Below are 56,198 nucleotides of genomic sequence, written 5' to 3'. Positions count from 1 at the left end.
GGGTGGCCGGGGGTGAGCGTGCCGTCGGGGTTCACCGAGGGCGGGCTTCCGCTGGGGGCCCAGCTGCTCGGTCCGGCGGGCGGGGAGCCGGTGCTGGTGTCGCTGGCCGCGCAGTTGGAGGCGGACCGGCGGTGGTACGAGCGGTGGCCCGGCAGCGCCGGGTGGGCCGGGGACCCGGTCTCAGCGCGGGGCGCCGCTTGAGATCAGCAGCAGGGCCGCGACGGCGGCGAGCGGGATGAGGATCACGAGGGCCAGGCCCTTGGGGTTGCGGCGGGCGTACACCCAGCGGTTGCCGTAGCGCTGGCGCGCGGGGCGCGTGAAGCGGTTCTGGTGGCGCATGGGATCGAGGGTACGGATGGGTGTTCGGGGGTGCGGTGTGGCGTGCGCCGGATGGGTGTGTCCGGTGAGCCTTCGTGCCCCGTCAGGGGCGCGGGGAACTGCGCGACCAGCCACGACGCGCCCGCAGGTGACGTGCTGCACCGGGGTGGTGCGTCGGCTGCAGGCCGACGGTGGCTGATCGCGCAGTTCCCCGCGCCCCTGACGGGGCGCTACGGCGCCAGAATGTCCAGCTCCGCCATCGCGCCGCGTGCAATCTCCCGCGTCAGCCGCTCCGCGGTCTCCGCGTCCCGTTCCCGGACCGCCTCCGCCACCCGGACGTGCAGGGTGACCGCCGCCGGGTCGGGGTCCGTGAACATCACGTGGTGGTGGGTGCGGCCCGTGAGGACCTCGGCCACCACGTCGCCCAGGCGCGCGAACATCTCGTTGCCGGAGGCGCGGAGGATCACGCGGTGGAAGGCGATGTCGTGCACCAGGTAGCCGTCCAGCTGCTGGCCCCGTGAGGTGGCCACCATTCCGAGGGCGTGCCCGGTGAGTTCGGCACACTGCTCCGGCGTGGCGAGGCGGGCCGCGAGGCCCGCGGCCACCGGTTCGACGGCGGAGCGCAGCACGGTGAGGGAGCGGAGCTGGCGGGGGCGGTCGGGACCGGCCAGCCGCCAGCGGATCACCTGGGGGTCGTAGACGTTCCACTCCTCGGTCGGGAGGACGGTCACGCCGACCCGGCGCCGGGAGGCCACCAGGCTCATGGACTCCAGGACGCGTATCACCTCGCGCACCACCGTGCGCGAGACGTCGAAGCGCTGCTCCAGCTCGTCCGTGCGCAGCACCGTGCCCGGCGGGTATGCGCCCGCCGTGATCGCGGGTCCGAGGGAGTCCAGCACGCGTGCGTGCAGCCCCTGGCCTCCCCCGTGGCCTCCCTGTCCCTGCTTGCTCATGGGGTCAGCCTACGGGCCGGGCGCCCACGCGATTAAGTATGACGTTTACGTCACAGTGTCTTGAATACGTCGTACTCATAAGTTTCAGTGTCCTCCATGTCGACGGAGACGGAACCCCGGACGGAACCCCGCGTCATCGTGGTGATGGGCGTGGCAGGAACGGGCAAGACCACGGTCGGGCCCCTGGTGGCGGAGGCGCTCGGCGTCCCCTATGCCGAGGGCGACGACTTCCACCCGGCCGCCAACATCGCCAAGATGTCGGCCGGGACTCCACTGGACGACACCGACCGCGCCCCCTGGCTCGACGCCATCGGCGACTGGGCGCGCGGGCGGGCCGGGCTGGGCGGCGTGGTCAGCTGCTCGGCGCTCAAGCGCAGCTACCGCGACCGGCTGCGGGCCGCGGCCCCGGGGCTCGTCTTCCTCCACCTCACCGGCGACTACGAGCTGATCGCCGCCCGGATGGCCGCCCGCAAGGGCCACTTCATGACCACCCGGCTGCTGGACTCCCAGTTCGCCACCCTCGAACCGCTCGGGGCCGACGAGGCGGGCATCGCCGTTGATGTCACGCCCGAAGCGGCCGTCATTGCCGAGCGGGCGGCCGCCGCACTGCGGCGGCTCTGACCCCCTCACCTCCCCCCAACTCCCCCCAACTTCCCCCCTAGGAAAGCCCCGTGAGCACTCTCAGCGTCGAGATGCTGGCCGCGGACGCACCCGCCCCGATCACTTCGGCGGGTCACGCGCAGCTGGGCATCGCCGTTCTCGTCGGCATCGCCGTCATCGTCCTTCTCATCAGCCGCCTCAAACTGCACGCTTTCCTGTCGCTGACGATCGGATCCCTCGTCCTCGGCGCCGTGGCGGGCGCCCCGCTGGACAAGGCCATCGCGAGCTTCTCGGCCGGGCTCGGCTCCACCGTCGCCGGTGTCGGCGTGCTCATCGCGCTGGGCGCGATACTGGGCCGGCTGCTCGCCGACTCCGGCGGCGCGGACCAGATCGTGGACACCATCCTGGCCCGCGCGAGCCGGAGTTCGATGCCCTGGGCGATCGTGCTGATCGCCGGGATCATCGGCCTGCCGCTGTTCTTCGAGGTCGGGATCGTGCTGCTGATCCCGGTGGTGCTGCTGGTCGCCAAGCGCGGCGGGCACTCCCTGATGCGGATCGGCATCCCCGCGCTGGCGGGCCTCTCCGTGATGCACGGCCTGGTGCCCCCGCACCCCGGCCCGCTGGCCGCCGTCGACGCCATCCACGCCGACCTCGGCGTGACCCTGGCCCTGGGCGCGCTGATCGCCGTGCCGACAGCCGTGATCGCGGGGCCGCTGTTCTCCCGGTACGCGGCCCGCTGGGTCGACATCGCCCCGCCGGAGAAGCTGATCCCGCAGCGCCCGTCGGAGGAGCTGGAGCGGCGCCCGGGCTTCGCCGTCACCGTGGGAACGGTGCTGCTGCCCGTGGTGCTGATGCTGGGCAAGGCCCTGGTGGACGTCGTGGTGGACGACCCCAAGAACCATGTGCAGCGCGTCGCGGACGTGGTCGGCTCCCCGCTGATCGCCCTGCTCGCGGCCGTGCTGGTCGGGATGGTCACGCTGGGCCGCGCCGCCGGCTTCGGGCGCGACCGGATCGCCGGGACCGTGGAGAAGTCCCTCGGTCCCATCGCGGGCATCCTGCTGATCGTCGGTGCGGGAGGCGGCTTCAAGCAGACGCTGATCGACGTCGGTGTCGGGCGGATGATCCTGGACTTCTCCAAGGACTGGTCGGTGTCGGCCCTGTTGCTGGCCTGGCTGATCGCGGTCGGCATCCGGCTGGCGACCGGCTCGGCCACGGTGGCCACCATCTCGGCGGCGGGGCTGGTCGCCCCGCTGGCCGCCGGGATGAGCACGACGCACACGGCCCTGCTGGTACTGGCCGTCGGCGCCGGATCGCTGTTCTTCTCCCACGTCAACGACGCCGGGTTCTGGATGGTGAAGGAATACTTCGGCATGAGCGTGGGGCAGACGCTCAAGACGTGGTCGCTGATGGAGACCGTTATTTCGGTGGTGGGGCTGGGGTTTGTGATGCTGCTGTCGCTGGTGGTGTAGCGCCCCGTCAGGGGCGCGGGGCAGCTACATATGCGGCTCCGCCGCGTGGGCGCGATCGGCCACGACGCGCCCGCGGTCGAGGTCCCCCAGCTACCTCCCCCAGCTACCTCCCCCAGCTACCTCCCCCAGCTACCGCTGGGGGTGCCCCCAGGAGGTGCCCCCAGGAGGTGCCCCCAGGGGGCTTCGCCCCGGACCCCTGGGGTGGTGCGTCGGCTGCGGGCCGGTGGGGGCTGGTCGCGCAGTTCCCCGCGCCCCTTAGGGGCACTACCCCGCGACCTGCGCCAGGTACCCCGTCACATCCCCCAACTCGTCCGTCGCCACCGCGACATACCCGTCCGGCCGGACCAGGAACAACCCCGAGCCGTACGCCGCCTTGGCGTGCCCCTCCGGGTCCAGGAGGTCCGGGGACGGGCCGCCTATGCGGTACGTGCGGGCCCCGGTCACCTCTGTCACCTCGGTCCCCCCGGCACCCGTCAGGTCCAGCAGCGTGAAGTGCGGGCCCCTGAAGGCGTCGAAGAGGCGGAACACCTCGCCGGAGGCGTCCCGGCAGGGGGCGTCCGGGGCGCGGTCGCCGGCGTGGAGGGCGTCCTCCGGGACGGCGTCGCGGTGCTCCCGGGTCAGCCCGCTCTCCCGGTAGTTCAGGTGCAGTTGGTGCGTCTCGGGGCCGCGGCGGCTCAAGCCGTTCGAGCCCGAGGAGCGGTCCTTGATGTGCTGGCGCGTGCTCAGGCCCAGGACGTCCGCCGCCACCCGGCCCCGCTCGTCGTCGTACGTGTCGAGCAGCGCGTCCGGCGCGCCTCCCCGCAGCACGGCGGCCAGCTTCCAGCCCAGGTTGTACGCGTCCTGGACACTGGTGTTGAGGCCCTGGCCGCCCGCGGGGGAGTGGATGTGGGCGGCGTCCCCCGCGAGGAAGACGCGGCCGGTGCGGAAGCGCTCCGCCATGGCGGCCCGCGGCCGGTAGACCGACGACCAGTGCACCTGGGTCACCCGCAGGTCCGCCAGGCCGGTGCGGCGGGCGATGGTGCGGGTCAGGGCCTGCGGTGTGGCGTCGCGCTCCAGGTCGGGCTCAAAGGCCGGGTCCGTGAAGCGGACGATGGTCTGGAACGCCTCCGTGCCCTCCAGACCCCGCAGGGCGAGGAACCCGCCCTCCGCCTTGGGCCACATGTGCCAGTGGTCGCGGTCGAGTTCGCCCTCCAGCTCCAGGTCCGCGACCACCGTGGCGGTTTCGTCTATCCGGTTGCCGTTGAAGGCCGTGCCCAGCAAGCTGCGCACGGTGCTGCGGCCGCCGTCGGTGCCGACGAGGTATGCCGCACGGACCGTCTCCGTCGCGCCGTCGGCGCCGCGCAGCACTGCCGTGACGCCGTCCGCGTCCTGCGCGAATTCCGTCAGCTCCGTACCGAAGTCGACCGTGCCGCCCAGCTCTTCGAGCCGTGCGCACAGCTCCTCCACCGTCCGCCACTGCGGCACCATCAGGATCTCGGGGTACGGAATGGCCGGCGAGGTGTCGGCCCGTTCCACCAGATCCCACGTGCGCACCCGCTCCCGGCCCTCCCAGACCTGCACCGGCGGGCACGGCCCGCCCGCGGCCGCGATGGCCCCGATCACCCCCAGGTCGTCGAACACCTCCTGCGTGCGCGGCTGGATGCCCATCCCGCGCGAGCCCGGGAAGCCGCGCTCGGCGCGCTCCACCAGCCGGTACCGGACGCCGCGCCGTGCCAGGTCGATGGCCAGGACCAGGCCGGTCGGGCCGGCGCCGGCGATCAGTACGTCGACGTTCGTCTCCACCGTGTTCACGGAAGATCCCCCCTTAACGGTGTTAAGTTCACTGCACTACCAGACTGAACTGAACAGCGTTAAGCTGTCAAGGTGGCAACGCGAATCGACCGGGCCCAAGTGGCCGACACCGCCCTCCGGTTGCTGAACGAGGTGGGTCTCGAAGGCCTCACCCTGCGCCGGATCGCCAAGGAGCTCGACGTCCAGGCGCCCGCCCTCTACTGGCACTTCAAGAACAAGCAGGAACTGCTGGACGAAGTGGCGACGGAGATGATGCGCCGCATGGCCGGGCCCCTCCGCTCCGGTGGCGGCGGCACCTGGCAGGAGTGCATGGCCGTCGCCGCCCGCGAGATGCGGCGCTACCTGCTCCGCTACCGCGACGGCGCCAAGGTGTTCGGCGGTACCCGCTTCACCGACGGCACGTACGCCGGTCCGCTGGAGGGTGCCCTGAACACCCTCGTCGGCGCGGGCTTCTCGACGCACACCGCCGCCCGCGCCTGGTTCACGATGCAGACGTACACCATGGGGTACGTGATGGAGGAGCAGTCCGTCCATCCCGTGCCGGGCGGGCCGCGGGACCCGGCCTTCGAGCCCGCGTACCGGGCGGAGCGGCTGGGCGGGGGGTATCCGCTGTCGTTCGAGGCGGGGGAGGAGCTCTTCGGCGACCTCGATGCCGGGTTCGAGGCCGGGTTGACTGCCGTCATAGCGGGGATCGAGGCGACCCTGTTGTAGGGCGGTTCTTCGGCTGCGGGTCCGTCGGGGTTGCTCGCGCAGTTCCCCGCGCCCCTAGCGGGGCACGGATCCCGCCAATGCCCTCCGCAGCACCGGTGTCAGCCGCCTTTCCACCACGCGGTGCATCAGCCACGCCAGGACCAGCATCAGCCCGATCGTCAGCACGAACACCGCCGCCGAGGGCAGGCCGAGCCTGCGGTGCAGTACGCCGATCACCACCCACCCCAGGTGCTCGTGCACCAGGTAGAACGGGTAGGTCAGCGCGCCCGCGAAGGGCAGCCAGCTCCAGTTCGCCCAGGGCACCTTGCCCAGGGCGATCAGGGCCACGGCCGCGTAGCCGAGCGCCAGCACCGCGATGATCACGTAGGCCGAACGGTACGAGAAGTAGTGCGGGTTCGGCGGGTGCCACAGCCCCGCCACCGCGTAGTGCTGCCCGATCAGGAAGCTCATCGCGACGATGCCCCAGGCCAGCGCGTCGTGCCCGAAGCGGTGGACCAGGTAGAGGCCGATGCCGCCGATGAAGTACGCCGAGTACTCCGGCATGAACACCACGCGCAGCACCTCCAGATGGGAGGCCGTGGTGATCACCGTCGCCAGGGTCCACCCGGCGCAGAAGAGCACGACCCGGTGGCGCGTGGCCCCGGGCAGCACGACGCACAGGGCGAAGAGCGCGTAGAAGCGCAGCTCGGCCCAGAGCGTCCAGCACACGCCGAGCACCCGCGTGGCGCCGACCGGCTGTTGCAGCATGGTCAGGTTCACCAGGGTGTCGCTGGGGGAGACCGTCCTGTACGTCACCCACGGCAGCGCGAACGCGAGCGTCACCAGCGCGATGGCCACCCAGTACGCGGGGTACAGCCGGGCGACGCGGGAGGCGAAGAAGGAGCGCAGCGGGCGGCCCCAGCCGCTCATGCAGATGACGAAGCCGCTGATGACGAAGAAGATCTGCACCCCGAGACAGCCGTAGGCGAACGCGCCCGACAGGTGCGGGAATTCGTGGCGCGGTGACCTGCCCCACGCCTGGGCGACCTCGCCGTCCCGGCCGCCGTAGTGGTACAGCGCGACCATGAGCGCGGCGACGAGCCGCAGGCCGTCCAGGGCGCGCAGCCGGCCCGCCGCGCCGCTGCCGTGCTGTGCACCTGCGGCCGGGGCCTCGGTGAGGCGGGGGCCGGGCACGGTGGGGGCTGTCATGAGGAGGGCACCGCCGTCTTCTTGGTCAGCCGCCGCTTCACGGCCCGGGCGCGGCGTGCCATGCGCCGGAGCGTCGGATTGCGCGGCAGGAAGGAGAGCGAGGAGGGGACCGCGCCGGGCAGGCCCAGCGACGTGAGGCGGCGCCGTTTGAAGTAGCGCCGGGTACGGGGGGTCAGGTGTGCCGCGAGGTAGCGTTCGGCGGCGGGGCGCAGGTCGGGGAGGATCTGCGGCTGCATGGAGTAACCGACGGCGGCCAGCAGCCCGTTGAGGTCCACGGCGTCCGGGGCCGCCGCCTCGTCGTCCACGTCCGGCAGCAGTGCGTCGACGATCGTCACCGGCACCCGGTTGCTGTTCTGGTACGGCGTGAGCCGCTCCAGCAGCATCTCGGTGCCCGACCGGGCGACCGGCAGGCCGTAGAAGGCCTGCGCGGTGAACAGCGCCGTCGAGAAGCAGGCGACGACCAGTGCGGGCCGCAGCCGCTGGTACACGGCCTCGGCCAGGACGGGGGTGTCCAGCACGGTCAGGCGCGCGCCGAGCCGGTCCGCCTCCTCCTCCAGCAGCCGCAACCAGCGGGCGGGTGCCGAGGGATGGGGCTTGAAGATCACGGTCCGGTGTCCGCGGCGCACCGCGCCGCGCAGCATCCGCATGTGCAGCCGCTCCTCCTCCTCGGGGGTGAGGATGCCGAGCGCCGACAGGTACTGGCCGAGCAGCAGGGCCGCGCCCTCGGGGGCGTCGTCCGGCAGGCCGGCCGCGTCGGCGAGTTCGGCCAGCACCTTGGCGAAGACCTCGCCGGGGACGGTCTCCGGTTCGACGCCGAACTCCGTGAGCAGCAGCGGCTTCAGCCCGGGCACCAGGTCCAGGTGGAGCAGGCGGCGGATCCGGGTGCCGATGAGCGGGTCGAGTTTGCTGCGCGTGGGTCCGTAGCTCATCAGGCCGTCGGCGTAGACCTCGAGCGGGGCGCCGGGGAACATCTGGGCCACCGCCATGGCCGGGTTGACCTGGAGGGACTCCAGGACGATCGTCACCTCGTCGGTGCCGAGCCCCCACAGCAGCCGCAGGTGGCGCTCCCAGAGGGGGGTGTCGTCGGGGCGCGGCGACCAGCCGGTGGGGTGGAAGGGGCTGATCGTCTCGTTCCAGGACACCACGGCGTCGAAGCGGGTGCGCAGCCGCTCGAAGCCGGGGGTCGTCTCCAGGGAGGGGGTCGTCTCGGGGACGGAGGCGGTGTTGGCGACGATCAGCACGCGGCGGTCGGCCGGGCCGAGGAGGTCCGCGTCGACGGCGGCGGCCAGGGTGGCGGCCCCGTAGAGCGTGGAGGCGAGGAGCAGTTGGGTGCGGGCTGCCATCAGGCGGCCACCTCGGCGGGGGCCGGGCGGCGGCGGAGGCGGCGCAGGCGGGCTGCGCGGTCTTCGTCCATGGAATTCAGGGCGTCCTTGAGGAGATCCTGCGGCATGCGTTTCATGGCTGCTGCACTCATCGAGCGCAGGGCTTTGGCCACGGCCGGTTCGAAGCGTTCGATGCTGCCGAGGTGGTGGGAAATGATGGCGCAATACGTCCGCACGGCCTTGGGCAGGAGTTTTTCCGCGGCGGGATCGCGGGAGGTCTCGTCGATGACCTGGTCGAAAGCGCGAATGAAATCGAGCTGGCGTACGTCGCCAATCTGTGTGAGCGACGAGGCGATTCCGCGCCGGTAGAACACGCCCAGCAGTCCGGCCACCGCGAACGACTGCGACTCGCGGTGCAGCCGCCAGATCCAGGGGCGGTCCTCGGCGGTGCGCAGGCCGTGCTTGAAGTGCAGCAGCCCCGCGTCCAGCAGGCGGCGGTGGTAGATGCCGGCCCAGGCGTAGGCGTAGTCGACGGACGTCGAGCGGTCGGCGGGGAGTATCGCGTCGCGCGGCCGGAGCGCGACATCGCGGCGGCCGATCGGCACCCGGTGCACGGTGCGGACGGGGCCGGTGCACTGGACGTGGTCGGTGCGGACGAAGTCGACGTCCAACGCCTCGACGGCGTCCAGCAGTTGCGGGTAGTAGCCGGGCGCCAGCCAGTCGTCGCCGTCCAGGAAGGTCAGGTACGTGCCGCGGGCGTGGTCCAGGCCCGTGTTGCGGGCGGTGGCGAGGCCGCCGTTCCGCTCGTGGCGCACGAGCACGGCCCCGGGCAGCTCGCGCGCCGCCCGTTCCAGGATGCCCGGCGTCCCGTCGGTCGAACAGTCGTCGACGAGAATGAATTCGAAGTCCTCGCGTGCGTTCGCACGCAGGCTGCGCAGGGCGTCCGGAGCGTATGCCTGCACGTTGAAGAACGGCACGATGACGGAGAGCTTGACCACTCACGGAACGGTAGGCGGCGCTCCGGCATTTACTCTGACCGCGGCCGGAAGCGAAGGTGAACGAAGCGGGTCGGAATGATGAACCGGGCCTGCGCGTCAACCGATTCGCCGATCGTCGTTGTGCTGTTTACCGGTTGTTGTGCCTGCGTTGGGCAGCGAAACGGAATGAATTCCTATCGTCGGCGACGTGCCCACACGTACCGAATCCCCGCCACGGGTCGCCGTGCTCGCGGACTCCGACACGCGATGGAAATGGGGAGCACTCACCGCGCACCGGCTCGTGCCCGGCGCCCGGCCGGACGGGTTCCTGCTGCGGGGGCGCGCGACGCCCACGGTGCGGCAGCTCGCCGAAGTCGGGGCCGACGCCGCCGCGTTGCGCGAGGTCACGGGCACGGAGTTCGTCCGCGCGGCACACCCGGACCGGTACGACGTGATCGTCCTCGCGTGCGTCGGCGGAGCCGTCCAGGCCATGCTGCACGGGCTCGGGCACGCGTGGGACGGCGTCGCGCAGCGGCCCGTCGTGGTCACCGGCTACGTCGGGGTCGTATACGAAAAACTCGCCGACGGGCTGCTGTTGCGGCACGGCGCAGACGTGGTCCTGGCCAACTCCCGGCACGACGCGGAGCGCTTCCGCGCCGTGTACGCCGGAGCGGGCGCCGGCGCGGAGAGCGTCACCGAGTGCGCCCTGCCCTTCCTCGGGGGCGAACCCTACGAGGCCGGGTGCCAAGTCCGCCCGTACACCGTGGTGTTCGCCGCCCAGCCCTCGGTGCCGGAGAGCCGCGCCGACCGGATGTACCTGCTGGAGCGCGCCGCCGGACACGCCCGGCTGCACCCGGACCGCGAGGTCCTCGTCAAACTGCGCAGCAAGCCCGGAGAGCACACCACACACATCGAGGAACACCCCTACCAGAAGTTGGCCGCCCGACTGAAGGGCGGAGCGCCCCCCAACTTCCGCCTCGTGTACGGGCACATGGGCGAGGTCCTGGACCGCGCCGACCTCCTCGTCACCGTCAGCTCCACCGCCGCCCTGGAGTCCCTGCACCGGGCGGTCCCCACCGCCGTCCTCACCGACCTCGGCATCCGCGAACCCCTCGGCAACCACCACTTCCTCGGCTCCGGCTGCCTCGCCTCCTGGGACGAGCTCGACGCCGGCCTGCTGCCCGCACCCGACCCGGAGTGGTCGGCCCGCCAAGGTCTCGGAGGAGGTGCCGTGGACGTCCCCCACGAGCAGGCCTTCGCCACCGCGCGCGAACGGGTCGCCCACCTGTGCGCCCAGCCGCAACTCCCGCCGCTCGCCCCCTACTACACGGCCCGCACCGCCCCCGGCTACCTCCCCGGCATCCTCGCCCGCCACGGCTTCGACCCCGGCGGCCGCCCCCTGCCCGGCCGCGCCGCCCCCGAGCGGCCGGAGAGCGCCCTGCGCCGCGCCACCCGCAACGCCCTGCGCGACGCGGCCCGCGGCGCCTACCGGCACGGGGTGCAGCGCGTGGCCCCCGTCATCCGGCGGCTGGGGGAGCTGTGACACCGACCCCGAACCCCTCCGAGGAGCGCACCATGCCCGCCGTCCTGGCCGTCGTCCCCGCACGCGGCGGTTCCAAGGGGGTGCCCGCCAAGAACCTCGCCCCGGTCGGCGGCGTGCCCCTGGTCGTCCGCGCGGTCCGGGCCTGCCGCGCGGCACGCCTGGTCACCGACGTCGTCGTCTCCACCGACGACCCGGCCATCGCGGCCGCGGCCCGGGAGGCGGGCGCGGAAGTGGTCCGGCGCCCGGACGCGATCGCGGGCGACACCGCCACCAGCGAGGCGGCGGTGCTGCACGCGATGGACGCGTACGAGTCCGCGCACGGCACGGCGGTGGACACCGTCCTGCTGGTGCAGTGCACGAGCCCGTTCCTCACCGGGGAGGACGTCGACGCGGTCGCCGCCGCGGTCGTCGAACAGGGCGCCGACAGCGCGCTCGCCGTGGCCCCGTTCCACGGATTCGTGTGGCGCGCGGCCCCGGAAGGGCCCGCCGTTCCCGTCCAGGGCGGCCCCCGCACCGCCGCCCGGCCCGACGACACGCACGGGGTCAACCACGACAAGTCCCACCGTCCGCGCCGCCAGGACCGCCCCCAGGACTGGCTGGAGACCGGCGCCGCCTACGCCATGCGCGCCGCCGGCTTCCGCACCGCACGGCACCGCTTCTTCGGCCGCACCGAGCTCGTACGCACCGACGCCGCACGGGTGTTGGAGATCGACGAGCCGCACGACCTCGACCGGGCCCGCGCCCTCGCACCCCTGCTCGGCACCGGCAACAGCAGGCCCGCCCTGGACGACGTCGACGCCGTCGTCCTCGACTTCGACGGCACCCAGACCGACGACCGCGTCCTCATCGACGCCGACGGACGCGAACTCGTCGCCGTCCACCGCGGCGACGGGCTCGGCGTCGCCGCCCTGCGCCGCGCCGGGCTGGACCTGCTGATCCTCTCCACCGAGACCAACCCCGTCGTCGCCGCCCGCGGCCGCAAGCTCGGCATCCCCGTCGTGCACGGCAGCGAGCACAAGGACCACGCCCTCAAGCAGTGGTGCGAGGAGCGCGGCATCGCCCCCGACCGGGTGCTCTACGTCGGCAACGACGTCAACGACCTGCCCTGCTTCGGCCTCGTCGGCTGGCCCGTCGCCGTGGCGAACGCCCACGGCTCCGTACGGGCGGCGGCCCGCGCGGTGACCTCCGCACCCGGCGGCAGCGGTGCCGTCCGGGAGATCGCCTCATGGCTCCTAGGGGGCGTCTGGTGAGCCAGCACGGGCCCTGCGGCGTCTGGCACGGCACCTCGCCGCGTTGTCGCATCACCCTCCCCCATAGCCCTGAACGGGCATGGGGGTGCCCCCATCGCCCAGTACGCGGGCGATGCTCCGCCTTGCGATCCACCGCACCAGACGCCGCAGGGCCCGCACTGGCCCACCAGACACCCCCTAGGCCCCGAACTCTGAGCACCCCGACCACAGCCCCTTCCCCTTAAGGAACCGCCTCACCATGAGCCCCGCCAGCACCGCAGCACGGACCCGTCTCCTCGGCCGGAAGCCCGTCGGCCCCGGCCACCCCGTCTACGTCACCGGCGAGATCGGCATCAACCACAACGGCGACCTGGACACGGCGCTCGCCCTCATCGACGCCGCCGCCGACGCCGGCTGCGACGCGGTGAAGTTCCAGAAGCGCACCCCCGAGGTCTGCACCCCGCGCGACCAGTGGGCCCTGGAGCGGGACACGCCGTGGGGCCGGATGACGTACATCGACTACCGCCACCGGGTGGAGTTCGGCGAGGACGAGTACCGCAGGATCGACTCGTACTGCCGCGAGCGCGGCATCGCCTGGTTCGCCTCGCCCTGGGACACCGAGTCCGTCGCCTTCCTGGAGAAGTTCGACCTGCCCGCCCACAAGGTCGCCTCCGCCTCGCTCACCGACGACGAACTCCTGCGCACCCTGCGCGCCACCGGCCGCACCGTGATCCTGTCGACCGGCATGTCCACCCCGAAGCAGATCCGGCACGCCGTCGAGGTCCTCGGCAGCGACAACATCGTGCTCTGCCACGCCACCTCGACCTACCCGGCCAAGGCCGCCGAGCTCAACCTGCGCGTCATCCACACCCTCCAGGCCGAGTACCCCAACGTCCCCATCGGCTACTCCGGTCACGAGACGGGCCTGCAGACCACCCTCGCCGCGGTCGCCCTCGGCGCCGCCTTCGTCGAGCGGCACATCACCCTCGACCGCGCCATGTGGGGCTCCGACCAGGCGGCTTCCGTCGAACCGGGCGGCCTGCAGCGGCTGGTGCGCGACATCCGGGTGGTCGAGGAGTCGCTGGGCGACGGCGTGAAGCGGGTGTACGACAGCGAGCTCGGTCCGATGCGCAAGCTGCGCCGGGTGACGGGCGTCGTCGCCGAGGGCGGCGACCGCGAGCCCGTCGCCGTCTGACGGGCGCGCCACGGTGACCTCTCCCGCGGGGGCCTCTGCCGGCCCCTCCCCGGAGGCGGCGGCCACTCCCGTCCGCCGTCTCCGGGGCCCACGGAGCGAGCAGAGCCCGGCCCGCACGCTGGCCTTCGTCGAGAGCCCGGTCCAGCTGCTCAACGTCCTCGAATGGGCGCACCTCGGCGCGCCCCGCCGCCCGGCGCGGCAGGCCGGGCAGGCCGGGCAGGCCGGGCAGGCCAGGCAGGCCAGTCAAACCACGGACGGCGTGCCCCGCCAGCCCGGGCCCCGCGACGTCGAGACGGAGCCCCCGGACCCCGGCGACCCGGACGAGCCGCGCGACGCGTCCGACCTGCTGGACCTGCTGGTCGTCGTGCTCGCCCCGCACGACCCCATGACCCGCGGCCAGCTGCGCCGCATGGCCGAACTGGCCCGCGACCAGGGGCACCGTGTGCAGTGGACCGAGGCCCGGGGCGGCCCCGCGGCGCCCGTGCAGACCGTCGGCTCGCTCGCCGGACCGCTGCGCCGGGCGCACCGCATCGTCATCGGCGACCCGTTCTCCCGCTATGTGCAGCTGCTGCTGACCATCACCCGGGCCCGGGAGCTGGTGGTGGTGGACGACGGCACGGCCACGATGGAGTTCGTCTCCCAACTCGCCCGCGGGGAAAGGCTGGTGAGATGGCACCGCAGAGGTGAACGCGGGGCGCGTGACCTCGTTTTCGCGCCGGTCTCTGCTTCCGCACGCCGGAGGCTCACCCCGAACGACCGCCGGAGCGTGGAGATCTTCACCTCCATGCCCGTCGAGGCCCCACCCGGCGTGACCGTCACCGCCAACGACTTCGCCTGGACCCGCGCCTCCTTCGGCCCGCCCCGCCTCACCCGCACCACGGACCTCGTGGGCACCAATCTGGTCGAGACCGGCGTGGTGGACCCCGAGCGCTACCTGGCCGCCGTCGCCGCCCTGGCCGAGGCCCACGGCGCCACCCGCTACTTCGCCCACCGCCGCGAGAGCACCGACAAGCTGCGCCGGATAGCCACCGGCCTCGGCCTGGAGGTCGTCCGCCCGGAGCTGCCGCTCGAACTGATCGCCCGCCGCGGCCCCATAGGGCGCACCGTGCTCAGCTTCCCCTCCACCGTGGTGCACACCCTGCCGCTGGCCCTCGCCGGCACAGGCGTCACCGTGGCCGTGTGCGACATCGACCCCGACTGGCTCACCGAGCACGCCTCGCCCCGCGCGGAGGGCTTCCTCTCCGGGGTCACCGGCACGGCCCGCGAGGTACACCGACTGCCGCCGATGCCCGTACCCGCGCGGTGTGTCGCCGAAGGTACGCCGTAAATACGGGTCATACCCCTCGGCAAACCCATCCATGCGGCTGAACTTTTCTTGATCGATGGGTAGTTGCCCCATTCGGGGCTCTAATCTTCCAAGGGTGAATCATCTGATGCCCTGCGAAGCCGACCCCGACACTGCCCAGGGCGACCTGCCCGGCGCGCTGCCCCCGGAGCTGCGCGCCGAACTGATCGCCTTCCGCCGGGACTTGCACATGCACCCCGAACTGGGCAACCGCGAGTTCCGCACCACCGCGGCAGTACGGGAGCGGCTCGAAAAAGCAGGCCTCAGACCACGCACGCTCACCACCGGCACCGGGCTCATCTGTGACATCGGCCGGGACAGCGCCTCGTACGCCGCCTCCGGCCGCCCCGTCCTGGCACTGCGCGCCGACCTCGACGCGCTGCCCATCCCGGACACCAAGACCGTCCCCTACCGCTCGACCGTCCCCGCCATGGCGCACGCCTGCGGCCACGACGTGCACACCACCGTCGTGCTCGGCGCCGGGCTGGTCCTCGCGGGGCTCGCGGAGCAGGGGCTGCTGCCGCACCCGGTCCGGCTGGTCTTCCAGCCGGCCGAGGAGGTGCTGCCGGGCGGCGCGCTGGACGCCATCGAGTCCGGGGCGCTGGACGGGGTGGGCCGGATCCTCGCGGTGCACTGCGACCCCAAGGTCGAAGTGGGCCGGATCGGGCTGCGGATCGGGCCCATCACCTCCGCCTGCGACCGCCTGGAGGTCACCCTCAGCGGCCCCGGCGGCCACACCGCCCGCCCGCACCTCACCACCGACCTGGTGACCGCCGCCGCCCGGGTGGCCACCGACGTGCCGGCCCTGCTCGCCCGCCGTGTCGACACCCGCTCGGGCCTCGCCGTCACCTGGGGCCGCCTGGAGGCGGGCCACGCGTGCAACGTCATCCCGCAGGACGCGCGGCTCTCCGGCACGGTCCGCTGCCTGGACATCCAGGCCTGGCGCGACGCGCCGGACGCGGTGCACGCCGCCGTCGACGAGGTCGCCGGGATGCACCGCGCCAAGTCGGAGATCAGCTACGTCCGCGGGGTGCCCCCCGTCATGAACGATCCGGAGGTCACCGGCCTGCTGCGGCGCGCCATGACGGCGCGCCGCGGCCGCTATGCGGTGGAGGACACCGAGCAGAGCCTGGGCGGCGAGGACTTCTCCTGGTACCTGGAGCACGTCCCCGGTGCGATGGCCCGCCTGGGTGTCCGCCCAGTGGGGGATACGACCCGCCGTGACCTGCATTGCGGTGATTTCGATGTGGACGAGGGCGCGATCGAGGTGGGGGTGGAGCTCTTCACCGCCGCAGCTTTGCTCGATGGCAACCGAATGTGAGCATTCGCGTCGGGAAGTGTTCGCGACGAATCGATAACGGCTTGCCTACACCCCTTTTATCTGCATCTACGCGCGTTACGATTCCCGCGAACCAGCGCCAATGGAGGCGCTTCGTAGTGAAGGGGCCCTCTGTGCGCCGGGTATCCACCATCACTGTCGCGGGCATCAGTACCGCGGCTCTTGCATTCACTCTTTCGGCCTGTGGCTCGTCCTCGACCGAGTCCAGCGGTGGCTCGGGCAAGGGCGTGGGCCTCGCCTTCGACGTCGGCGGCCGTGACGACCACTCCTTCAACGAGTCCGCCGCCCGTGGCGTGGACAAGGCGAAGAAGGACCTCGGCATCGACAACAAGATGATGACCGCCAAGAACGGCGAGACCGAGGCCGACCGCGAGCAGCGGCTGAACTCCCTCGCCGAGGCGGGCTACAACCCGGTCATCGGCGTGGGCTTCAACTACGCGAAGTCGATCGAGAAGGTCGCCAAGGACTACCCCAAGACGACCTTCGGCATCGTCGACTCGGTCGTCCCCGGCAGCAATGTCGACAGCATCACCTTCGGCGAGCACGAGGGCTCCTACCTCGCGGGTGTCGCCGCCGCGCTGAAGTCGAAGAACCACAAGGTCGGCTTCATCGGCGGTGTGAACAACGCGCTGATCCAGAAGTTCCAGGCGGGCTTCGAGCAGGGTGTGAAGGACACGGACTCCAACGTCCAGGTCACCTCGCAGTACCTGTACCCGAACAACGACAAGGGCTTCAACGACCCGGCGGCTGCCAAGGACAAGGCCAAGGGCATGCTCGACTCGGGCATCGACGTGATCTACACCGCGGCCGGCCTCTCCGGCAACGGTTCGATCGAGGCCGTCGCCGGCCAGAAGGGTGCCTGGGCGATCGGCGTCGACTCCGACCAGTACCAGCAGCCGGGCCTGGAGCAGTACAAGAGCTCCATCCTCACCTCCGTGGTGAAGAACGTGGACGTCGCGGTCTACGACCTCGTCAAGAGCGTCAAGGACGGCAAGCCGCTCACCGGTGAGCACAAGTACCTGCTGAAGGACGACGGCGTTTCGCTGGCCACCTCCGGCGGCTTCATCGACGACATCAAGGACAAGATCGAGGCCGCGAAGAAGAAGATCGTGGACGGCCAGATCACGGTCCGCACCTCTCCGTGATCTGAGGACCGGTTTTCACCCGGTCCATGGACACCGCGGGCCCGGCGGGGGAACATTCCCGCCGGGCCCGCGCATACGGGTCAACGCTACGCGCGTAGCGTCCAGTTGGCCCGTATAACGTACGTTCGCCTGTCCTGCCCTCCGCTCCTTTCCCCAGAGGAGAGTGCGCCATCAAAGCGTCCACCGAAGAATCCAGCAGTACCGCCCCCGCAGTGGAACTCGCGGGAATCACCAAGAGGTTCCCCGGCGTCGTGGCCAACCACGACATCCACCTGACCGTCCGCCGCGGCACCGTCCACGCCCTCTGCGGCGAGAACGGCGCCGGCAAGTCCACCCTGATGAAGATCCTCTACGGCATGCAGAAGCCGGACGAGGGCACCATCACGCTCGGCGGCGAACAGGTCACCCTGCACAGCCCGGCCGACGCCATCGCGCGCGGCATCGGCATGGTGCACCAGCACTTCATGCTCGCCGACAACCTCACCGTCCTGGAGAACGTCGTCCTGGGCGCCGAGAAGCTGCACGGCATCGGCGGCAGGGCCCGCGCGAAGATCAAGGAGATCTCCGACGCCTACGGCCTCGGCGTGCGCCCCGACGTCCTCGTCGAGGACCTCGGCGTCGCCGACCGCCAGCGCGTGGAGATCCTCAAGGTCCTCTACCGCGGCGCGCGCACGCTGATCCTCGACGAGCCCACCGCGGTCCTGGTCCCCCAGGAGGTCGACGCGCTCTTCGACAACCTGCGCGAGCTCAAGTCCGAGGGCCTGACGGTCATCTTCATCTCGCACAAGCTGGGCGAGGTGCTCTCCGTCGCCGACGACATCACCGTCATCCGGCGCGGCACCACCGTCGGCACCGCGATCCCCAGCCAGACCACGCCCAAGCAGCTCGCCGAGCTGATGGTCGGCGAGGAACTGCCCTCGCCGGAGACCCGCGAGTCCACGGTCACCGACATCCCGATGCTGGCGGTCGACGGCCTGCACCTGTCGGCCACCGACTCCGACGGCGTCGTGCGCGCGGTGCTCGACGGCATCACCTTCACCATCCACAAGGGCGAGGTCCTCGGCCTCGCGGGCGTCGAGGGGAACGGCCAGGCCGAGCTCGTCGAGGCCATCATGGGCATGCGTTCCCCGGACGTCGGCATCGTGACCCTGGACGGCGAGGACATCACCAAGGCCCCCACGCGCAAGCGCCGCGAGGACGGCATCGGGTACATCCCCGAGGACCGCCACCGGCACGGCCTGCTGCTGGAGGCCCCGCTGTGGGAGAACCGCATCCTCGGCCACGTCACCGAGCGGCCCAACAGCAAGCGCGGCCTGATCGACACCAAGGCGGCGCGCGCCGACACCGAGCGCATCGTGCGCGAGTTCGACGTGCGCACCCCCGGCATCGACGTCACCGCGGCCTCGCTGTCCGGCGGCAACCAGCAGAAGCTGATCGTCGGCCGCGAGATGAGCCACCTGCCCAAGCTCCTCATCGCCGCCCACCCCACCCGGGGCGTGGACGTCGGTGCGCAGGCGCAGATCTGGGACCAGATCCGCGAGGCGCGCCACGAGGGCCTGGCCGTGCTGCTGATCTCCGCGGACCTGGACGAGCTCATCGGGCTCTCCGACACCCTGCGGGTGATGTTCCGCGGCCGCCTGGTCGCCGACGCCGACCCCGCCACGATCACCCCGGAGGAGCTCGGCTCCGCCATGACCGGCGCCGCCAGCGGCCACCTCGAACACCACGAGGAGGGCGAGCAGGGCAAGGCGAGCAAGCCGGGCAAGCAGGGCGAGCAGGGGTCCGGAGGGAAGCCGAAGCCGCCGGAGCGCGGAGCGTCCGCGGAGCCGGAGGCCGACGTCCCGAAGACCGCGGCGGCGGCCCCGAAGCCCCGGAAGGCCGGCGCGTCCCCGCAGGCCAAGAAGCCCGGGAACAGCGGGCCCAGCCGGAACAAGTCCAAGAAGAACAAGAAGAAGCGGAGGCGGTGACGAAGTGAAGAAGATCGACAAGAACAGGCTGATCCTGGGCCTCGCCGCCCCGGTCCTGGCGATCGTGGCCGCCCTGGCCATCACCTCGATCATCATCGGCGTCACCGGCAAGGACCCGTTCCACGCCTACCAAGTGATGATCGACTTCGGCTCGAAGGCCGACAGCCAGGTCTGGATCATCAACAAGGCGACGCCGTACTACCTTTCGGCGCTGGCGGTGGCCGTCGGCTTCCGGATGAACCTCTTCAACATCGGCGTCGACGGCCAGTACCGCATCGCGGCCTTCTTCGCCGCCGTCGTCGGCGGCGCGCTGACGCTGCCGGGCATCATCGAGATCCCGCTGATCATCATCGTGGCGATGGCGGTCGGCGCGCTCTGGGCGGGCATCGCCGGTCTGCTGAAGACCAGCCGCGGCGTCAACGAGGTCATCAGCACGATCATGCTGAACGCCATCGGCGCCTCGGTCATCGGCTACTTCCTGCAGGACGGCCGGCTGGCGAAGAAGGAGGGCAACCTGATCCACACGCCCTACCTGCCGGACTCCGCGCACTTCTTCGAGATCCCGACCCAGACCAAGCCGATCTACGGCTTCGTGGTGATCGCCGCCCTCGCCGGCGTCGCCTACTGGTTCCTCCTCAACCGCACCCGCTTCGGCTTCGACCTGCGCACCGTCGGTCAGTCCGAGAGCGCGGCCCAGGCCAGCGGCGTGAGCGTCAAGCGCATGGTGGTCACCTCCATGCTGATCTCCGGTGCCCTCGCCGGCCTCGTCGGCATGCCGACCCTGCTCGGCGTCTCGTACAACTACGGCACCGACTTCCCCACCGGCATCGGCTTCACCGGTATCGCCATCGCCCTGCTCGGCCGCAACAACCCCGTCGGCATGGCGCTCGCCGCCCTGCTCTGGGGCTTCCTCGAGCGCACCGGCACCCAGCTGGAGTTCGAGGGCTATGCGCAGGAAATCGTCGGCGTGATCCAGGGCGTCATCGTCCTGTGCGTCGTCATCGCATACGAGCTCGTCCGCCGGTACGGACTCAAGGCCCAGCAGCGGAAGGTCGGCGAGGAGCTCGCCGCCCAGGCCCGCAAGAGCGACAAGGCGGAGGTATCCGCGTGAGTACGACCTTCACCGCCGCGCTCGCCAAGGGGCTGCGGGGCAACAACAACGACGGCGGGAAGCGCAAGCTCTCCTACCCCGTCGTCCTGCTGATCGTCGCCGGCGGCCTGGTGCTGCTCTCGGCGCTGCGCGTGATCACCGGCGCCACGGACCTCACCTCCGCGGGCCAGTTCAGCGGCGCGCTCGGCGCGGCCGTGCCGATCGGACTCGCAGGCCTCGGCGGCCTGTGGGCCGAGCGGTCCGGTGTCGTCAACATCGGTCTCGAAGGCATGATGATGCTCGGCACCTTCTGCGCCGGCTGGATGGGCTGGCAGCATGGCCCCTGGGCCGCGGCCCTCGCCGGTGTCGTCGGCGGCGCCCTCGGCGGCCTCGTGCACGCCCTCGCCACCGTCACCTTCGGCGTGGACCACATCATCTCCGGTGTGGCCATGAACATCCTGGCCCTCGGCATCACCCAGTACGCCGCCAAGACGCTCTTCGGCGCGGAGGGCAGCGCGGCGCAGCAGGCCGGCGGCAACGACAAGCAGTCGCCGCCCATGCCGAAGATGGGCGACTTCACCATCCCGGGCCTGTCCGACTGGCTGACCTCGGTCGAGAAGCACCACTGGTTCCTCGTCTCCGACGTCGCGGGCATGCTCGACAGCCTCGTCGACGGGGTGTCCTGGCTGACGATCGTCGCCGCCGCGCTGTTCGTCGGCACGTTCTTCGTGCTGTGGCGCACGGGCTTCGGCCTGCGGCTGCGGTCCTGCGGCGAGAGCCCGGTGGCCGCCGAGTCCCTCGGCGTCAACGTGTACGTGTACAAGTACGCGGCCGTCGTCGTCTCCGGTGCCCTCGCGGGCCTGGGCGGCGCGTTCCTCGCCATCGGCACGCACATGTACTCCGACGGCCAGACCGGCGGGCGCGGCTACATCGGTCTCGCCACGATGATCTTCGGCAACTGGCGTCCGGGCGGCGTCGCCATGGGCGCGGGCCTGTTCGGCTTCATGGACAGCCTCCAGCTGCGCTCCGGCGGCCCGACCGTCCACGCGCTGCTGCTGCTCCTGGCGGTGCTGCTGATCGGCATGGCCGCGCTGCGGCTCAAGCAGGGCAAGCAGAAGCCGGCGCTGATCAGCGCCGGCATCGCGGTGGCGCTGGCCGTCTGGTACGCGCTGACCAAGACCGTGCCGCTGGAGTTCGTCGACGCCACCCCGTACGTGGCGACGCTGCTGGTGCTCTCCGTCTCCGCACAGCGCTTGCGGATGCCGAAGGCCAACGGCAAGCCGTACCGGAAGGGACAGGGCAAGTGACTTCTCCCGCTTCGGTCGACGTCGACTGGGAGGCCCTGCGCGCGCAGGCCCGGGACGCCATGTCCCGGGCCTACGCCCCGTACTCGGGCTTCCCCGTGGGGGCCGCGGCCCTGGTCGACGACGGCCGTGTCGTCACTGGCTGCAACGTGGAGAACGCCGCGTACGGCGTGGCGCTGTGCGCCGAGTGCGGAATGGTTTCCGCACTCTTCTCCTCGGGCGGCGGCCGGCTCACGGCCTTCACCTGCTGCGACCGCAACGGCAACGTCCTGATGCCGTGCGGCCGCTGCCGTCAGCTGCTGTGGGAGCACGGCGGCCCCGAGCTCGCGGTGGACACCGCCTCCGGAATCCGCCCCCTGGCGGAACTGCTGCCGGATGCGTTTGGACCCGCCGACCTCGATCGCTGAGAATGACATCGAACGCCTGACGGGCTGGGATCACAATGTCCAGCCCGTTCGGCGTTCCCGCCCCCATGACGTAAGGAAACACTGTCGATGGACGCCATTTCCGTCATCCGCACCAAGCGTGACCGCGGCCGCCTGGCCGACGAGCAGATCGACTGGATCATCGACGCGTACACGCGCGGCGAGGTCGCCGACGAGCAGATGTCCGCACTCGCGATGGCCATCCTGCTCAACGGCATGGACCGGGCGGAGATCGCCCGCTGGACCGCCGCGATGATCAAGAGCGGCGAGCGCATGGACTTCTCCGCGCTGCCGCTGCCCACCGCCGACAAGCACTCGACCGGCGGCGTCGGCGACAAGATCACCCTGCCGCTGGCCCCGCTCGTCGCCGCGTGCGGCGCGGCCGTCCCGCAGCTGTCCGGCCGCGGCCTCGGCCACACCGGCGGCACGCTCGACAAGCTGGAGTCCATCCCCGGCTGGCGGGCGCTGCTCTCCAACGACGAGATGATGGACGTCCTGCGCAACGTCGGCTCCGTCATCTGCGCCGCGGGCGACGGCCTGGCGCCGGCGGACAAGAAGCTGTACGCGCTGCGCGACGTGACCGGCACGGTCGAGGCGATCCCGCTGATCGCCAGCTCGATCATGTCGAAGAAGATCGCCGAGGGCACCGGCTCGCTGGTCCTGGACGTGAAGGTCGGCTCCGGCGCCTTCATGAAGAACCTGGAGGACGCGCGCGAGCTCGCCTCCACGATGGTGGGCCTGGGCACCGACCACGGCGTCAAGACGGTCGCGCTGCTCACCGACATGTCCACCCCGCTCGGCCTCACCGCGGGCAACGCGCTCGAGGTCCGCGAGTCGGTGGAGGTCCTGGCGGGCGGCGGCCCGGCGGACGTCGTCGAGCTCACCCTCGCCCTGGCGCGCGAGATGCTCGACGCGGCGGGCGTGAAGGACGCCGACCCGGCCAAGGCCCTGGCCGACGGCTCCGCGATGGACCACTGGCGCCGCATGATCATCGCCCAGGGCGGCGACCCGGACGCCGTTCTTCCGGTGGCCCGGGAGCAGCACGTGGTGAAGGCCGCGTCCACGGGTGTCCTCACCAAGCTGGACGCCTACGCCGTGGGCGTCTCGGCCTGGCGCCTGGGCGCGGGCCGCGCCCGCAAGGAGGACCCGGTGCAGGCCGGCGCGGGCATCGAGATGCACGCCAAGCCGGGCGACTCCGTCGTGGCGGGGCAGCCGCTGATGACGCTGCACACGGACACGCCGGAGAAGTTCGACTACGCGCTCGCCGCGCTGGACGGGGGCGTGGAGATCGCCGCCGAGGGCACGGCGTTCGAGCCCAACCCGATCGTGCTCGGCCGGATCGCGTAGGACAGCGCCCCGAAAGGGGCGCGGGGAACTGCGCGACCAGCCACGATGCACCTGCAGATGACGTGCTGCCCCGGGGCGGTGCGTCGGCTGCGGGCCGACTGTGGCTGATCGCGCAGTTCCCCGCGCCCCTGACGGGGCGCACCGGGGTGCGGGCGTCCTACGCCCGCACCGTCAACCGGCGCTCCACGAGCGCCTTCCGGGTCGCGTACAGCGTGATGGACGCCGCAACCACCATCGCCAGCAGACCCAGCACCACGGTGCCGTCCCACCCGGCCGCCCGGTACGCGACAGCGCCGACGGCGCCGCCCACCGAACTGCCCGCGTAGTACGCGGTCTGGTACAGCGCCGAGGCCTGCGCACGGCCCGTCTTCGCCGTGCGGCTCACCGACGAACTCGCCACCGCGTGGCCCGCGAAGAAGCCGGCCGTGATGAGGATCAGCCCGGCCAGCACCGCCACCAGCGAGCCGCTCAGCGACAGCAGCAGGCCCAGCGACGTCGTGCCCAGCGCCAGGTACAGCGCACCCCGCCGGCCCAGCCGGCCCACCAGCTTGCCGGCCGCCGCCGACGAGGCCGTGCCGACCAGGTAGACCAGGAAGATCGAGCCCACGACGCCCTGCGGCAGCGAGAACGGGGCCGCCGCCAGGCGGTAGCCGATCACCGTGTAGACCGCGCCGAAGACGGTCATGAACAGCGCGCCGATCGCGTACAGCCGGCACAGCAGCGGGTCGGACAGGTGCGTCCCGAGCGTACGGGCCAGGTTGCGCACCGACAGCGGGGACGGCGTGAAGTGCCGGGCCCGGGGCACCAGGACGCGGAACGTCAGCGCGCACACCACCGCCAGTGCACCGACGGCCGCCAGGCCCGCCCGCCAGCCCCAGACCTGCGTCACCCAGCCGGCCAGGATGCGGCCGGTCATGCCGCCGATCGCATTGCCGGCCACGAACAGCCCGATCGCACCGACCAGCGCCTTCGGCCGTACCTCCTCCGCCAGGTACGCCATCGCCGACGCCGGCACCCCGGCCAGCGCCGCGCCCTGCACGGCACGCAGCGCGACCAGCCACCCCAGGCCGGGCGCCAGCGGCACCAGCAGCGCGAGCACCGCTGCGACGCACAGCGCCGCGGTCATCATCGTGCGCCGCCCGAAGCGCTCGGAGAGCGCGCTGAGCGGGACGACGGCGACGGCCAGTCCGCCGGTCGCGGCGGAGACGGTCCAACTCGCCTGATCCGGCGTCACGTCGAGGCCGTCGGAGATCGCGGGCAGCAGCGCCTGCGTGGAGTAGAGGAGGGCGAACGTGGCGACACCCGCGGCGAAGAGCGAGAAGCTCATCCGGCGGTAGCCGGGCCCGCCGGGGGTCAGCCGGGTGTCGGTGGAGGCGGCGGGGGACGACTGGGCAGAGGCATCCGGACGCACGATGGCGGCGGATGCCCCGGTATCAGCGGGAGGCATGTCTCAAACATTGCACCCTGCAGTTCATGCGTCCAATGCACAGAATGGCGATAATCGATGCTGTGCTGCATGAGCCCAGGTCAGCGCGGTCCCTGTCACCGCGCGGCAACGAAAAAGACATCCCTGCAACAGTCGACGTCGAGGCCGACTCGTGGGCGGCGACGCTCACTCCGCGCCTCGCGCAGTTCGTCGCCGTCGCCCGCCAGGAACACGTGACGCGCGCCGCGCACCAGCTGGACATGCCGCAGTCCACGCTCAGCCGCTCGATGGCCCGCCTCGAACACGACCTGGGCGTCGCGCTGTTCGCCCGCCACGGGCGCACCGTCTCGCTCACCGCCGCGGGCCGCGCCTTCCTCGCCTCCGTCGAGCGCGCGCTGTACGAGGTCGACCGCGCCGCCGAGACCCTGCGCGAGGACGCCGACCCCGCCTCCGGCAAGATCGCCTTCGGCTTCCTGCACACGATGGGTTCCGAGACCGTACCCGAACTCATCCGCGCCTTCCGCGCCGACCACCCGCGGGTGCGCTTCCAGCTCGTGCAGAACTACGGCGAGGCCATGCTGGAACGGCTCCGCGACGGCGGGCTCGACCTGTGCCTGACCTCGCCGGTGCCGGACGCGCCGGACCTGGTGGCGCGCCGGCTCGACGAGCAGAAGCTGCGGCTCGTCGTCCCCGACGACCACCGGCTGGCCGCCCGCAAGCGGGTGCGCCTCGCGGAGGCTTCGGCCGAGCTCTTCGTCACCCTGGAACCGGGGTACGGGCTGCGGCGCATCACCGACGCCCTGTGCGCGGAGGCCGGCTTCGCGCCGAAGGTGGCGTTCGAGGGGGAGGACCCGGAGACCCTGCGCGGCCTGGTGGCCGCGGGGCTGGGCGTCGCCCTGCTCCCACCGCCGGCCGTGCCCCGCCCCGGCATCGTGGAACTGACGGTCACGGCCCCGCGCGCGGTACGCGAGATCGGGGTGGCCTGGCTGGACGGCCACCCCGATACGCCGCCGGTTGCGGCCTTCAAACGGTTCCTGCTGTCCCGCAGGGGGCAACTCCTGCACCGGTGACGGGTTCGAAAGGGGCGCAGCCCCTTTCCCTCCCGCCGCAACGGCGAGCAATCACCGCCAACGTGCCCGGCGGTGCCGAACCCACGGTCAGTACCGCAGACTCTCCCCGAAGCCGGAGGCCAACGGCATGCGCAGCCCCAGCGGTGGCGGAGCCGCCAGTGCGTCCGTGAGGGGGCGGGCGTACGGGTGGCCGAACAGTGAGCCGCGGACGAAGTCGGCTGCCAGGGCCAGGACTTCGGGGCGGTGCTCGGCGAGCGTGTGGCCGTCCGAGTGGACCTCGAAGCGGCACACGTCGCGGTTGACCTTCTTCGCCCGCTCCGCCAGCCGGAACGACAGGTCCGGGTCCGTCCGTGTGTCGTTGGTGCCGTGCACCAGCAGCACCCGCCGCCCGGACAACTGCCGCACCGGGTCCGGGTCCAGCACCGCCTCCGGCTCCGGCAGCCACGGCGCCAGCGCCAGCACGGCCGTCACGGCCGGGTGCCCGGCCGCCCGCAGCGCGGCCCGGGCGCCCATGCCCGTACCGATCAGGCACACCGGTACGTCCCCGTAGCGCCGCGTCATCTCCTCCGCCGCCCACTCCACGTCGTGGACCGGGTCCGCGGAGGCGCCGTTCCAGCCCCGGTGGCGGTAGCGGACGACATGGGTGACGAGGCCGTCGGCCCCGGCCGCCCGAGCCAGCCGGCGGGCCAACGGCCGCTGCGCGGCGAGCGCGAGGGGCGAGGGGCGGCGCGCCCCGGCGGCCCGGCCCGCGGGCAGCAGCAGGGCCGCTGCGTGCACGGCGTCCTCGGCGGTCCCGTTGCCTCCGGGGCCGAGCGGCTTTCCGAGGCGGGGCGCCCCCGCCCGTTCTCCCGACAGCGCTTCCTGAGCCATGGCAGACAACGATGGCAGAAGGTCGGGCGGTGGCCACCCGGCCGATGGGTCACCGTTCCGTATCGTTCGCCGACATCTACGCGCGTAGGGGCTACAGTGCCGAAATGACGAGCGAGACGCACCCCCAACCGACCGCCCTGCCGACCCCGGAGCAGATCCGCCGCGCGCCGAAGGTGCTGCTCCACGACCACCTCGACGGTGGGCTCCGCCCCGGCACGGTCGTCGATCTCGCCCGCGCGACGGGCTACGACAAGCTTCCCGAGACGGACCCGGACAAGCTGGGCATCTGGTTCCGGGAGGCCGCCGACTCCGGTTCGCTGGAGCGCTACCTGGAGACGTTCGCACACACCTGCGCCGTGATGCAGACCCGGGACGCGCTGGTCCGGGTCGCCGCCGAGTGCGCCGAGGACCTCGCCGCGGACGGGGTCGTCTACGCCGAGGTGCGCTACGCCCCCGAGCAGCACCTGGAGGCCGGGCTCACCCTCGAAGAGGTCGTCGAGGCCGTCAACGAGGGCTTCCGCGAGGGCGAGCGGCGCGCCAAGGCCAACGGCCACCGCATCCGCGTCGGCGCGCTGCTGACCGCCATGCGGCACGCCGCCCGCGCCCTGGAGATCGCCGAACTGGCCAACCGCTACCGGGACTCCGGCGTCGTCGGCTTCGACATCGCCGGCGCCGAGGCGGGCTTCCCTCCCACCCGCCACCTGGACGCCTTCGAGTACCTCAAGCGCGAGAACAACCACTTCACGATCCACGCCGGCGAGGCCTTCGGCCTGCCGTCGATCTGGCAGGCCCTGCAGTGGTGCGGCGCCGACCGGCTCGGCCACGGCGTGCGCATCATCGACGACATCGAGATCGCCGAGGACGGCAGCGCCAAGCTCGGCCGGCTGGCCTCGTACGTGCGGGACAAGCGCATTCCGCTGGAGATGTGCCCGACCTCCAATCTCCAGACGGCGGCGGCGACTTCCTACGAGGAGCACCCGATCGGCCTGCTGCGCAAGCTGCACTTCCGGCTGACGGTGAACACCGATAATCGTCTGATGAGCGGCACCAGCATGAGCCGTGAATTCGAGCACCTGGTCAAGGCCTTCGCCTATTCGCTCGACGACATGCAGTGGTTCACCGTCAATGCGATGAAGAGCGCCTTCATCCCATTCGACGAACGCCTGGCCATGATCAACGACGTGATCAAGCCGGGTTATGCCGAGCTGAAGGCCGAGTGGCTGTTCCGTTAGGCCGCTGCCGGCAATCGCCTGACCTGTGACCCGTCGGTGGTTGTCGCCGCTCGCACAGGACAATCGAATACCGTGATATCGGCCGGGACTTCATTCAGTCCCGGCCGTGTCGTCTATTGCGGCCCACTCGTTCTCGTGGCTAGGTTGCAGTGCCGCTGCACATATCCCCGTTCCCTCGTCGCGAGGACAGAATTCATATGAAGCCAGGATCTCTCAGGGTTCTCGGTGCCGCCGCGTTCGGTGTTTTCGTCGCGGCCGCCGGGGCCGGTACCGCGTCCGCGGCCACCGGAGTCGTCGAGTCGGCCGCCGACACCGCCGTCACGGCGTGGCAGACCGTTCCCGCCGAGCAGGTGGGCAAGTTGGTGCCCGCGGGCGGCCCGGTCGTCCGCAGTGCGGACGAGGTGATGAACTCGCAGCTTCCGCAGCAGGTGGGCAGGGCGGCGGACCAGGCCATGGACAACAAGCTCGACCGCAATCTGCACCCCATGGACAACAAGGGCAACAAGGGCCTGCTCGGCCTGGTGCCCCCCGGGGTGATCCCGGCCAAGGGCCTCTCCCTCGGCCGCTGACGGCAGGACCCCGACAGCACGGCGCGGCGGCCGCGTACCCGGAGAACCCGGGCGCGCGGCCGCCGCGCTGTTGCGTGCAGCCGGCGGATCACCAGTCGGACTGCTTGCCGTCCCCCTCGGAGGGCAGCAGGATCCACAGGGCGAGGTAGAGCAGGAACTGCGGGCCGGGCAGCAGGCACGACAGCAGGAACAGCACCCGCATCGTCGTGCGGGAGATCCCGAACCGCCGGGCCAGGCCCGCGCAGACTCCGGCGATCATCCTGTTCTGACGGGGGCGGACCAGCGGGGCGGACATGACGGACTCCTCGTCGTAACCGGGTGGGGAACGTTTCCCGACAACCACCACGCTACGGTTGCGATCCGGAGCAAAGCGTCACTCTAGGGGGCGATCCCGACCCTGGGCATCGTAGGGGTCAGCCCCCGGTCCCGGTCCTCCCGGAGGAGGGTCCGCCGGGCGGCCGCATCCGCCGGAAGTCCACTCCCGGGCTTCGCCGTACGACCCCCGCCGGACCCCGCCCGCCTGCGCAGCCGCGCCCGCACCGCCGGAACCACCGCCAGGTGCACGAGCGTCACCCCCGCCACGTTCAGCAGCAGCGCGTCGACGTCCAGGATCTGCCCGGCCACGCCGCTCTGCACGACCTGGAGCGCCAGGGAGAGCATGGCGCAGGTGAAGACCGTGCGGACCAGCGAGCCCAGCGGCGACACGTCGAGCCGGCCCCCCGCCCACGGCAGCAGCACGCCCAGCGGCGCGTAGGGCACGACCCCCGTCCCTATGGCCCGGGCCGCGTCCCACGGGTCCATCGCCAGGTCGGCGCGGATCGTGGCCAGGGGCTCCAGGTGCACGGCGGTCACCCAGGGTGCGGTCAGCGGGCGCAGGGCGAGCCAGCCGAGCACGAGGAGGTATGCGGCCAGGAGGACGCAGCCCGCGACGCGGTAGCGGTATCGGAGGGCGGGCGTACCGCCATAGCCATGACGCTGCACGCCCCTACGGACGCCGCGCGCGGGGCGTGCGGTTCCGCCTGCCGGGCACGGAGAGTCAGCGTCGCGTCAAGAGACGGTGGTGCCGGTCCCGCGGATGCTCTCCGGGTGCGTGCGCAGTTCGTCGGTGCACTGGTAGCCCTTGGGGTCCTCGTCGCCGGGCCCGCCCAGGACCACGGTGCCCCGGCCGTCGGCCGCCGCGGTGCCCCCGAAGGTGCACACGAGTTGGGCCAGGGCCACGGCAGGCAGCTGGTCGGGGGCGATGTTCAGGCGCAGCGTCCCGGCGGGGTCGCCCTTGTGCGGGGCGCCGACGGTCACCCGGGCCTGGACGGACGTGGAGAATCCGGCCTCGTCCTCGGCGGGCGAGGGCTGCCGCCGCAGCTCCTCCAGGAGCACGGAGGCGGCCTGCACGGCGTCGCCGTCGGCGGGGAGCACGACCGCGCGCGTCACGGGCAGTAGCTGCGAGGTGCAGACCAGTTGGACGGACACGGTGACGCTTCCGGTGGGCAGCGCGTTCTGTGCGCCGGGGCGCACGACACAGGTCGCGCGCGACGGGGCACTGCCCGCGTCCACGGGGACGGCCGTGCCGCGGATGCCGCAGCCGGCGAGCAGGAACAGCCCGGCGGCCAGGGCGGCGGTACGGGCGGCGGTACGGCGGCGTCTCACTGCCCGCCCCCTTCCGTCGCGCTGCCGCCGTCCTCGCCGTCCTCGGTGAGGCTGGAGGCGTCGCGGGGCAGGGTGAGCGTGAAGACGGCGCCGCCCTCGGGGGAGTTGGCGGCGGTGATCTCGCCGCCGTGGATGTGCGCGTTCTCCAGGGCGATCGACAGGCCCAGCCCGCTGCCCTCGGAGCGCGGCCGGGAGGCGCTCGCCTTGTAGAAGCGGTCGAAGACGTGCGGCAGCACGTCCTCCGGGATGCCCGGGCCGTGGTCGCGCACGTCGATGCGCAGCGAGTCGTCCTCGGTCCGCACCGAGACCCGCACCGGGGAACCGCCGTGCTTGAGGGCGTTGCCGATCAGGTTGGCGAGGATGACGTCCAGGCGGCGCGGGTCGAGGCGGGACATGATGCCGCGCTCGGCGTCCAGTTCGACGGCGTCCAGCCAGGCACGGGCGTCGATGCAGGCGGTGACCTGGTCGGCGACGTCCACGTCGTCCAGGACCAGGCGGGCCGTGCCCGCGTCGAAGCGGGTGACCTCCATCAGATTCTCCACCAGGTCGTTCAGGCGCCGCGTCTCGCTGACCACGAGCTGCACCGCGGGCGCGATCATCGGGTCGAGGGAGTCGGCCTCGTCCTCCAGCACCTCGGTCACCGCGGTGATCGCGGTCAGCGGGGTGCGCAGCTCGTGCGACATGTCGGCGACGAAGCGGCGGCTCGCGGACTCGCGCGCGCTGAGCTCCTCGACGCGCTTCTGCAGCGCCTCGGCGGTCCGGTTGAACGTCCGCGAGAGATCCGCCAGTTCGTCGGTGCCCGAGACCTGCAGCCGGGTGTCCAGCTGGCCCTCGCCGAGCCGCCGGGCCGCCTCGCCGAGGCGCTGCACGGGCCGCAGCACCGTCGAGGCGGCGGCCTGGGCGAGCAGGGCGGAGCCGATCAGGGCCAGGCCGGTGGCGATGCCGAGCGACCAGGCCAGCGAGTTGAGGTCGGCGCGCTCGTTCTCCAGGGACTTCAGCAGGTACCCGGTCGGCCCGCCGCCGATCACCTTCGCGCCGCCCACCAGATAGGGCTTCCCGCCGAGCGTGATCCGCTGCCAGTACAGGTGGTACGGGTACGGGTTCGAGTCGTCCACCCGGCGCTCCCGGTTGACCGCCGTGACCAGGGTCTGCGGCACGACCTTGAGCGGGAACAGGTCGCGGTCGGACGGCGCGGCGCAGTCGGCGCCGCCCTTGACCTTGCCGATCAGCAGCACCTCGTACTTCTGCGAGGTGGCCGCCATCCGGTCCGCGGCCTCCTGCAGTTCGGGGCAGGTGGGCAGCAGCGGCAGGGAAGCGGTGTTGTCCTGGAGGGACTTGCGGAAGTCGTCCAGGGCGGCGTTCTGGGTCCGGGTGAGGACCGCGTCACGGTTGAGCCAGTAGGCGATGGCGGACGCCGACACCGCGGCCGCCAGGGCGACCAGCGCGAAGACGAGCATCAGCCGCAGCCGCAGGCTGATCCACCGCACGCTGAGCTTCAGCACGTTCCTGGCCGCGGCCCAGCCCCGTACCCGACCGGGCTTGTCCGTCACTGTGCGCTCTCTGTTTTCTCGGTCGTGCTCTCGTTCACTGCGGGGCGTCCAGGCGGTAGCCGACGCCGCGGACCGTGCGGATGAGGGTGGGGGAGGACGGCACGTCCTCCACCTTGGCGCGCAGCCGCTGGACGCAGGCGTCCACCAGCCGGGAGTCGCCCAGGTAGTCGTGCTCCCAGACCAGGCGCAGCAGCTGCTGCCGGGACAGCGCCTGCCCCGGCCGGCGGCTCAGCTCCAGCAGCAGCCGCAGCTCGGTCGGCGTGAGCTGGAGGTCCTGGCCGTTCTTGGTGACCGTCATCGCGGAACGGTCGATCATCAGCGAACCGAAGGTCGCCGAGTCGCTGGACTCCCGCTCGCCCCGGCGCAGCACGGCCCGGATCCGGGCGTCCAGCACCCGGCCCTGCACGGGCTTGACCACGTAGTCGTCCGCACCCGACTCCAGGCCCACCACGACGTCGATGTCGTCGCTGCGCGCGGTGAGCAGGATGATCGGCAGCTGGTCGGTGCGGCGGATCCGGCGGCACACCTCGAAGCCGTCGATCCCGGGCAGCATGACGTCCAGCACGATCAGGTCCGGCCGCTGCTCGCGCAGCAGCTTCAGACCGTCCTCGCCGCTCGCCGCGGTCACCACACGGTGACCCTGGCGGGACAGCGACATTTCGAGGGCCGTGCGGATGGCGTCGTCGTCCTCGATCAGCAACAGGAAAGGCACGGTGGTCATTCTGGCCTAAGAGTGGCCGGTAGTTCGACAGACGGATCCTGTCACGACCCCGGCTTCGCCTGTTGCAGGGCTGTGACAGTCGGCGGACAGCGCGATGAAACTGGCCCGGCAGGCTGTGATGCACCGGGCAAGACCAAGGTCCGGGAGCACTACCGGACCGGCCGGCTCCACGACGGGGGGCACGAGATGAACACCCTGCACAGCTCGACGACCAGCGCAGTTCGCACGCGCCTGCACGACGCCGGCAGGGGTTCGGAGAAGTCCGGTGCCGTGGGGGGACGGGGGTGCGCTCGTGGCACCGGACGCGTCCGGCCGCCGTACATGGTGGCTGTGGATGCAATCGCGTACGGGGAGAAGCCTGCTGCGGCGGCCGATGTCACCGACATCACGGGGGGACGCCGGCAGAGCGCTTCGCGGACGGAGGCCGAGTTCACCGCCTACGTCCAGGAGCGCCGGGCCTCCCTGTACGCGACCGCCTACCACCTGACCGGCGACCGGTACGAGGCCGAGGACCTGCTGCAGAGCGCGCTGTTCTCCACGTACCGCGCCTGGGACCGGATCACCGACAAGGCCGCGGTCGGCGGCTACCTCCGCCGCACCATGACCAACCTGCACATCAGCGCCTGGCGCCGGCGGAAGCTCAACGAGTACCCGACCGAGGAGCTCCCGGAGACCGTCGGCGAGCACGACGCGATGCGCGGCACCGAACTGCGAGCCGTCCTCTGGCAGGCGCTGGCCCGGCTGCCCGAACTGCAGCGCACCATGCTCGTCCTGCGCTACTACGAGGGCCGCACGGACCCGGAGATCGCGGAGATCCTGGACATCAGCGTCGGCACGGTCAAGAGCAGCATCTGGCGCTCGCTGCGCCGGCTGCGCGACGACGAGGCCATCGCCAACGGCCGCGCCGTCGAGGAGTGCTTCGGGGAACTGGTCGCCTGAGAGACCTGGGGACAACGGGGGACACGGGGGAAAACGGGGGGAACCACAGAGGGGGGAACGGGGGAAAGGGAGCGGGCGGGCAGCCGGGGGGTCTGCCCGCCCGCTCCCGCGTTCACGCCCCCGTGACGGTGGCGGCGGGCGCCGCATCCGGTACCGCGTCCGGCACCGCCTCGCGCACCGGCCCCCGCCGGCCCGCGGCCGCCGCGGCGATCCGGCCCATGGCCGTCTCCCCGCCGCAGGCGAAGGCGCCCAGCGCCGTCTGCCGCGCCACGATGCCGCGCTCGCTGCGCATCAGCCGCAGCCCGCGGCGGAGCAGGTAGAGCACGGGCTTGCGGGCCTCGCGCAGATCACGCACCAGCCGGCGCCGGAAGGTCGTCGAGGGACGGCCGCGCAGGCACAGCGCGTCCGCCAGCACGCCCAGCTCCCGGCAGCGGACGATGATGTCGGCGGCGAAGATGCCCTCGGCGATGAACAGCGGCGTGCGGCCGATGTCGAGCACGCTCGTCCCCGTCCGCGAGCTGGTGGAGATGTCGTACACCGGGACCGCCGTCCGGGACGTGCGGCACAGCTCCTCGACGGCGGCCACGGCCGCGTCCGCGTCCCACGACAGCGGCGAGTCCCAGTCGGTGCCCGAGCCGTCCGCGAGCAGCGGCAGCGTGGGGTCGTCGCCCTCCTTGTAGAAGTCGTCGAGGTTGAGCACGGGCAGCCCGGTACGGGCGGCGAGGGACGACTTTCCGGAACCGGACGGGCCGGTCAGCAGGACGACGCGCGGATGGCAGGAGGAAGTCACGGGACACCAGTGTGACGCATTGGGCCGAATGGGGGATCCCCCCGGGTCGGGACGTGCGCGAAGCGTCATCACTCCGATACGTTCCGTTGCCAATCGCTGACGTAATTCTCCGACCCGGCAGGTGGTCATGGCCTCCCACGCACGGCACGCACGGCACGCCCGTACCGTGCCCCATCCCCCTCCGCCCTTCGCACGCAATCTGGTGCGCGTGGGGCTGACCGTTTCCGCAGGCGCCGCGCTCGTCGCGGGCAGCGCGGCCGGCGCCAGTGCCGCGGGCGCGGGACAGGCGCGCGCCCAGTTCGGCCGTACCGACGTCCTCGCGGCCGTCGAAGGCACCCACATCGCCCTGGAGAAGTCGCTCGAGGGCCTGACTCCGGTGCTCAAGAACCTCCCGACCGACCCGCTGGCCAACACCGGCGTCGACCCGCTGGACAACGGCGCCCGCACACAGGTCGCCGACTTCAAGCCCGTGGGCACCTCGCTGGCCACCGACCCGCTCGCCAAGGGCGGCCACGTGGGCGACCTGCCGGTGATCGGCGCCGCGGCCAACCTGCTGCCGGCAGCAAGCGGCTCCTGAGACCGTCCGTACGTCTGAGCCCGTCCGTACGGACGACGACGGCGGCTCCCCTGCAGGGGAGCCGCCGTTGCGCGTGTGCGGGGCCGGGCAGGCCGTCAGTAGGAGGAACCGCCCGCGCCCAGCGAACCGGTCGGGTGCCAGACGGTCTTGGTCTCCAGGAACGCCGTCAGGCGCTCCGTGCCCGGAGTCGCGGACCAGTCCACAGGCTGTGGACGGAGCACGCGCTTGAGGTTGTCCGCCGCGGCGAACTCCAGCGCCTTGGCCAGCTCGGCGTCCGCGCCGGCCAGGTCGATCGCGTTGACGTCCTGGTGCGCGGCGAGCGACGGAGCGATCTCCGCGGCCTTGCCGGACAGGATGTTGACCACGCCGCCGGGCAGGTCCGAGGTGGCCAGCACCTCGCCCAGCGACAGCGCCGGCAGCGGCGAGCCCTCGGAGGCGATCACGATCACGGTGTTGCCGCCGGCGATCACCGGGGCGATCACCGACACCAGCCCGAGGAACGACGACTCCTGCGGGGCCACGACGGCCACGACGCCGGTCGGCTCCGGGGAGGAGACGTTGAAGAACGGCCCCGCCACCGGGTTCGTGCCGCCCACGACCTGAGCGATCTTGTCCGTCCAGCCCGCGTACCAGACCCAGCGGTCGATCGCCGCGTCCACCTGGGCGGCCGCCTTGGACTTCGACAGGCCCTCGGCATCGGCCACTTCGCCGATGAACTGGTCGCGGCGGCCCTCCAGCATCTCGGCGATGCGGTAGAGGATCTGGCCACGGTTGTACGCCGTGGCGCCCGCCCAGCCGCCCGCGGCCTTACGGGCCGCGACGACCGCGTCCCGCCCGTCCTTGCGGGACGAGAGCGGCGCGTTGGCGAGCCACTTGCCCTTGGAGTCGGTCACCTCGTACACCCGCCCGCTCTCGGACCGGGGGAACTTGCCCCCGACGAACAGCTTGTAGGTCTTGAGAACGCTCAGCCGTGCATCAGACATCGAGGTACGCCTCCAGACCGTGGCGGCCGCCCTCGCGGCCGAAGCCCGACTCCTTGAAGCCGCCGAACGGCGAGGTCGGGTCGAACTTGTTGAACGTGTTGGCCCAGACGACGCCCGCACGCAGCTTGCCCGCGACGGCGAGCATCCGCGAACCCTTCTCCGTCCAGATGCCGGCGGACAGGCCGTACTGCGAGTTGTTCGCCTTCGCCACCGCCTCGGCCGGGGTTCGGAACGTCAGCACGGACAGCACCGGGCCGAAGATCTCCTCGCGGGCGATCCGGTGCGCCTGGGAGACGTTCGTGAAGAGCGTCGGCGCGAACCAGTAGCCGGACGAGGGCAGTTCGCAGTCCGGGGCCCAGCGCTCGGCACCCTCGGCCTCGCCGCTGTCGGCGAGGGCCTTGATGCGGGCGAGCTGCTCGGCCGAGTTGATCGCACCGACATCGGTGTTCTTGTCGAGCGGGTCGCCGACGCGCAGCGTGGACATGCGCCGCTTGAGCGCGTCCAGCAGCTCGTCCTGGATCGACTCCTGGACCAGCAGGCGCGAGCCCGCGCAGCAGACCTGGCCCTGGTTGAAGAAGATGCCGTTGACGATCCCCTCGACGGCCTGGTCGATCGGGGCGTCGTCGAAGACGATGTTGGCGCCCTTGCCGCCCAGTTCGAGCGTGACCTTCTTGTCCGTGCCGGCGACGGTACGGGCGATCTCCTTGCCGACACCCGTGGAACCGGTGAAGGCGACCTTGTCGATGCCCTCGTGCGCGACGAGCGCGGCGCCCGTCGAGCCGTCGCCGGTCAGGATGTTGACGACACCCTTGGGCAGGCCGGCCTGGCGGCAGATGTCCGCGAAGAACAGCGCGGAGAGCGGGGTCGTCTCGGCGGGCTTGAGGACCACCGTGTTGCCCGCGGCCAGCGCCGGGGCGATCTTCCACGCCAGCATCAGCAGCGGGAAGTTCCACGGGATGACCTGGCCGGCCACGCCCAGCGGGCGGGGGTTCGGGCCGAAGCCGGCGTGGTCCAGCTTGTCAGCCCAGCCCGCGTAGTAGAAGAAGTGCGCGGCGACCAGCGGGAGGTCCGCGTCGCGGGTCTCCTTGATCGGCTTGCCGTTGTCCAGGGTCTCCAGGACGGCCAGCTCGCGCGAGCGCTCCTGGATGATCCGCGCGATGCGGAACAGGTACTTCGCGCGCTCCGAGCCCGGCAGCGCGGACCACTTCTCGAAGGCCTTGCGGGCGGCCTTGACGGCCGCGTCCACGTCCTCGGCCGACGCCTGCGCGACCTCGGAGAGCACCTCCTCGGTCGAGGGGGAGACGCTCTTGAAGACCTTGCCGTCCGAGGCCTCGCGGAACTCGCCGTCGATGAACAGCCCGTAGGACGGGGCGATGTCGACGACCGCGCGCGACTCGGGAGCCGGTGCGTATTCGAAAGCCATGGTCAGTCCACCGTCACGTAGTCGGGACCGGAGTAGCGCCCGGTGCTCAGCTTCTGGCGCTGCATCAGCAGGTCGTTGAGGAGGCTGGAGGCACCGAAGCGGAACCAGTGGCTGGACAGCCACTCCTCGCCGACGGTCTCGTTGACCAGCACCAGGAACTTCATCGCGTCCTTGGTCGTGCGGATGCCGCCGGCCGGCTTCACGCCGACCTGGACGCCGGTCGTCGCGCGGAAGTCGCGCACGGCCTCCAGCATCAGCAGGGTGTTCGCCGGGGTGGCGTTCACCGCGACCTTGCCGGTGGAGGTCTTGATGAAGTCGGCGCCGGCCAGCATGCCGAGCCAGGAGGCGCGGCGGATGTTGTCGTACGTCGACAGCTCGCCGGTCTCGAAGATCACCTTCAGCCGGGCGGCGGTGCCGTCCTCCCGGCGGCAGGTCTCCTTGACGGCCTTGATCTCCTCGAAGACCGACAGGTAGCGGCCGGCGAGGAAGGCGCCCCGGTCGATCACCATGTCGATCTCGTCCGCACCCGCGGCGACGGCGTCGGCCGTGTCGGCCAGCTTCACCGGCAGCGCGGCGCGGCCCGCCGGGAACGCGGTGGCGACGGACGCGACCTTGACGTCCGAGCCCGCCACGGCCTCGGCGGCCGTGGCCACCATGTCGGGGTAGACGCAGACCGCCGCGGTACGGGGGGTGCCGCGGTCGGTCGGGTCCGGATTGAGGGCCTTGGCGCACAGTGCCCGGACCTTGCCCGGGGTGTCCGCGCCCTCCAGGGTCGTCAGGTCGATCATCGAGATCGCCAGGTCGATGGCGTACGCCTTCGCCGTCGTCTTGATCGAGCGGGTCCCGAGCGCTGCGGCGCGGGCTTCCAGCCCGACCGGGTCGACGCCCGGCAGGCCGTGCAGGAAGCGGCGCAGCGCACCGTCGGAGGCGGTCACGTCCGCCATCGACGCCAGTCGCTCCGCGGCTTCGTTGCCGGATGAGGAGAACTTCGGAGGAGGGTGCATGGTCACCGGATGAGCATATCTACGCGCGTAGCGCGTGTCACTCCTCGCGAAGGTAACGAAATGGCGGGGCCCGCAAGATCGTTTGCGCGGCGCCCGGTCGTGCGGGGCGGTGGTCGGTGCAACGGTGGGGCGGGGGCGGGGGGTTGGTGCCGCCTTGCGATGGGGTGGGTCCGGTTTGGCGGGAGTGGAGGAGTGCCTCCCGGTTGCTGTTGATGTTCCGTGACAATAAGCGGAAAGTTCGGTCACTCAAGATCGTTTACTGTCTTTCTCAGCGACACCGTCTGACCTCTCCGGCCTCGCCCGATCCGAGGGAAGCGGCATGCGAAATCCCTCCCTCTTCCCTCCTCGGGTCCTTCCGGGCCCAGTTCCGCCAGGAGCCCTGCATGTCTGCTCTGTCCCCGCGCCGCCGTTCCGCACTGCGTGCCGTTGTCACCTCCGCCGCGCTGGCTGGCGCGGTCCTCACCCCCGCCGCTGCCGCGTTCGCCGACGCACCTGCGGTGCCGGGTGCGCCTGCGGCGCCTGCGGCGTCTGCCGCGCCTGCCGCCAAGGCGGCCGAGCCGGGCACCGCCACCGTGCCTGCCCCGAAGGCGTCGGCCGAGGGCGACCGGAAGCAGGACCAGCAGTCGCAGAGTGACAAGAAGACGGAGCCGTCCTCGTTCACCCTCGTCGACGGTCACCGGATGGCGGTCGGCAAGGACCGCCTGGACAACTTCCGTGGTGAGCTCGCTGTCGACGGTCACCTCGTGTTGATCCTGTCGAGCAAGGGCAACAGCGTCGGTTACTGGGGCGGCATGCGCGTGGTGCTGAACGCGAACGGCACCGTGGAGTCCTCGTGGGCCGAGGGCGGCAAGGGTGAGGAGCCGGTCTCGTACGCCCTTGTCGACGGTCACCGGATGGCGGTCGGCAGGGACCGCCTGGACAACTTCCGTGGTGAGCTTGCTGTCGACGGTCACCTCGTGTTGATCCTGTCGAGCAAGGGCAACAGCGTTGGTCAGTGGGGCGGTATGCGCGTGGTGCTGAACGCGGACGGCACCGTGGAGTCCTCGTGGATCGGGGGCGACAAGGGCGGGGAGGGCAAGGGGAATTCCGCTGCTGCCGCCACGCGTGGGCAGAGCACCGGTACCTCGGTGCAGGCCGTGTCGGCTGCCGCCGCCCAGACCAAGGCCATACCGGCGGGCGGCGTCGCGGCCGGCGCCGAGGGGGTCGGTGAGCAGGGCGGTGACCACCAGGTGCTGCTCGCGAGCGGTGGCGCGCTCGCGTCGGTCGGTGCCGCCGGCATCGGCTTCGCGGTGCTGTACCGGCGGCGCAAGGCCGTGGGTGCCAACGCCTGAGCCGTGGTTGGGTGTTGAGGGGCGGACCGCTGTCGTCGTGACAGCGGTCCGCCTTTCCGTGTTGTCCGCTTGGGGTGCTTTGCGGAACTGGATCCTTCTCTCCCGGTTGCTGTTGATGTTCCGTGACATAGAACGGAAAGTTTGCTCACAGGTGGTCAATTACAGTTTTCTCAGCGACACCGTCTGACCTCTCCGGTCTCAACCGATCCGAGGGAAGCGGCATGCGAAATCCCTACCTCTTTCCTTCCTAGGTCTTTCCAGGCCCAGTTCCGCCAGGAGTCCTGCATGTCTGCTCTGTTCCCGCGCCGCCGCTCCGCACTGCGTGCTGCCGTCACCTCCGCTGCGCTCGCGAGCGCGGTCCTCACTCCCGCCGCTGCCGCGTTCGCCGACGCGCCTGCGGCTCCCGCCGCCCCTGCTGCCCCCGCCGTCCCTGCCGCCAAGGCGGTTGAGGCCGTCACCGGCGCCGGTGCCACCACCGTCACCACCCCTGCCGCTCCGGCGCCCGCCGACAAGGAGCAGAAGGCAGGCCAGGCTGCCGCCGAGCCGTCGAAGGCGGGCAAGAAGGCCGAGGAGAAGCCGGAGGGGGGCTCCAATGCCGGTGGCGTCAAGAAGGACGAGCCCGTTTCGGGGAAGGGGTCGGTCGTCGGGACCTGGGCGCTGCACCGGACCGTGACGCTGGCCGATGGGACCGTGGTCAAGGTCTACGAGTCCGGCCCCGAGACCCACCGGGCCGACGTCATGTCGGGCGATGCGGTCGTCAAGTCGGTCAAGGCCGACGGGCGTGACGTGCCCTTCGAGTACCACGGGATGCACCTCACCCTGACCGCCCTGAGCGGCGAGATCCTCACGAAGTCGGTCGACGGCGACGGGGCGGCCGGGGAGTACATCGGGATGACCCGGCTTCCTCAGGCCGGTGTCGTGCGTGTCTACAAGCTCGGCCCGAACCACTACCGGGGGCTCGTCGCGCGCGACGGTGCCGCCGGGGTGTACCGCGAGTCCATCGAGGCCGACGGCAAGGACGGCTACGGTGAGTACAACCATCAGCGCATCAAGGTGAGTTCGGTGGACGGCACTGTCACTGCCGAGGTTCTGAGCGCCCCGCAGAACGACGGCGGGTGCATCGTCTCCCGCGAGGTGAACATCGGTGCCGGCACCATCGCGGTGCTGAGCAACGGCCCGAAGGGCCCGCAGGTCAGCTACAAGACCGGCTACGACGAGCTCAGCGGCATCATCATGGACCGTCAACACCCGTCGGACGGACGCACCGGCCACATCATCGACCCCTTCGGCGCCCACCCGAAGCTCTGGACGAAGATGCAGGGCGGCGGCTACCCGTCGGTGACCTCCGACTTCCCGGAAGCCTCCGTGGGGTGCGGCGCGGGTCACAGTGAGCCCGTCGACACCGGCTCCACCGGCGCCGGTGCCGCCAAGGCCACCAACGCCTCGGTGCAGCTGGCGTCCTCCGACGCCGCCCAGACCAAGGCCATCCCCGAGGGCGGCGTCGCCGCCGGTGCCGAAGGGGTGCGTGAGGGCAACGATGCTGCGCTCGTCGCGGCCATCGGCGGGTTTGCCGCCGTGAGCGCTGCCGGTGTGGCGTTCACCGTGCTGCGGCGTCGCGCCGTGGGCGTCCGCGGCTGATCCGTGGGGCGGGTGCGGGGCGGGAGCGGGACGGGTCCTTCCGGGGACTGAACTTTTTACGGCGGTCTGTTCCGCGTGGGGGTGCCCCGCCCTCTCGCCGCAAAAAGTTTTTACGTCCCTCTCCAGGACCCGTCCCGCTCCCGCCCCGCCCCCTCACGTCACCCCAATGCCTGTGCCCCTGCTGGGAGTTCGTATGATCCGCCGTCCCGCCGCCGTGCTGCTCGCCCTTGTGGCGGGGGGAGGGCTCGCTGCTTGCAGTAGTACCCATGTGCCCAAGGCCGGTGCCGAGGTTGTTGCCACTGCTGCGCCCCGGGCCGCCGGCAGCGTTGCCCCGATGGCGGCTTCCAAGCCCGTTCGGGTGCGGATACCGGCCGCTTCCGTGGACGCCTCGCCCGTCCTCGACCTCGGGCTCGCCGAGGACGGGACCGTTCAGGTGCCGTCCGTCGCCCAGGCCGAGCGCATCGGGTGGTACGACAAGGGTGTTACGCCTGGTGAGATTGGGCCTGCGGTGCTCATCGGGCACTACGACACCGTGGAGGGGCCGGCCGTCCTCAAGGACGTCGAGAAGATCAAGGTCGGGGATCCGATCGTCGTCGACCGGGCTGACGGCTCCACTGCCACCTTCACCGTGCGGGAGCTGGAGCAGGTGGACAAGAAGCACTTTCCGACCAGGAAGGTCTACGGCAATACCCGGCGTCCCGAGCTGCGGGTGATCACCTGCGGCGGTGCGCTGCGCGACGGGCACCGGCCCGACAACATCGTCGTCTACGCCGACCTGACCGCGGGCCCGCGCCCGTAGAACGCCTCAGGCAGAATCGGCGCCATGACGAGTACCCCGAAGGACCGGTGCTACCGCTCTCCCGCCGGTATCGCCGGTGGCGTCCTGCTGCTGGCCCTGGCCGCCTGGCTCGGCGGCGATGCGCTGCTGCGCGGCGCGGGACGGACGCCGTGGCTCGCGCTGGCGGCGCTGTTGTGCGTGGTGCCGCTGGTGATCGCGTTCACGTTGCGCCCGGCGGTGTGGGCCGGTGAGGAACGGCTGCTGGTGCGGAATCCGTTCCGCACGATCACCCTGCCGTGGGGGAGCGTGGAGCACATCCGTGCGGGGTACTCGAGCGAGGTGCTGGCCGGCGGGAAGAAGTACCAGCTCTGGGCGATCCCGGTGTCGCTGCGCCAGCGGAAGCGGGTCGCCCGGCGTGCGGCCCGCGGCGCTGCGGAGGGGCTCTCCCTGCCGACCGAGGCGCCGGGCAAGGCGCCCTCCGACCAGGCGATCGACGACCTCCGCGAGCTGGCCGAACGTTTCGCCGAGCGGGACGGCACCCCTGCAGTGCGCTGGGCGTACGAGGTGATGGTGCCGTCGGCCGTGGGATTGGTGGTCTTCGTGACCCTCGTTGTGACGTGAGGGGGTGGGGTGGGAGCGGGATGGGCCCTGGAGAGGGACGTAAAGACTTTTTGTGGCGAGAGGGCGGGGCACCCCCGCGTGGAGCAGACCGTCACAAAAAGTTCAGTCCCCGGAAGGGCCCGTCCCGCTCCCACCCCACCCCCGACCCACCCCGGACGGGTCAGATCCCGGCGGCCCGCGCCAGATCCGTCTTGATGGCGGCCAGCACCTCACCACCGCGCACCCGGGCCCCGGCCAGCGCAGCCGCATCGGCGACCGGCACCACGACCTCCAGGTAGCACTTCAGCTTCGGCTCCGTGCCGCTCGGCCGCACGATCACCCGGGCCCCGGAGACCTGTCCGGCCTCGTCACCGGCCAGGTGGTACCGCAGGCCGTCCGTCGGCGGCAGCGACTCCGTGCCCTTGCTCAGGTCCTCGGCCGACACCACGTGCAGCCCGGCCAGCACCGTCGGCGGCTGCTCCCGCAGGCGCCGCATCGCCGACGCGATGACCGACAGGTCCTCGACGCGCACCGACAGCTGGTCGGTGGCGTGCAGCCCGTGCTCGACCGCGAGGTCGTCCAGCAGGTCGCTCAGCGTGCGGCCCTGCTCCTTCAGCTCGGCGGTGAGCTCGGCGATCAGCAGCGCGGCCGTGATGCCGTCCTTGTCGCGCACGCCCTCCGGGTCGACGCAGTAGCCCAGTGCCTCCTCGTACGCGTAGCGCAGGCCGTCCACCCGGGCGAGCCACTTGAAGCCCGTCAGGGTCTCCTCGTAGGGCGTGCCGGTGCCGGCGGCGGCGATCCGCGAGAGCAGCGACGACGAGACGATCGTCGTCGCGAACGTCCCGGCGGCGTTCTTGTGCACCAGGTGCTCGGCCAGCAGCGCGCCCACCTCGTCGCCGCGCAGCATGCGCCAGCCCTCGACGGTGTCGTCCGCCGGCACGGCCACCGCGCAGCGGTCCGCGTCGGGGTCGTTGGCGATGATGATGTCCGGGGCTTCGCCGCGGGCCGCTGCCTCGCGGGCGGTCGCGAAGGCCAGGTCCATCGCGCCCGGCTCCTCGGGGTTCGGGAAGGCGACGGTCGGGAAGTCCGGGTCCGGCTCGGCCTGCTCGGCGACGACGGCCGGGGCGGGGAAGCCGGCCCGGGCGAAGGCGGCGGTCAGCACGTCGCGGCCGACGCCGTGCATCGGCGTGTAGACGACGCGGACGTTGCGCGCGGAGCCACCGGTCAGGACGGCGTCGGTGCGCTCCAGGTAGGCGCCGAGGATGTCCTCCTCGCGGAGCGTCTCCCAGCCGGCGTCCGGGCGCGGCACGTCGTTCAGGCTGGCGACCGCCGCGATCTCGGCGGCGATGCCGGCGTCCGCCGGGGGCACGATCTGGGAGCCGTCGCCGAGGTAGACCTTGTAGCCGTTGTCCCGGGGCGGGTTGTGGCTGGCGGTGACCTCGACGCCGGCGACGGCGCCGAGGTGGCGGATCGCGAAGGCGAGGACGGGGGTGGGCAGCGGGCGCGGCATGACCACGGCCTTGAGACCGGCGCCGACCATGACGGCGGCGGTGTCGCGGGCGAAGTCGGCGCTCTTGTAGCGGGCGTCGTAGCCGACGACGACCGTGCCGTCGGTGTGGCCCTGCTTCTTGAGGTACGCGGCGAGGCCGGCGGCGGCGCGGATGACGACCGAGCGGTTCATGCGCATGGGGCCCGCGCCGAGTTCGCCGCGGAGGCCGGCGGTGCCGAACTGGAGGGTGCCGGCGAAGCGGGCGCCGAGCTCGGCGAGGTCCTCGGCGTCGATGAGCTCGGCGAGCTCGGCGCGGGTCTCGGGGTCGGGGTCCTCGGCGAGCCACGTCCTGGCCTGGGCGATGAGGTCTCGCTGCACGGGGTTCCTCCGGAGGTTGCGGGGCGGATCGGGGTGCGGTGCGTGGTGGGTCGGGGTGCGGGGCGGGACGGGCCCCTCTGGGGGCTGGACTGTTTGTGGCCTCGGCGCATCCTTGGGGGTGCCCCGCACCAGCCACAAATAGTCCTTTACGCCCCCTGCCGGGGCCCGTCCCGCCCCGCACCCCTCACGTGAGTGGGGGCGTGACCCACCGTCGATGGTGGGACACGCCCCGGAGGCCAAAAGGCGGCAGGCCTAGAGGCGCGGCAGAACCTTGGCGAGGAGCTCGCCCATCTGGACGGCCGAGTCGCGGCCGGCCTGCAGGACCTCTTCGTGGTTGAGCGGCTCGCCGGTCATGCCCGCGGCCAGGTTCGTCACGAGGGAGATGCCCAGGACCTCGGCGCCGGCCTCACGGGCGGCGATGGCCTCGAGGGTGGTGGACATGCCGACCAGGTCCGCGCCGAGGGTGCGGATCATCCTGATCTCGGCCGGGGTCTCGTAGTGCGGGCCGGGGAACTGGACGTAGACGCCCTCCTCGAGGGACGGGTCCACCTCCTTGCACAGGGTGCGCAGCCGCGGCGAGTACAGGTCGGTGAGGTCGACGAAGTTGGCGCCGACGATCGGCGAGGTCGCCGTGAGGTTGATGTGGTCGCTGATCAGCACCGGCTGACCCGGGCGCATGCCCTCGCGGAGGCCGCCGCAGCCGTTGGTGAGGACGACGGTCTTGCAGCCCGCGGCGACAGAGGTGCGGACGCCGTGGACGACGGAGGCGACGCCGCGGCCCTCGTAGTAGTGCGTGCGGCCGAGGAAGACGAGCGCGCGCTTGTCGTTGACCTTGTACGAGCGCACGGTGCCCGCGTGGCCGGCGACGGCGGCGGCGGAGAAGCCGGGGAGCTCGGTGACGGCGAACTCGGCCTCGGGGGTGCCGAGGGCCTCGGTGGCGGGAACCCATCCGGAGCCCATGACCAGGGCGACGTCGTGGGTCTCGGCGCCCGTGAGCTCGCGCAGGCGGGCGGCGGCGGCGTCGGCCGCGGCGTACGGGTCGGTCTGGGGGGTAACTGATGCGTTCACGCCGACGAGGGTAACCGCTCCATGCCTACGCGCGTAGATGTCGTCGCTTACGGAGTTCCCATTGTTACTTTGTGCCTTGCGACGAAGCCCGGGCCCCGGGGCCGCGCCCCGGGGCCCTCCCGTCAGCAGGGCCGCTTGCGGAGTTCCATCACATAGTCGTGCGGCGCCCCCGCCGACTCGGCGGCGTCGGCGATCTCGCCCAGATAGCGGGCCGAGGGCAGCCCGCCCTCGTAGCCGTTGAGGACGTACACCCACGCCGGCTCCTCCCCGTCCAGCGTGTGGACCCGCACCCGCATCCGGCGGTAGATGTCGAGGCCGACACCCTCCCAACGGTCCATCGAGTCCTCGTCCATCGGAGCGATGTCGTAGAGGGCGACGAAGACCTGTGAGCGGGGGGCCTCGACGATGGTGGCGAGGGCGCCCTCCCAGCCCATCTGTTCCCCGCCGAACGTCAGCCGCCAGCCGTTGAGCCAGCCCGTGCCGCGCAGCGGCGAGTGCGGGGCGCGGCGGGACATCAGCCGCGCATCGAGGTTGCCGGCGTACGCGGCGTAGAGCGACATGGTTCCGAGGGTACGGGAGTGAGGCGGGACGGCATTTGGGGTGGCAGTCTCGAAGGGAGGTTCGTACGGAATTTTCTGCCGAAGCTCGCACGGATCCTCGCGCGGACACGGGCTGCGGACGGGTAACCGGGCCCCGGAAGGAGTCACTTCGAATGGGTGCGGGACAATGGAGTACGTGACTCGGATCGTGATCATCGGTGGCGGACCCGGCGGCTACGAAGCGGCGCTGGTCGCCGCTCAGCTCGGCGCGGAGGTGACCGTCGTCGACTGCGACGGTCTGGGCGGGGCGTCGGTGCTCACCGACTGCGTGCCCTCGAAGACTCTCATTGCGACGGCCGAGGTGAAGACCAACTTCGACTCCTCGTACGAGGAGCTGGGGATCACCGTCGACGACGGCGAGGACGGCACGGTCGTCGGCGTCGACCTGGGCAAGGTCAACCGCCGTGTGAAGCGGCTCGCGCTGGCGCAGTCCCACGACATCACGGCGTCGGTCACGCGGGCCGGCGGCCGGGTGATGCGGGGGCGCGGGCGGCTGGAGCCGAACCGGGAGCCCGACGGGTCGCGCACGGTCGTGGTGCGCGCCGCCGACGGCACCGAGGAGACCCTGGTCGCGGACGCCGTGCTGGTCGCCACGGGTGCCCACCCGCGGGAGATTCCGGACGCGCTGCCGGACGGCGAGCGGATCCTGAACTGGACGCAGGTGTACGACCTGGAGGAGCTCCCCGAGGAGCTCATCGTGGTCGGCTCGGGTGTCACGGGTGCCGAGTTCGCGGGCGCCTACCAGGCGCTGGGCTCGAAGGTGACGCTGGTGTCCTCGCGGGACCGGGTGCTGCCGGGCGAGGACCCGGACGCGGCCGCCGTGCTGGAGGACGTCTTCCGGCGGCGCGGGATGAACGTGATGGCGCGCTCGCGCGCCGCGTCGGCCAAGCGGGTGGGGGACCGGGTGGAGGTCACCCTGGCCGACGGCCGGGTCATCACCGGGACGCACTGTCTGATGGCCGTCGGGTCGATCCCCAATACTGCCGGGATCGGACTGGAGGAGGCCGGGGTCCGGCTCCTGGAGTCCGGACACATCTGGACGGACAAGGTCTCGCGGACCAGTGCGCCCGGCGTCTACGCGGCCGGCGACTGCACCGGGGTCTTCGCGCTGGCGTCCGTGGCGGCGATGCAGGGCCGCATCGCGATGTACCACTTCCTGGGCGACGCGGTGGCGCCGCTCAATCTCAAGACGGTATCCGCGAACGTATTTACGGATCCGGAGATTGCGACGGTCGGGTACACCCAGGCCGACGTCGACAACGGATTGATTGACGCCCGTGTCGTCAAACTTCCGTTGCTGCGCAATCCGCGCGCGAAGATGCAAGGCATCCGGGACGGTTTTGTGAAGATGTTCTGCCGCCCCGGCACGGGCATCGTGGTGGGCGGTGTGGTGGTGTCCCCGCGGGCCAGCGAGCTGATCCACCCGATCTCGATCGCGGTGGACAACAACCTGACCGTGGAGCAGATCGCCAGCGCCTTCACCGTCTACCCGTCGCTCTCCGGCTCGATCGCCGAGGTGGCGCGGCAGCTGCACACGCGGAAGACGCAGCGGGAGGCGTGAAACCGGGCCGGTGATGGCCCATACCACTCCTCGGGTTGCAGTGCGGACAACTTCCGTTAATTGCTGCAACCTGCTGAAAACAGATGGTCGTTGGCGTTACTGTCGGTTTCGTGTTCGCTGCAGAACGTCGTCAATTGATCCTCGAAATGGTGCGGGCCAACGGAGCGGTTTCGCTCCGTGAGCTCGCCCGCGTCGTCCAGACCTCCGAAGTGACCGTACGGCGGGACGTGCGGGCTCTGGAGGCCGAAGGACTGCTCGACCGCCGGCACGGCGGTGCGGTGCTGCCGGGCGGATTCACCAGGGAGTCCGGCTTCCCGCAGAAATCCCATCTAGCGACCGCCGAGAAGACGGCCATCGCCGATCTGGCGGCGAGCTTCGTCGAGGAGGGCGAGGCCGTCGTCGTCGGCGCCGGCACCACCACCCAGGAGCTGGCCCGCCGGCTCGCCCGGGTGCCGGGGCTCACCGTGGTCACCAACTCCCTGCTCGTCGCCCAGGCCCTGGCCCACGCCAACCGGGTCGAGGTCGTCATGACCGGCGGCACCCTGCGCGGCTCCAACTACGCCCTCGTGGGCAGCGGGGCCGAGCAGTCCCTGCAGGGGCTGCGGGTGAGCAGAGCGTTCCTGTCCGGGAGCGGTCTCACCGCCGAGCGCGGACTGTCCACGTCCAACATGCTCTCCGCGAGCGTGGACCGGGCGCTGGTGCAGGCCGCGGCCGAGGTGGTCGTGCTCGCCGACCACACCAAGCTGGGCACCGACACGATGTTCCAGACGGTCCCGACGGACGTCATCACCCGGCTGGTGACCGACGAGCCGCCCGCCCACGACGACCGTGCTGCCACCGAGCTCCAGGCGCTCGCCGACCAGGGCGTGCACATCTCGGTCGCCGGGCCCGGCGCGGGGTCGGGCTCGGCGGCAGGGGTGCCGGGCGAGCCCGTACCGGCCCGCCGCCGGGACGTGCCGCCCCTGCCGGGCCAGCGGCGCGGCCTCCCGTTGGGCCCGGGCCGGCCGGACGCCCCCGGACAGGGCGGCCCGCCCGGGGCGCAGCTGCGCAGCGCGGTCTCCCTCGACCAGCCGCCCACGGCACGGGTGGCGGACCTCCGCCGGAGATAGCGGGCCGGGTTGCGGCGGCATCTCCCTCCCGCCGCAACGGTGGCCGACGCTCCGCTGGGAGCCCCGGGACGTCGGCTGCAGGCCGTCGGTGGCTGGTCGCGCCCACGCGGCGGAGCCGTCCTGCGCCCCTTAGGGGCGCAGGCCCGTGAGTGTCAGCATCAGCAGCCGGTCGGCCAACTCCGGGTCGTCCGGGGACTGTTCGACCGCCAGCGAAATGGCGTTGGTCAGCTGCATCAGGTCGGCGATGTCCACGCCGCCGCGCACCGCGCCGGCCTGCTGGGCCCGCGCCAGCAGCATGCTGCCCGCGTCCCGCAGCGGCAGGCTGCAGCGGGACAGGGCGGAGGCCTTGTCGCTCTGTGCGGCCATCAGGGCCCGGGACAGGCCCCGGTACGTGCTGGCGTGCGTCACGATGGCCCGCAGCCAGGCCACCAGGGCCCGGCAGGGCTCGGGGGAGGCCAGCAGCTCGCGGGAGCGTGCCAGCAGGCCGTCCAGCTCGCCCTGGAAGACGGCGCTCATCAGGGCCGTGCGGTTGGGGAAGTGCCGGTAGAGCGTGCCGATGCCCACGCCCGCGCGGCGGGCGATGTCCTCGAGCGAGGCGTCCGTGCCGTGCTCCGTGAAGGCCGTACGGGCCTCGGCGAGCAGCCGCTCGTAGTTGCGCCGCGCGTCCGCACGCATGGGTCGTGGTGACGTCTGCGCCGTCTCGGCCGTCATCTCCGTCCGTCCTCCCGCTCGGTGCCCCGTGGTCCCCGCCTGCCAAGGATGCCAGGCGCATGGAGGGGTGTCCGGCGGATCATGCAGCGCCCCGAAGGGGCGCGGGGAACTGCGCGATCGGCCACGACGCGCCCGCAGCCGAGGTTCTCGGGGCTTCGCCCCGGACCTCTGGAGTGGTGCGTCGGCTGCGGGCCGTCGGTGGCTGGTCGCGCCCACGCGGCGGAGCCGCACGTGTAACAGCCCCGCGCCCCTGACGGGGCGCGAAGATCCGCGTCCGGCGGAGCCGCGTCAGTCCTTGATCTCGCAGATGACGGCGCCGGAGGAGACCGAGGCGCCGACCTCGGCGGTGATGCCCTTGACGGTGCCGGACTTGTGGGCGTTGAGCGGCTGTTCCATCTTCATCGCTTCGAGGACGACGATCAGGTCGCCCTCGTTGACCTCCTGGCCCTCCTCGACCGCGACCTTGACGATCGTGCCCTGCATCGGGGAGGCGAGGGAGTCGCCCGAGGCGGCGGAGGAGGACTTCCGTGCCGCGCGGCGCTTGGGCTTGGCGCCCCCGGCCGCGGCGGTGCGGGCGATGGTCATGCCCAGGGAGGCGGGGAGGGAGACCTCCAGGCGCTTGCCGCCGACTTCCACGACCACGGTCTCGCGGCCGGGCAGCTCCTCGTCCTCCTCGGCGGCGGCACCGCCGGCGAAGGGCTGGATGGTGTTGGCGAACTCCGTCTCGATCCAGCGGGTGTGGACGCGGAACGGGTCGGAGGTGAAGGCGGGGTCGGTGACCACGGCCTGGTGGAACGGGATGGCCGTGGCCATGCCCTCCACCTGGAACTCCGCCAGGGCGCGGGCCGCGCGCTGCAGGGCCTGCTCACGCGTGGCGCCGGTGACGATCAGCTTGGCCAGCAGGGAGTCCCAGGCCGGGCCGATGACCGAGCCGGACTCCACGCCCGCGTCCAGCCGCACGCCGGGGCCGGCCGGGGCGTTGAACTTGGTGACGGTGCCCGGGGCGGGCAGGAAGTTGCGGCCGGGGTCCTCGCCGTTGATGCGGAACTCGAAGGAATGGCCGCGCACCGCCGGGTCGTCGTAGCCGAGTTCCTCGCCGTCGGCGATGCGGAACATCTCGCGCACCAGGTCGATGCCGGTGACCTCTTCGGTGACCGGGTGCTCGACCTGGAGGCGGGTGTTGACCTCGAGGAAGGAGATGGTGCCGTCCTGGCCGACGAGGAACTCGCAGGTGCCCGCGCCCTCGTAGCCGGCCTCCTTGAGGATCGCCTTGGAGGCGCGGTACAGCTCGGCGTTCTGCTCGTCCGTCAGGAACGGGGCCGGGGCCTCCTCCACCAGCTTCTGGTGGCGGCGCTGCAGCGAGCAGTCACGGGTGGAGACGACGACCACGTTGCCGTGCTTGTCGGCCAGGCACTGGGTCTCGACGTGCCGGGGGCGGTCGAGGTAGCGCTCGACGAAGCACTCGCCCCGGCCGAACGCGGCCACGGCCTCGCGCACGGCGGAGTCGTAGAGCTCGGGGACCTCTTCGAGGGTGCGGGCGACCTTCAGGCCGCGGCCGCCGCCGCCGAAGGCGGCCTTGATGGCGATCGGCAGGCCGTGCTCCTCGGCGAAGGCCACGACCTCCTCGGCCCCGGAGACGGGGTCGGGGGTGCCGGCCACCAGCGGGGCGCCGGCGCGCTGGGCGATGTGACGGGCCGCCACCTTGTCGCCCAGGTCGCGGATCGCCTGGGGCGGCGGGCCGATCCAGGTCAGCCCGGCGTCGATGACGGCCTGGGCGAACTCGGCGTTCTCGGACAGGAACCCGTATCCGGGGTGGACGGCGTCGGCACCGGACTCGGCGGCCGCGGCCAGGACCTTGGCCATGTCCAGGTAGCTCGTCGCCGGGGTGTCACCGCCCAGCGCGTACGCCTCGTCGGCCGCACGGACATGCAACGCGTCACGGTCGGGGTCGGCGTAGACGGCCACACTCCCGATTCCGGCGTCCCGGCATGCACGAGCAACGCGGACAGCGATTTCGCCACGGTTGGCGATGAGCACCTTGCGCACGATGGCTCCCTCCTTGAAACAAGGTGAGTTTAGGTACTGGGCACACTCTGTGCCGACCCGACTTCCGGGGTGAGCTTGCCCACACGGAGCGTGAGGCGGGAGCCGTGTGCGGACCGAAGTCCCCAGAACCTCCACGGTACGCCGCGTTCGGGCGGCTGAGGCGGCGTGCCGGTGTGGTCTGGATCTCCATGATCGCGTGGCGCCCGGGGGGCGGTTTCTTTGTGGAGTCCCTACGAACGGGTGAAGCAAAGTTTGCGCCCGGGGAGCCCTCCGATTTCTTGCTTACCCATGAGTAGGCGCGGTTATCCGGGCCGGACGCGACGGCCGGGGCGGCGCTCGGGCCGACTTCCGGGCCGACTTCCGGGCCGGCTCGGACCAACTCAGACCAACTTGGCCGCCTCCGCCGCGACATGGCGCAGGGCCTCCGTGACCCGTCGGCCGTGCCGGCGGAACTCCTCCACGGGCAGCGCCGCCGACACCGCCCGCAGGGCCCCGGGCACCGGTACGGCCACACAGGCCACTCCGGCCGCGCACTCCTCGACCTCCACCGCCACCCCCTCCTGCCGCACCCGGCGCAGCTGTACGTCCAGCAGCTCCGGGGAGGTGATCGTGCGCGGGGTGACGGCGGGCATCCCCGAGGCCGTGAGCCGGCGCAGCCGGGCGGCCCGGGGCAGGGCGGCCAGCAGGACCTTGCCGTGGGCCGTGGCGTGAGGGACGGCGTCGTGCCCCACGGAGAAGCCGCCCGTGGCCGGGTGGGCGGCGGCCGTGCCGGCGAGCACGGCGATGTCGCCGTCCCGGTAGGCGCTGAAGTAGGTGTCCGTTCCGACGGCCTTGCGCATGCGCACCAGCAACTCCTGCACCTCGTCGCTCACCTGCATCTGCCGCTGGAAGGCGTGGTGCAGGGCGGGCACGCGGTAGCCGAGCGCGTAGCCCGCGGGCGTACGGACCAGGTGTCCGCGTGCGGTGAGGGTGCCGAGCAGCTCGTACACCGTGGACAGCCCGCAGCCCAGCCGGCGGGCGAGGGTCTTGGCGGGCACCGGGTCCGCGGAGGCGGCGACGGCGTCCAGGACGTCCAGGGCGCGGTCCACGGACTGCAGCACGGTGATCCTTTCCGGGGCGGGGGTGCGGGGCGGAGTCTTCCAGCGTCGCACATCGCAGGATGCCGGAGGGTGTCGGAAGATGTCGCCTGATGTGCGGATGTGTACGCGAAGTCCCGGGCGGGTGCGTGGAATTCGCGTGCGGCGCGGCACCGTCCTTGCGGGCGGCGGGTGTTGGGGGGCGCCGCCCTCGGGTGGCGCAGCACAGGGTGACCGAAATGCCATGACATCGTTGATGAAGTCATGATCAAGCGCATTGCCGCAGCCGCCGCTCTCGCCGGCGCAGCTCTCTCCGTGACCTCCGCCACCGCATCCGCCGCGCCGTCCGCGCCCTCGCCGGTGCCGCCGCCGAGAAGTGCGCCGGACGCCCGGCCGGCGGCGAAGGCGGCTGCCCAGCCGGCGGCCGAGGGCGGGAGGGCGGCGACGCCCGGGCAGGCCGCGCCCGCCGCGAAGGCTCCGGCGGGGAAGGCGGCTCCGGCGGGGAAGAGCGCTCCCGCCGCGAAGGGTGCCCCCACGGGCAAGGCCGCGCCCGCCGGCAAGGCGGCCCCCGGCAGGCCGTCGGGCGGCCGGATGGCGCCGAGCTCGCACGCCGGGCCCGTCACGGCGCCGGCGCCGGACCAGGTCCAGCAGCCGGGCCAGCCCGAGACCAGCATCTACCCCGGCGCCGTCAACCAGCTCGGCAAGCTCGACCAGCTCAACCAGCTGGGCCAGCTCAACCGCGTGACCCAGGAGCTCCCGCTCTGACGGGACGGGGCGGCGTCAGGCCCACAGGCCGGTGATCGGGACCCCCAGCTCGGCGAGCAGCCGGCGCAGCAGGGGAAGGGACAGGCCGATCACATTGCCCGGGTCCCCGTCGATGCCGTCGACGAACGGCGCCGAGCGGCCGTCGAGCGTGAAGGCCCCCGCGACGTGGAGCGGTTCGCCGGAGGCCACGTAGGCGGCGATCTCCGCGTCGTCCGGCTCGCCGAAGCGCACCGTGGTCGAGGCCGTCGCCGAGGCCCGGCGGCCGGTGGCCGTGTCGATGACGCAGTGGCCGGTCCGCAGCTCGCCGGAGCGGCCGCGCATCGACTTCCAGCGGGCCGTCGCCTCCTCGGCGTCGGCCGGCTTGCCGAGGGCCTGGCCGTCCAGCTCCAGGACCGAGTCGCAGCCGATCACCAGGGCCCCGGCGGCGTCCGGCCGGGCGGCCACGGCCGCGGCCTTGGCCTCCGCCAGCACCAGGGCCAGCTCGGCGGGGGTGGGGGCGTCCAGGGCGTCCTCGTCCACCCCGCTGACGATCACCTCCGGGGCCAGGCCTGCTTGGCGCAGGAGGCCCAGCCTTGCCGGGGACTTCGAGGCGAGGACGAGGCGGCGGCGTGCGGGTTCGGTCATACGGGCCAGCCTAGGTGGTCCGGTGCGGGTCCGTTGTGGCTGGTCGCGCAGTTCCCCGCGCCCCTTCGGGGCACGACTGCCTACTTGTCCAGGACCGCCTGCATGACCTTCTTGGCGATGGGGCCCGCGAGCTTGCCGCCGGAGATCTGGTCGTCCGGCACGCTGTCGTCGGGGTCGATCATCACGGCGACGGCGACGGGCGAGCCCTCCGCGGTCTTGGCGTAGGAGATGAACCAGGCGAGGTTCTTCTGCTTCGCGCCGCGCTCGGCGGTGCCGGTCTTGCCGCCCACGGTGACGCCGTCGATGAGGGCGGCCTGGCCGGTGCCCTTGGTGGCGGTGTCCTCCATCATCTGCTGGACCTTCTTCGCGATCTCGGGCGAGGCCGCCTGGGAGAGCTGCTCCGGCTTGTGCTTCTCGATCGTCGACAGGTCCGGGCTGCGCAGCTCCTCGACCATGTACGGCTTCATCAGCTTGCCGTCGTTGGCGATCGCGGCCGTCATCATGGCGACCTGGAGCGGGGTGGCGGTCAGGCTGCCCTGGCCGATGCCGGCGAGGGCGGTCTGCGAGGAGTTGATGTTGTCCGGGAAGGTGCTCTTCACGGCCCGGACGGGGGTGTCGACCTTGGGGTTGTTGAAGCCGAACTTCTCGGCCGTCTGCTGCATCTTCTCCTTGCCGAGGTCCGAACTGGCCTTGCCGTAGACGTTGTTGCAGGAGTGCTGCATGGCCACGTCGAGGCTGGCGTTCTTGCAGGGCGCGGTGGGGTTCTGGTTGGGCAGGACCGTGCGGGTGCCGGGCATGGTCCACGGGTCCGGCGAGTCGGTGCTCGCGTTGATGTCGGTGTAGAGGCCGTTCTCCAGGGCCGCCGTCGCCGTCACGATCTTGAAGGTCGAGCCGGGCGGGTAGACCTCCTTCAGGGCCCGGTTGAGGGTCGGCTTGTCCTTGTCCTTCTCCAGTTCCTCCCAGGCCGCCTTGTCCTTGGCGGACTGGCCTGCGAAGACCGACGGGTCGTACGAGGGCGTGGAGGCGAGCGCGAGGATCTTGCCGGTGCGCGGGTCGAGGGCGACGACGGCGCCCTTCTTGTCGCCGAGCCCCTCGTAGGCGGCCTTCTGGGCCTTGGGGTCGATCGTCGTGACGACGTCGCCGCCCTGGTTCTTCTTCCCGGTGAGCATGTTGCTCGTGCGCTGCAGGAAGAGGCGGTCGTCGCTGCCGTTGAGCAGCTTGTTGTTGAGGTTCTCGAGCTGGGTGCTGCCGTAACCCTGAGAGAAGAAGCCGGTGACCGGGGCGTACATCTTGCCGTCCTTGAACGTGCGCTTGTACTTGAGGTCGGTCCCGGTCTCGGTGGACCCGGTGATCGGCTGTCCGCCGACGATGATGTTGCCGCGGGGCTGCGCGAAGTTCGCCATGGCGACGCGCCGGTTGTGCTCGTTGGTGGAGAGCTCGTTGCTGCGGACGAACTGCACCCAGGTGGCGCGGACCAGCAGGGCGAGCACCAGCACCCCGCTGAAGATCGCTATATGGCGGACAGGCTTGTTCATGGTGTGACGGACTCCCCGGTTCGCGGCATATCACTGGGACTGACGCGAATAGGGCGAATGGAGTTCCTGATGGGACAAACCTGTGGTGTGTCTGTGACGCAGGAGGCTGCAGGAAGCTGCAGGAGACCGGGGGTGCGGGCCGGGGTTATGGCATGCCCAGGACGACGAACAGGGCCACCACGCCGACCGCCAGCACCACCCCGGCACGGCGCAGCATCCGCTGCACCTCGCGCAGGTCGTCAGGGGGGTCGTCGGGCGGGTCGGACCAGAGCATGCCCCCATGCTCCGGCCCGGCCGCGGTCCGCGCCTGAGTATGCGTACTCAGGCGCTCAGGGGGTGTACGGCGGATCTTCGTGACGCGGCACCGCCGGGCGCCCCAAAGGGGCGCGGGGAACTGCGCGACCGGCCACCGACGGCCTGCAGCCGACGCACCACCCCAGGGGTCCGGGGCGAAGCACCGGAAACCTCGACTGCGGGCGCGTCGTGGCCGGTCGCGCAGTTCCCCGCGCCCCTGATGGGGCACCCTGGCTCAGGCCGGCCAGTACGACGTCCGCCAGGCCCGCGGCCCGGGCCGCGGCGTGCGGCGCGCCGTCGTCCGGCGCTCCGCGCTGGACCACTCCGGGCGCAGCAGCGCCGCATCGGGCGCGGCCGCCGCTCCGGCGGCCGCGCGGGCCTGGACCACCGCCAGGGCGGCGGCCAGCTCCTCGGGGGTGGGGTTGCCCCGTACGACCTTGATCACTGCAGCGTCCCTTCCACAGCGTCGGTGTTCACGGCCGGGTGTTCCGGCGTCGGTGTTTCTCCGGGGTTCTACAGCGGAATGTTGCCGTGCTTCTT

At 71.8% G+C, this 56,198-nt stretch carries 54 protein-coding genes and 1 pseudogene (2 of these 55 cut by a window edge); 27 read left to right on the top strand and 28 right to left on the bottom strand.

The window, feature by feature from the left end:
• A protein-coding gene (locus ACMATS_RS14925; protein ID WP_390776773.1) for an amidase crosses the window boundary here: on the top strand, positions 1-201 show its end. The gene continues 1,245 nt to the left of window position 1, outside the view; the window shows 201 of its 1,446 coding nt (coding positions 1,246-1,446); its start codon lies beyond the left edge, outside the window; the stop codon is at positions 199-201.
• Here ACMATS_RS14925 and ACMATS_RS14920 read toward each other — a convergent pair.
• Complete coding sequence (locus ACMATS_RS14920; protein ID WP_336416148.1) at positions 181-339, bottom strand: hypothetical protein; 159 nt, start codon at positions 337-339, stop codon at positions 181-183. The two genes, ACMATS_RS14925 and ACMATS_RS14920, sit on opposite strands and share 21 nt — an antisense overlap.
• A 209-nt stretch (positions 340-548) precedes the next feature.
• Positions 549-1,271, bottom strand: coding sequence for a FadR/GntR family transcriptional regulator (locus ACMATS_RS14915; protein ID WP_390776188.1), 723 nt, complete (start codon positions 1,269-1,271; stop codon positions 549-551).
• Positions 1,272-1,367: 96 nt separating this feature from the next.
• Here ACMATS_RS14915 and ACMATS_RS14910 point away from each other — a divergent pair, with 96 nt between their 5' ends.
• Both ACMATS_RS14910 and ACMATS_RS14905 read left to right on the top strand, forming a co-directional pair.
• On the top strand, positions 1,368-1,892 hold the full coding sequence (locus ACMATS_RS14910) for a gluconokinase (protein WP_390776189.1): 525 nt from the start codon (positions 1,368-1,370) through the stop codon (positions 1,890-1,892).
• Between the two features lie 50 nt (positions 1,893-1,942).
• Positions 1,943-3,340, top strand: a complete 1,398-nt coding sequence (locus ACMATS_RS14905; protein WP_390776190.1) for a gluconate:H+ symporter — start codon at positions 1,943-1,945, stop codon at positions 3,338-3,340.
• 264 nt (positions 3,341-3,604) lie between these two features.
• Here ACMATS_RS14905 and ACMATS_RS14900 read toward each other — a convergent pair whose 3' ends face one another.
• Positions 3,605-5,131, bottom strand: a complete 1,527-nt coding sequence (locus tag ACMATS_RS14900) for an FAD-dependent monooxygenase (protein ID WP_414168143.1) — start codon at positions 5,129-5,131, stop codon at positions 3,605-3,607.
• A gap of 72 nt (positions 5,132-5,203) precedes the next feature.
• Between ACMATS_RS14900 and ACMATS_RS14895 the strand changes: the two genes are divergently transcribed.
• Entirely contained in the window at positions 5,204-5,842 is a 639-nt protein-coding gene (locus tag ACMATS_RS14895; RefSeq protein WP_414168142.1) for a TetR/AcrR family transcriptional regulator C-terminal domain-containing protein, read from the top strand.
• Positions 5,843-5,896: 54 nt separating this feature from the next.
• Here the strand turns inward: ACMATS_RS14895 and ACMATS_RS14890 are convergent, their stop codons facing one another.
• From ACMATS_RS14890 to ACMATS_RS14880, 3 genes are read right to left on the bottom strand one after another with little or no spacing between them, the layout of a single operon-like run.
• Positions 5,897-7,030: an acyltransferase family protein gene (locus ACMATS_RS14890; protein ID WP_391152337.1), complete on the bottom strand. Its 1,134-nt coding sequence runs from the start codon at positions 7,028-7,030 to the stop codon at positions 5,897-5,899.
• Complete coding sequence (locus ACMATS_RS14885; protein ID WP_414168141.1) at positions 7,027-8,373, bottom strand: polysialyltransferase family glycosyltransferase; 1,347 nt, start codon at positions 8,371-8,373, stop codon at positions 7,027-7,029. Before ACMATS_RS14885 ends, ACMATS_RS14890 begins: the two co-directional genes overlap by 4 nt.
• Positions 8,373-9,350 (bottom strand): glycosyltransferase family 2 protein, encoded by a 978-nt coding sequence (locus tag ACMATS_RS14880; RefSeq protein WP_390776195.1) that lies wholly within the window; start codon positions 9,348-9,350, stop codon positions 8,373-8,375. Before ACMATS_RS14880 ends, ACMATS_RS14885 begins: the two co-directional genes overlap by 1 nt.
• A 223-nt stretch (positions 9,351-9,573) precedes the next feature.
• On the opposite strand from ACMATS_RS14880, the gene ACMATS_RS14875 reads away from it, so the two are divergent.
• The 11 genes and pseudogenes from ACMATS_RS14875 (at position 9,574) to ACMATS_RS14825 (ending at position 23,258) form a co-directional block, all read left to right on the top strand.
• Complete coding sequence (locus ACMATS_RS14875) at positions 9,574-10,872, top strand: DUF6716 putative glycosyltransferase (RefSeq protein ID WP_390776774.1); 1,299 nt, start codon at positions 9,574-9,576, stop codon at positions 10,870-10,872.
• A gap of 32 nt (positions 10,873-10,904) precedes the next feature.
• Positions 10,905-12,122 (top strand): cytidylyltransferase domain-containing protein, encoded by a 1,218-nt coding sequence (locus tag ACMATS_RS14870; protein WP_414170727.1) that lies wholly within the window; start codon positions 10,905-10,907, stop codon positions 12,120-12,122.
• A gap of 238 nt (positions 12,123-12,360) precedes the next feature.
• Positions 12,361-13,296: an N-acetylneuraminate synthase family protein gene (locus ACMATS_RS14865; protein ID WP_390776196.1), complete on the top strand. Its 936-nt coding sequence runs from the start codon at positions 12,361-12,363 to the stop codon at positions 13,294-13,296.
• Between the two features lie 118 nt (positions 13,297-13,414).
• The gene (locus tag ACMATS_RS14860; RefSeq protein ID WP_414170726.1) at positions 13,415-14,623 is read left to right on the top strand and encodes a hypothetical protein; all 1,209 of its coding nucleotides are present in this window, start codon (positions 13,415-13,417) and stop codon (positions 14,621-14,623) included.
• 106 nt (positions 14,624-14,729) lie between these two features.
• Positions 14,730-15,962 carry an amidohydrolase gene (locus tag ACMATS_RS14855; RefSeq protein WP_390776776.1) on the top strand — a complete coding sequence of 411 codons (1,233 nt, stop codon included), beginning with the start codon at positions 14,730-14,732 and terminating at the stop codon, positions 15,960-15,962.
• 131 nt (positions 15,963-16,093) lie between these two features.
• On the top strand, positions 16,094-17,125 hold the full coding sequence (locus ACMATS_RS14850) for a BMP family lipoprotein (RefSeq protein ID WP_390776198.1): 1,032 nt from the start codon (positions 16,094-16,096) through the stop codon (positions 17,123-17,125).
• Between the two features lie 212 nt (positions 17,126-17,337).
• Positions 17,338-18,876, top strand: a pseudogene (locus ACMATS_RS14845) (ABC transporter ATP-binding protein); the annotation flags it as partial.
• A gap of 220 nt (positions 18,877-19,096) precedes the next feature.
• Complete coding sequence (locus ACMATS_RS14840) at positions 19,097-20,203, top strand: ABC transporter permease (protein WP_390776199.1); 1,107 nt, start codon at positions 19,097-19,099, stop codon at positions 20,201-20,203.
• On the top strand, positions 20,200-21,489 hold the full coding sequence (locus tag ACMATS_RS14835) for an ABC transporter permease (protein ID WP_390776200.1): 1,290 nt from the start codon (positions 20,200-20,202) through the stop codon (positions 21,487-21,489). The genes ACMATS_RS14840 and ACMATS_RS14835 overlap by 4 nt, the downstream gene beginning before the upstream one ends.
• A complete protein-coding gene (locus tag ACMATS_RS14830; protein WP_390776201.1) occupies positions 21,486-21,893 on the top strand; it encodes a cytidine deaminase in 408 nt (135 codons plus the stop codon). Before ACMATS_RS14835 ends, ACMATS_RS14830 begins: the two co-directional genes overlap by 4 nt.
• Before the next feature lie 81 nt (positions 21,894-21,974).
• Complete coding sequence (locus ACMATS_RS14825; protein ID WP_414170725.1) at positions 21,975-23,258, top strand: thymidine phosphorylase; 1,284 nt, start codon at positions 21,975-21,977, stop codon at positions 23,256-23,258.
• A gap of 157 nt (positions 23,259-23,415) precedes the next feature.
• On the opposite strand, the gene ACMATS_RS14820 is transcribed toward ACMATS_RS14825, so the two are convergent.
• Positions 23,416-24,705 carry an MFS transporter gene (locus tag ACMATS_RS14820; RefSeq protein WP_390776202.1) on the bottom strand — a complete coding sequence of 430 codons (1,290 nt, stop codon included), beginning with the start codon at positions 24,703-24,705 and terminating at the stop codon, positions 23,416-23,418.
• Positions 24,706-24,767: 62 nt separating this feature from the next.
• On the opposite strand from ACMATS_RS14820, the gene ACMATS_RS14815 reads away from it, so the two are divergent.
• Positions 24,768-25,754: a LysR family transcriptional regulator gene (locus ACMATS_RS14815; protein WP_390776778.1), complete on the top strand. Its 987-nt coding sequence runs from the start codon at positions 24,768-24,770 to the stop codon at positions 25,752-25,754.
• Positions 25,755-25,841: 87 nt separating this feature from the next.
• Here the strand turns inward: ACMATS_RS14815 and ACMATS_RS14810 are convergent, their stop codons facing one another.
• Entirely contained in the window at positions 25,842-26,624 is a 783-nt protein-coding gene (locus ACMATS_RS14810) for an alpha/beta hydrolase (protein WP_390776203.1), read from the bottom strand.
• A 104-nt stretch (positions 26,625-26,728) separates the two neighbouring features.
• On the opposite strand from ACMATS_RS14810, the gene ACMATS_RS14805 reads away from it, so the two are divergent.
• Both ACMATS_RS14805 and ACMATS_RS14800 read left to right on the top strand, forming a co-directional pair.
• Positions 26,729-27,856, top strand: coding sequence for an adenosine deaminase (locus ACMATS_RS14805; RefSeq protein WP_390776204.1), 1,128 nt, complete (start codon positions 26,729-26,731; stop codon positions 27,854-27,856).
• Between the two features lie 197 nt (positions 27,857-28,053).
• The gene (locus ACMATS_RS14800) at positions 28,054-28,425 is read left to right on the top strand and encodes a hypothetical protein (RefSeq protein WP_391152343.1); all 372 of its coding nucleotides are present in this window, start codon (positions 28,054-28,056) and stop codon (positions 28,423-28,425) included.
• Between the two features lie 88 nt (positions 28,426-28,513).
• Here ACMATS_RS14800 and ACMATS_RS14795 read toward each other — a convergent pair whose 3' ends face one another.
• The 5 genes from ACMATS_RS14795 to afsQ1 form a co-directional block, all read right to left on the bottom strand.
• On the bottom strand, positions 28,514-28,720 hold the full coding sequence (locus ACMATS_RS14795) for a PspC domain-containing protein (RefSeq protein WP_390776206.1): 207 nt from the start codon (positions 28,718-28,720) through the stop codon (positions 28,514-28,516).
• 83 nt (positions 28,721-28,803) lie between these two features.
• Entirely contained in the window at positions 28,804-29,406 is a 603-nt protein-coding gene (locus tag ACMATS_RS14790) for a VanZ family protein (protein WP_391152346.1), read from the bottom strand.
• A 66-nt stretch (positions 29,407-29,472) separates the two neighbouring features.
• Complete coding sequence (locus ACMATS_RS14785) at positions 29,473-30,069, bottom strand: hypothetical protein (protein ID WP_414168140.1); 597 nt, start codon at positions 30,067-30,069, stop codon at positions 29,473-29,475.
• Positions 30,066-31,619 (bottom strand): ATP-binding protein, encoded by a 1,554-nt coding sequence (locus ACMATS_RS14780; RefSeq protein WP_390776209.1) that lies wholly within the window; start codon positions 31,617-31,619, stop codon positions 30,066-30,068. The genes ACMATS_RS14785 and ACMATS_RS14780 overlap by 4 nt, the downstream gene beginning before the upstream one ends.
• 34 nt (positions 31,620-31,653) lie before the next feature.
• Complete coding sequence (afsQ1, locus tag ACMATS_RS14775) at positions 31,654-32,331, bottom strand: two-component system response regulator AfsQ1 (protein WP_336416172.1); 678 nt, start codon at positions 32,329-32,331, stop codon at positions 31,654-31,656.
• A 195-nt stretch (positions 32,332-32,526) separates the two neighbouring features.
• On the opposite strand from afsQ1, the gene ACMATS_RS14770 reads away from it, so the two are divergent.
• On the top strand, positions 32,527-33,279 hold the full coding sequence (locus ACMATS_RS14770; RefSeq protein WP_390776210.1) for a SigE family RNA polymerase sigma factor: 753 nt from the start codon (positions 32,527-32,529) through the stop codon (positions 33,277-33,279).
• A gap of 112 nt (positions 33,280-33,391) precedes the next feature.
• Here the strand turns inward: ACMATS_RS14770 and ACMATS_RS14765 are convergent, their stop codons facing one another.
• The gene (locus tag ACMATS_RS14765; protein ID WP_390776211.1) at positions 33,392-34,138 is read right to left on the bottom strand and encodes a uridine kinase; all 747 of its coding nucleotides are present in this window, start codon (positions 34,136-34,138) and stop codon (positions 33,392-33,394) included.
• 139 nt (positions 34,139-34,277) lie between these two features.
• Between ACMATS_RS14765 and ACMATS_RS14760 the strand changes: the two genes are divergently transcribed.
• Positions 34,278-34,646 (top strand): hypothetical protein, encoded by a 369-nt coding sequence (locus ACMATS_RS14760; RefSeq protein ID WP_414168139.1) that lies wholly within the window; start codon positions 34,278-34,280, stop codon positions 34,644-34,646.
• Between the two features lie 95 nt (positions 34,647-34,741).
• On the opposite strand, the gene ACMATS_RS14755 is transcribed toward ACMATS_RS14760, so the two are convergent.
• The 3 genes from ACMATS_RS14755 to deoC are packed head-to-tail and all read right to left on the bottom strand — an operon-like array spanning position 34,742 to position 38,056.
• On the bottom strand, positions 34,742-35,629 hold the full coding sequence (locus ACMATS_RS14755; protein ID WP_390776213.1) for an aldehyde dehydrogenase family protein: 888 nt from the start codon (positions 35,627-35,629) through the stop codon (positions 34,742-34,744).
• Complete coding sequence (locus tag ACMATS_RS14750) at positions 35,622-37,052, bottom strand: aldehyde dehydrogenase family protein (protein ID WP_390776214.1); 1,431 nt, start codon at positions 37,050-37,052, stop codon at positions 35,622-35,624. The genes ACMATS_RS14755 and ACMATS_RS14750 overlap by 8 nt, the downstream gene beginning before the upstream one ends.
• Before the next feature lie 2 nt (positions 37,053-37,054).
• Entirely contained in the window at positions 37,055-38,056 is a 1,002-nt protein-coding gene (deoC, locus tag ACMATS_RS14745) for a deoxyribose-phosphate aldolase (RefSeq protein WP_390776779.1), read from the bottom strand.
• Positions 38,057-38,439: 383 nt separating this feature from the next.
• Here deoC and ACMATS_RS14740 point away from each other — a divergent pair, with 383 nt between their 5' ends.
• From ACMATS_RS14740 to ACMATS_RS14725, 4 genes are all read left to right on the top strand, one after another.
• Complete coding sequence (locus ACMATS_RS14740) at positions 38,440-39,387, top strand: hypothetical protein (RefSeq protein ID WP_414168138.1); 948 nt, start codon at positions 38,440-38,442, stop codon at positions 39,385-39,387.
• A gap of 285 nt (positions 39,388-39,672) precedes the next feature.
• Positions 39,673-41,025, top strand: coding sequence for a hypothetical protein (locus ACMATS_RS14735; protein WP_414168137.1), 1,353 nt, complete (start codon positions 39,673-39,675; stop codon positions 41,023-41,025).
• A gap of 193 nt (positions 41,026-41,218) precedes the next feature.
• The gene (locus ACMATS_RS14730) at positions 41,219-41,824 is read left to right on the top strand and encodes a class F sortase (protein ID WP_414168136.1); all 606 of its coding nucleotides are present in this window, start codon (positions 41,219-41,221) and stop codon (positions 41,822-41,824) included.
• A 24-nt stretch (positions 41,825-41,848) separates the two neighbouring features.
• Entirely contained in the window at positions 41,849-42,424 is a 576-nt protein-coding gene (locus ACMATS_RS14725) for a PH domain-containing protein (RefSeq protein ID WP_390776218.1), read from the top strand.
• Positions 42,425-42,584: 160 nt separating this feature from the next.
• Here the strand turns inward: ACMATS_RS14725 and ACMATS_RS14720 are convergent, their stop codons facing one another.
• The 3 genes from ACMATS_RS14720 to ACMATS_RS14710 form a co-directional block, all read right to left on the bottom strand.
• Positions 42,585-44,270 carry a phospho-sugar mutase gene (locus ACMATS_RS14720; RefSeq protein ID WP_414168135.1) on the bottom strand — a complete coding sequence of 562 codons (1,686 nt, stop codon included), beginning with the start codon at positions 44,268-44,270 and terminating at the stop codon, positions 42,585-42,587.
• A gap of 252 nt (positions 44,271-44,522) precedes the next feature.
• Entirely contained in the window at positions 44,523-45,338 is an 816-nt protein-coding gene (locus ACMATS_RS14715; RefSeq protein WP_336416193.1) for a purine-nucleoside phosphorylase, read from the bottom strand.
• 122 nt (positions 45,339-45,460) lie between these two features.
• Positions 45,461-45,898: a gamma-glutamylcyclotransferase gene (locus ACMATS_RS14710; protein ID WP_190130299.1), complete on the bottom strand. Its 438-nt coding sequence runs from the start codon at positions 45,896-45,898 to the stop codon at positions 45,461-45,463.
• A gap of 166 nt (positions 45,899-46,064) precedes the next feature.
• Between ACMATS_RS14710 and ACMATS_RS14705 the strand changes: the two genes are divergently transcribed.
• The gene (locus tag ACMATS_RS14705) at positions 46,065-47,498 is read left to right on the top strand and encodes an NAD(P)H-quinone dehydrogenase (RefSeq protein WP_336416195.1); all 1,434 of its coding nucleotides are present in this window, start codon (positions 46,065-46,067) and stop codon (positions 47,496-47,498) included.
• A gap of 146 nt (positions 47,499-47,644) precedes the next feature.
• Positions 47,645-48,607, top strand: coding sequence for a DeoR/GlpR family DNA-binding transcription regulator (locus ACMATS_RS14700; RefSeq protein WP_391152620.1), 963 nt, complete (start codon positions 47,645-47,647; stop codon positions 48,605-48,607).
• A 129-nt stretch (positions 48,608-48,736) separates the two neighbouring features.
• Here ACMATS_RS14700 and ACMATS_RS14695 read toward each other — a convergent pair whose 3' ends face one another.
• From ACMATS_RS14695 to ACMATS_RS14685, 3 genes are all read right to left on the bottom strand, one after another.
• Positions 48,737-49,318, bottom strand: a complete 582-nt coding sequence (locus ACMATS_RS14695) for a TetR/AcrR family transcriptional regulator (protein WP_227727107.1) — start codon at positions 49,316-49,318, stop codon at positions 48,737-48,739.
• Between the two features lie 288 nt (positions 49,319-49,606).
• Positions 49,607-51,364, bottom strand: a complete 1,758-nt coding sequence (locus tag ACMATS_RS14690; protein WP_390776221.1) for an acetyl/propionyl/methylcrotonyl-CoA carboxylase subunit alpha — start codon at positions 51,362-51,364, stop codon at positions 49,607-49,609.
• Between the two features lie 380 nt (positions 51,365-51,744).
• Positions 51,745-52,464, bottom strand: coding sequence for an IclR family transcriptional regulator (locus tag ACMATS_RS14685; RefSeq protein ID WP_414168134.1), 720 nt, complete (start codon positions 52,462-52,464; stop codon positions 51,745-51,747).
• A gap of 240 nt (positions 52,465-52,704) precedes the next feature.
• Between ACMATS_RS14685 and ACMATS_RS14680 the strand changes: the two genes are divergently transcribed.
• Entirely contained in the window at positions 52,705-53,205 is a 501-nt protein-coding gene (locus tag ACMATS_RS14680) for a hypothetical protein (protein ID WP_414168133.1), read from the top strand.
• Between the two features lie 15 nt (positions 53,206-53,220).
• On the opposite strand, the gene ACMATS_RS14675 is transcribed toward ACMATS_RS14680, so the two are convergent.
• From ACMATS_RS14675 to ACMATS_RS14655, 5 genes are all read right to left on the bottom strand, one after another.
• Positions 53,221-53,829, bottom strand: coding sequence for a Maf family protein (locus tag ACMATS_RS14675; protein WP_390776224.1), 609 nt, complete (start codon positions 53,827-53,829; stop codon positions 53,221-53,223).
• Between the two features lie 80 nt (positions 53,830-53,909).
• A complete protein-coding gene (locus ACMATS_RS14670; protein WP_390776225.1) occupies positions 53,910-55,364 on the bottom strand; it encodes a peptidoglycan D,D-transpeptidase FtsI family protein in 1,455 nt (484 codons plus the stop codon).
• Positions 55,365-55,509: 145 nt separating this feature from the next.
• Positions 55,510-55,638 (bottom strand): morphogenic membrane protein MmpB, encoded by a 129-nt coding sequence (mmpB, locus tag ACMATS_RS14665; RefSeq protein ID WP_414168132.1) that lies wholly within the window; start codon positions 55,636-55,638, stop codon positions 55,510-55,512.
• Between the two features lie 255 nt (positions 55,639-55,893).
• Positions 55,894-56,103 carry an acyl-CoA carboxylase epsilon subunit gene (locus ACMATS_RS14660; protein WP_390776227.1) on the bottom strand — a complete coding sequence of 70 codons (210 nt, stop codon included), beginning with the start codon at positions 56,101-56,103 and terminating at the stop codon, positions 55,894-55,896.
• Positions 56,104-56,171: 68 nt separating this feature from the next.
• On the bottom strand, positions 56,172-56,198 hold the 3' end of the coding sequence (locus ACMATS_RS14655) for an acyl-CoA carboxylase subunit beta (protein WP_390776228.1). It continues 1,572 nt past the right edge of the window; 27 of the gene's 1,599 nt are visible here — the last part of the coding sequence; its start codon lies beyond the right edge, outside the window; it ends in the stop codon at positions 56,172-56,174.

Source organism: Streptoverticillium reticulum (genome assembly GCF_047456005.1).
Classification (GTDB): domain Bacteria; phylum Actinomycetota; class Actinomycetes; order Streptomycetales; family Streptomycetaceae; genus Streptomyces; species Streptomyces reticulum.
The sequence above is the reverse complement of the archived record's forward strand: the minus strand, read 5'-3'. Positions and strand labels throughout refer to the sequence as shown.

Excerpts from the sequence above, each read along its gene's own strand:
- ACMATS_RS14865 (WP_390776196.1), top strand. The coding sequence starts at position 12,361 with ATGAGCCCCGCCAGCACCGCAGCACGGACCCGTCTCCTCGGCCGGAAG.
- ACMATS_RS14740 (WP_414168138.1), top strand. The coding sequence starts at position 38,440 with ATGTCTGCTCTGTCCCCGCGCCGCCGTTCCGCACTGCGTGCCGTTGTC.
- mmpB (WP_414168132.1), bottom strand. The coding sequence starts at position 55,638 with ATGCTCTGGTCCGACCCGCCCGACGACCCCCCTGACGACCTGCGCGAG.
- ACMATS_RS14750 (WP_390776214.1), bottom strand. The coding sequence starts at position 37,052 with ATGGCTTTCGAATACGCACCGGCTCCCGAGTCGCGCGCGGTCGTCGAC.
- ACMATS_RS14820 (WP_390776202.1), bottom strand. The coding sequence starts at position 24,705 with ATGCCTCCCGCTGATACCGGGGCATCCGCCGCCATCGTGCGTCCGGAT.
- ACMATS_RS14755 (WP_390776213.1), bottom strand. The coding sequence starts at position 35,629 with ATGTCTGATGCACGGCTGAGCGTTCTCAAGACCTACAAGCTGTTCGTC.
- ACMATS_RS14910 (WP_390776189.1), top strand. The coding sequence starts at position 1,368 with ATGTCGACGGAGACGGAACCCCGGACGGAACCCCGCGTCATCGTGGTG.
- ACMATS_RS14855 (WP_390776776.1), top strand. The coding sequence starts at position 14,730 with ATGCCCTGCGAAGCCGACCCCGACACTGCCCAGGGCGACCTGCCCGGC.
- ACMATS_RS14885 (WP_414168141.1), bottom strand. The coding sequence starts at position 8,373 with ATGGCAGCCCGCACCCAACTGCTCCTCGCCTCCACGCTCTACGGGGCC.
- ACMATS_RS14795 (WP_390776206.1), bottom strand. The coding sequence starts at position 28,720 with ATGTCCGCCCCGCTGGTCCGCCCCCGTCAGAACAGGATGATCGCCGGA.
- ACMATS_RS14915 (WP_390776188.1), bottom strand. The coding sequence starts at position 1,271 with ATGAGCAAGCAGGGACAGGGAGGCCACGGGGGAGGCCAGGGGCTGCAC.
- ACMATS_RS14725 (WP_390776218.1), top strand. The coding sequence starts at position 41,849 with ATGACGAGTACCCCGAAGGACCGGTGCTACCGCTCTCCCGCCGGTATC.
- ACMATS_RS14890 (WP_391152337.1), bottom strand. The coding sequence starts at position 7,030 with ATGACAGCCCCCACCGTGCCCGGCCCCCGCCTCACCGAGGCCCCGGCC.
- ACMATS_RS14765 (WP_390776211.1), bottom strand. The coding sequence starts at position 34,138 with ATGACGCTTCGCGCACGTCCCGACCCGGGGGGATCCCCCATTCGGCCC.
- ACMATS_RS14705 (WP_336416195.1), top strand. The coding sequence starts at position 46,065 with ATGGAGTACGTGACTCGGATCGTGATCATCGGTGGCGGACCCGGCGGC.
- ACMATS_RS14700 (WP_391152620.1), top strand. The coding sequence starts at position 47,645 with ATGGTGCGGGCCAACGGAGCGGTTTCGCTCCGTGAGCTCGCCCGCGTC.
- ACMATS_RS14770 (WP_390776210.1), top strand. The coding sequence starts at position 32,527 with ATGAACACCCTGCACAGCTCGACGACCAGCGCAGTTCGCACGCGCCTG.
- deoC (WP_390776779.1), bottom strand. The coding sequence starts at position 38,056 with ATGCACCCTCCTCCGAAGTTCTCCTCATCCGGCAACGAAGCCGCGGAG.
- ACMATS_RS14710 (WP_190130299.1), bottom strand. The coding sequence starts at position 45,898 with ATGTCGCTCTACGCCGCGTACGCCGGCAACCTCGATGCGCGGCTGATG.
- ACMATS_RS14680 (WP_414168133.1), top strand. The coding sequence starts at position 52,705 with ATGATCAAGCGCATTGCCGCAGCCGCCGCTCTCGCCGGCGCAGCTCTC.
- ACMATS_RS14675 (WP_390776224.1), bottom strand. The coding sequence starts at position 53,829 with ATGACCGAACCCGCACGCCGCCGCCTCGTCCTCGCCTCGAAGTCCCCG.
- ACMATS_RS14735 (WP_414168137.1), top strand. The coding sequence starts at position 39,673 with ATGTCTGCTCTGTTCCCGCGCCGCCGCTCCGCACTGCGTGCTGCCGTC.
- ACMATS_RS14800 (WP_391152343.1), top strand. The coding sequence starts at position 28,054 with ATGAAGCCAGGATCTCTCAGGGTTCTCGGTGCCGCCGCGTTCGGTGTT.
- ACMATS_RS14670 (WP_390776225.1), bottom strand. The coding sequence starts at position 55,364 with ATGAACAAGCCTGTCCGCCATATAGCGATCTTCAGCGGGGTGCTGGTG.
- ACMATS_RS14810 (WP_390776203.1), bottom strand. The coding sequence starts at position 26,624 with ATGGCTCAGGAAGCGCTGTCGGGAGAACGGGCGGGGGCGCCCCGCCTC.
- ACMATS_RS14920 (WP_336416148.1), bottom strand. The coding sequence starts at position 339 with ATGCGCCACCAGAACCGCTTCACGCGCCCCGCGCGCCAGCGCTACGGC.
- ACMATS_RS14695 (WP_227727107.1), bottom strand. The coding sequence starts at position 49,318 with ATGACGGCCGAGACGGCGCAGACGTCACCACGACCCATGCGTGCGGAC.
- ACMATS_RS14870 (WP_414170727.1), top strand. The coding sequence starts at position 10,905 with ATGCCCGCCGTCCTGGCCGTCGTCCCCGCACGCGGCGGTTCCAAGGGG.
- ACMATS_RS14805 (WP_390776204.1), top strand. The coding sequence starts at position 26,729 with ATGACGAGCGAGACGCACCCCCAACCGACCGCCCTGCCGACCCCGGAG.
- ACMATS_RS14730 (WP_414168136.1), top strand. The coding sequence starts at position 41,219 with ATGATCCGCCGTCCCGCCGCCGTGCTGCTCGCCCTTGTGGCGGGGGGA.